At 69.7% G+C, this 57,671-nt stretch carries 40 protein-coding genes (1 of these 40 running past the window's edge); 17 read left to right on the top strand and 23 right to left on the bottom strand.

The genetic code is table 11. The features are described from left to right. Window positions 1-1,396: the 3' portion of a hypothetical protein gene (locus IFT89_RS07245; protein WP_202938605.1), read on the top strand. It extends 23 nt beyond the left edge of the window; 1,396 of the gene's 1,419 nt are visible here — the last part of the coding sequence; its start codon lies off the left edge, out of view; it ends in the stop codon at window positions 1,394-1,396. Between the two features lie 519 nt (window positions 1,397-1,915). Here IFT89_RS07245 and IFT89_RS07240 read toward each other — a convergent pair. Next, window positions 1,916-4,816 (bottom strand): VTT domain-containing protein, encoded by a 2,901-nt coding sequence (locus IFT89_RS07240; protein ID WP_202938604.1) that lies wholly within the window; start codon window positions 4,814-4,816, stop codon window positions 1,916-1,918. A 150-nt stretch (window positions 4,817-4,966) separates the two neighbouring features. Between IFT89_RS07240 and IFT89_RS07235 the strand changes: the two genes are divergently transcribed. Next, a complete protein-coding gene (locus tag IFT89_RS07235; RefSeq protein WP_202938603.1) occupies window positions 4,967-6,946 on the top strand; it encodes a M13 family metallopeptidase in 1,980 nt (659 codons plus the stop codon). A gap of 425 nt (window positions 6,947-7,371) precedes the next feature. Further along, window positions 7,372-8,811, top strand: coding sequence for an argininosuccinate synthase (gene argG / locus IFT89_RS07230; protein ID WP_202938602.1), 1,440 nt, complete (start codon window positions 7,372-7,374; stop codon window positions 8,809-8,811). Window positions 8,812-9,306: 495 nt separating this feature from the next. Here argG and IFT89_RS07225 read toward each other — a convergent pair whose 3' ends face one another. Then, the gene (locus IFT89_RS07225) at window positions 9,307-9,951 is read right to left on the bottom strand and encodes an SAM-dependent methyltransferase (protein ID WP_202938601.1); all 645 of its coding nucleotides are present in this window, start codon (window positions 9,949-9,951) and stop codon (window positions 9,307-9,309) included. A gap of 280 nt (window positions 9,952-10,231) precedes the next feature. Continuing rightward, window positions 10,232-11,776 carry a leucyl aminopeptidase gene (locus tag IFT89_RS07220; protein ID WP_202938600.1) on the bottom strand — a complete coding sequence of 515 codons (1,545 nt, stop codon included), beginning with the start codon at window positions 11,774-11,776 and terminating at the stop codon, window positions 10,232-10,234. Between the two features lie 87 nt (window positions 11,777-11,863). Between IFT89_RS07220 and IFT89_RS07215 the strand changes: the two genes are divergently transcribed. The 3 genes from IFT89_RS07215 to IFT89_RS07205 are packed head-to-tail and all read left to right on the top strand — an operon-like array spanning window position 11,864 to window position 14,180. Further along, complete coding sequence (locus tag IFT89_RS07215; protein ID WP_202938599.1) at window positions 11,864-12,640, top strand: hypothetical protein; 777 nt, start codon at window positions 11,864-11,866, stop codon at window positions 12,638-12,640. A gap of 15 nt (window positions 12,641-12,655) precedes the next feature. After that, window positions 12,656-13,417, top strand: coding sequence for a type IV toxin-antitoxin system AbiEi family antitoxin domain-containing protein (locus IFT89_RS07210; RefSeq protein ID WP_202938598.1), 762 nt, complete (start codon window positions 12,656-12,658; stop codon window positions 13,415-13,417). After that, complete coding sequence (locus tag IFT89_RS07205; RefSeq protein ID WP_137242797.1) at window positions 13,407-14,180, top strand: nucleotidyl transferase AbiEii/AbiGii toxin family protein; 774 nt, start codon at window positions 13,407-13,409, stop codon at window positions 14,178-14,180. The genes IFT89_RS07210 and IFT89_RS07205 overlap by 11 nt, the downstream gene beginning before the upstream one ends. 79 nt (window positions 14,181-14,259) lie before the next feature. Here the strand turns inward: IFT89_RS07205 and IFT89_RS07200 are convergent, their stop codons facing one another. The 6 genes from IFT89_RS07200 to IFT89_RS07175 all read right to left on the bottom strand — a co-directional run bounded on the left by IFT89_RS07200 (window position 14,260) and on the right by IFT89_RS07175 (window position 20,694). Beyond that, entirely contained in the window at window positions 14,260-15,399 is a 1,140-nt protein-coding gene (locus tag IFT89_RS07200) for a Gfo/Idh/MocA family protein (RefSeq protein WP_202938597.1), read from the bottom strand. Then, the gene (locus IFT89_RS07195; protein ID WP_202938596.1) at window positions 15,396-16,175 is read right to left on the bottom strand and encodes a ThuA domain-containing protein; all 780 of its coding nucleotides are present in this window, start codon (window positions 16,173-16,175) and stop codon (window positions 15,396-15,398) included. The genes IFT89_RS07200 and IFT89_RS07195 overlap by 4 nt, the downstream gene beginning before the upstream one ends. A 59-nt stretch (window positions 16,176-16,234) precedes the next feature. After that, window positions 16,235-17,116 (bottom strand): carbohydrate ABC transporter permease, encoded by an 882-nt coding sequence (locus tag IFT89_RS07190; RefSeq protein WP_137242794.1) that lies wholly within the window; start codon window positions 17,114-17,116, stop codon window positions 16,235-16,237. A 14-nt stretch (window positions 17,117-17,130) separates the two neighbouring features. Next, window positions 17,131-18,129: a carbohydrate ABC transporter permease gene (locus tag IFT89_RS07185; protein ID WP_191940042.1), complete on the bottom strand. Its 999-nt coding sequence runs from the start codon at window positions 18,127-18,129 to the stop codon at window positions 17,131-17,133. A 5-nt stretch (window positions 18,130-18,134) separates the two neighbouring features. Further along, window positions 18,135-19,394, bottom strand: a complete 1,260-nt coding sequence (locus IFT89_RS07180) for a sugar ABC transporter substrate-binding protein (protein WP_082916064.1) — start codon at window positions 19,392-19,394, stop codon at window positions 18,135-18,137. A 70-nt stretch (window positions 19,395-19,464) separates the two neighbouring features. Beyond that, complete coding sequence (locus IFT89_RS07175; RefSeq protein ID WP_194643071.1) at window positions 19,465-20,694, bottom strand: Gfo/Idh/MocA family protein; 1,230 nt, start codon at window positions 20,692-20,694, stop codon at window positions 19,465-19,467. A gap of 183 nt (window positions 20,695-20,877) precedes the next feature. Here IFT89_RS07175 and IFT89_RS07170 point away from each other — a divergent pair, with 183 nt between their 5' ends. Beyond that, a complete protein-coding gene (locus IFT89_RS07170; protein WP_244650644.1) occupies window positions 20,878-21,891 on the top strand; it encodes a LacI family DNA-binding transcriptional regulator in 1,014 nt (337 codons plus the stop codon). A gap of 36 nt (window positions 21,892-21,927) precedes the next feature. Here the strand turns inward: IFT89_RS07170 and IFT89_RS07165 are convergent, their stop codons facing one another. Further along, window positions 21,928-22,362 carry a hypothetical protein gene (locus IFT89_RS07165; protein ID WP_202938595.1) on the bottom strand — a complete coding sequence of 145 codons (435 nt, stop codon included), beginning with the start codon at window positions 22,360-22,362 and terminating at the stop codon, window positions 21,928-21,930. A gap of 88 nt (window positions 22,363-22,450) precedes the next feature. Beyond that, window positions 22,451-23,755: an alpha/beta hydrolase gene (locus IFT89_RS07160; RefSeq protein WP_137242791.1), complete on the bottom strand. Its 1,305-nt coding sequence runs from the start codon at window positions 23,753-23,755 to the stop codon at window positions 22,451-22,453. A 184-nt stretch (window positions 23,756-23,939) separates the two neighbouring features. Between IFT89_RS07160 and IFT89_RS07155 the strand changes: the two genes are divergently transcribed. After that, window positions 23,940-25,331 (top strand): glycine--tRNA ligase, encoded by a 1,392-nt coding sequence (locus IFT89_RS07155; RefSeq protein WP_137242790.1) that lies wholly within the window; start codon window positions 23,940-23,942, stop codon window positions 25,329-25,331. Between the two features lie 96 nt (window positions 25,332-25,427). Here the strand turns inward: IFT89_RS07155 and IFT89_RS07150 are convergent, their stop codons facing one another. Then, window positions 25,428-26,171, bottom strand: coding sequence for a dienelactone hydrolase family protein (locus IFT89_RS07150; RefSeq protein ID WP_085511333.1), 744 nt, complete (start codon window positions 26,169-26,171; stop codon window positions 25,428-25,430). 251 nt (window positions 26,172-26,422) lie between these two features. Here IFT89_RS07150 and IFT89_RS07145 point away from each other — a divergent pair, with 251 nt between their 5' ends. The 5 genes from IFT89_RS07145 to IFT89_RS07125 all read left to right on the top strand — a co-directional run bounded on the left by IFT89_RS07145 (window position 26,423) and on the right by IFT89_RS07125 (window position 35,549). Beyond that, window positions 26,423-31,126, top strand: coding sequence for a type I polyketide synthase (locus IFT89_RS07145; RefSeq protein WP_202938594.1), 4,704 nt, complete (start codon window positions 26,423-26,425; stop codon window positions 31,124-31,126). Between the two features lie 35 nt (window positions 31,127-31,161). Then, window positions 31,162-33,279 carry an MMPL family transporter gene (locus IFT89_RS07140; RefSeq protein ID WP_202938593.1) on the top strand — a complete coding sequence of 706 codons (2,118 nt, stop codon included), beginning with the start codon at window positions 31,162-31,164 and terminating at the stop codon, window positions 33,277-33,279. Further along, a complete protein-coding gene (locus tag IFT89_RS07135) occupies window positions 33,280-34,305 on the top strand; it encodes a hypothetical protein (protein ID WP_191940048.1) in 1,026 nt (341 codons plus the stop codon). It begins immediately after the preceding gene. Between the two features lie 31 nt (window positions 34,306-34,336). Then, window positions 34,337-34,984 carry a 4'-phosphopantetheinyl transferase family protein gene (locus IFT89_RS07130; protein ID WP_202938592.1) on the top strand — a complete coding sequence of 216 codons (648 nt, stop codon included), beginning with the start codon at window positions 34,337-34,339 and terminating at the stop codon, window positions 34,982-34,984. Between the two features lie 64 nt (window positions 34,985-35,048). Beyond that, on the top strand, window positions 35,049-35,549 hold the full coding sequence (locus IFT89_RS07125) for a DUF2087 domain-containing protein (RefSeq protein WP_202938591.1): 501 nt from the start codon (window positions 35,049-35,051) through the stop codon (window positions 35,547-35,549). 402 nt (window positions 35,550-35,951) lie between these two features. On the opposite strand, the gene IFT89_RS07120 is transcribed toward IFT89_RS07125, so the two are convergent. From IFT89_RS07120 to IFT89_RS07080, 9 genes are all read right to left on the bottom strand, one after another. Further along, window positions 35,952-37,583: a beta-N-acetylhexosaminidase gene (locus tag IFT89_RS07120; protein ID WP_202938590.1), complete on the bottom strand. Its 1,632-nt coding sequence runs from the start codon at window positions 37,581-37,583 to the stop codon at window positions 35,952-35,954. Window positions 37,584-37,698: 115 nt separating this feature from the next. Then, the gene (locus IFT89_RS07115) at window positions 37,699-38,049 is read right to left on the bottom strand and encodes a hypothetical protein (protein ID WP_137242783.1); all 351 of its coding nucleotides are present in this window, start codon (window positions 38,047-38,049) and stop codon (window positions 37,699-37,701) included. 412 nt (window positions 38,050-38,461) lie between these two features. Next, entirely contained in the window at window positions 38,462-40,204 is a 1,743-nt protein-coding gene (locus tag IFT89_RS07110; RefSeq protein ID WP_202938589.1) for a DUF5605 domain-containing protein, read from the bottom strand. 89 nt (window positions 40,205-40,293) lie between these two features. Next, on the bottom strand, window positions 40,294-43,122 hold the full coding sequence (locus tag IFT89_RS07105; protein WP_202938588.1) for a family 78 glycoside hydrolase catalytic domain: 2,829 nt from the start codon (window positions 43,120-43,122) through the stop codon (window positions 40,294-40,296). Continuing rightward, the gene (locus IFT89_RS07100; RefSeq protein WP_202938587.1) at window positions 43,119-45,596 is read right to left on the bottom strand and encodes a beta-glucosidase family protein; all 2,478 of its coding nucleotides are present in this window, start codon (window positions 45,594-45,596) and stop codon (window positions 43,119-43,121) included. The genes IFT89_RS07105 and IFT89_RS07100 overlap by 4 nt, the downstream gene beginning before the upstream one ends. Window positions 45,597-45,824: 228 nt before the next feature. Next, window positions 45,825-46,676 (bottom strand): ATP-binding cassette domain-containing protein, encoded by an 852-nt coding sequence (locus IFT89_RS07095; protein ID WP_064295413.1) that lies wholly within the window; start codon window positions 46,674-46,676, stop codon window positions 45,825-45,827. Continuing rightward, on the bottom strand, window positions 46,673-48,532 hold the full coding sequence (locus tag IFT89_RS07090; RefSeq protein ID WP_137242779.1) for a dipeptide/oligopeptide/nickel ABC transporter permease/ATP-binding protein: 1,860 nt from the start codon (window positions 48,530-48,532) through the stop codon (window positions 46,673-46,675). The genes IFT89_RS07095 and IFT89_RS07090 overlap by 4 nt, the downstream gene beginning before the upstream one ends. Then, window positions 48,529-49,470, bottom strand: a complete 942-nt coding sequence (locus tag IFT89_RS07085) for an ABC transporter permease (protein ID WP_085511322.1) — start codon at window positions 49,468-49,470, stop codon at window positions 48,529-48,531. Before IFT89_RS07085 ends, IFT89_RS07090 begins: the two co-directional genes overlap by 4 nt. A 159-nt stretch (window positions 49,471-49,629) precedes the next feature. Continuing rightward, window positions 49,630-51,150 carry an ABC transporter substrate-binding protein gene (locus IFT89_RS07080; RefSeq protein WP_085511321.1) on the bottom strand — a complete coding sequence of 507 codons (1,521 nt, stop codon included), beginning with the start codon at window positions 51,148-51,150 and terminating at the stop codon, window positions 49,630-49,632. A 247-nt stretch (window positions 51,151-51,397) separates the two neighbouring features. Here IFT89_RS07080 and IFT89_RS07075 point away from each other — a divergent pair, with 247 nt between their 5' ends. Beyond that, window positions 51,398-51,958 carry a TetR/AcrR family transcriptional regulator gene (locus tag IFT89_RS07075; protein ID WP_228501437.1) on the top strand — a complete coding sequence of 187 codons (561 nt, stop codon included), beginning with the start codon at window positions 51,398-51,400 and terminating at the stop codon, window positions 51,956-51,958. 96 nt (window positions 51,959-52,054) lie between these two features. On the opposite strand, the gene IFT89_RS07070 is transcribed toward IFT89_RS07075, so the two are convergent. Then, window positions 52,055-53,185, bottom strand: a complete 1,131-nt coding sequence (locus IFT89_RS07070) for a VanZ family protein (RefSeq protein WP_202938586.1) — start codon at window positions 53,183-53,185, stop codon at window positions 52,055-52,057. A gap of 117 nt (window positions 53,186-53,302) precedes the next feature. Here IFT89_RS07070 and IFT89_RS07065 point away from each other — a divergent pair, with 117 nt between their 5' ends. After that, the gene (locus IFT89_RS07065; protein WP_202938585.1) at window positions 53,303-53,902 is read left to right on the top strand and encodes an NAD(P)H-dependent oxidoreductase; all 600 of its coding nucleotides are present in this window, start codon (window positions 53,303-53,305) and stop codon (window positions 53,900-53,902) included. Between the two features lie 172 nt (window positions 53,903-54,074). Here IFT89_RS07065 and IFT89_RS07060 read toward each other — a convergent pair whose 3' ends face one another. After that, a complete protein-coding gene (locus tag IFT89_RS07060) occupies window positions 54,075-54,812 on the bottom strand; it encodes a FadR/GntR family transcriptional regulator (RefSeq protein ID WP_064295407.1) in 738 nt (245 codons plus the stop codon). 164 nt (window positions 54,813-54,976) lie between these two features. Between IFT89_RS07060 and IFT89_RS07055 the strand changes: the two genes are divergently transcribed. Together IFT89_RS07055 and IFT89_RS07050 are read left to right on the top strand one after the other, a co-directional pair. Then, complete coding sequence (locus IFT89_RS07055) at window positions 54,977-56,356, top strand: MFS transporter (RefSeq protein WP_240043985.1); 1,380 nt, start codon at window positions 54,977-54,979, stop codon at window positions 56,354-56,356. After that, on the top strand, window positions 56,353-57,671 hold a 1,319-nt coding region (locus IFT89_RS07050; RefSeq protein WP_202938584.1), incomplete at its 3' end, for a dihydroxyacetone kinase family protein. The genes IFT89_RS07055 and IFT89_RS07050, both read left to right, overlap by 4 nt.

The raw sequence follows: 57,671 nt of genomic DNA, 5'->3' as shown, positions 1-57,671 counted from the left end.
GTTTCTAGGTCGACTCTCCCCCAACGCTCGCGGCTGGATCATCGTCGTCGGTGTGATCGTGTATGTAGTAATCGGAGGGCTGCTCCTCCTGTTCATGCCAGATCAGCTTCTCAGCCACTGGTTCCCAGATCTCGAGGACCGAGAACGTGCGGCGTTCCTTGGCTCAGCCGCGCAGGTGGTGCTTTTCGGCCTAGGTGGGGTGATCGCTGTTGTGGGTGTTGGCCTCAGCCTCGCGCGACACGCAGAAGAACTACTCGCAGCCGAGGTTGATCGCAAACGAGCGGCACTGCAATCGCAAGTACACGGATTCGAGCGCGAAAAAGAGGACCGTCGACGGGCCGAGATTCGAGAGCAGCGGGACATCGAGATCGAGCGCGAGTTGCGCGGTCGCTTTGTGTCGGCGGTCGAACTGATGGCCTCGTCAGACACGATGAAGCGAACTGCCGGCCTATATTCATCTGCCGCGCTAGCTGACGACTGGCAGGCGTTTCGTCGAAACGAAGACGCACAGGCCTGCATCGATGTGATTTGTTACTATTTGAGATCGCCACTGCCGCGCAACGAAGGAATCCCGGATGCGCCTGAGGTTGCTGTGAGGCGGAGTGGTTATGCGATACTTCGATCTCGGCTGAACGTCCCCGTGTCAAGCGGGTCGTGTCGATGGTCAGGATTCTTGATTAATCTGCGAGATGCGCCGTTAGTCTTTAACGTCGACCTCTCGGACGTACTTCTGGACGCCAACACCGTCGTCGATTTGAGTGGCGCGATACTCGAGGGACAAGCGACGTTGAACATGGATCGGGCTTCAGTGAGGGACGGGGGATCCCTGCGTCTGGACGGCGCAACAATCCTGGGGGCGTCGTCGATATCTCTGATTGACTCTGAACTGCGAGATGAGGGATCCCTGACTGCGTCAGATCTGACGATCAGCGAGTCGGCAGGAATTACTGCGTCTGGCTTGAAGATTAGCAACGCCGCGCGAGCCATTCTGGGCGGGAGCATGTCGGACGACAGCAAGCTGGTGCTGTACGGCGCAAGGCTCAGCGATTCAGCCGTGCTCAAAGTCGCAAGTGCGATGTCGAATCGATCTTCTCTCATGGCCAACCGCATCGTGGCTTCGGATAGCGGCATCGTGGATTTATCCGGTACAACAGCGAATGGCGAGGCGCATTTGCGGCTATCCGACTCGGGTGTTGAAGGCGATGGCGCTATATGGACCGAACACGTAACGCTGTCGCATGGTGACTTAGAGTACGTAGAAGGAATGCAAGAGAACGACCTCGGGAAGAATGTTCGAACGCGCCTCGTGCGGAGCGAGAATCGCGTCGTCTTTGGTCCAGGAACTATCGTGGGTGCTGCCGGGCTCGCGGATGAGGAAGATCCCCTCCTCGATTAAATGAGACATCCATGCACTCCAAGTTGCTGTTGCCATGACATCGAAGACCCTGGCGACAGGCCCTGTGCGGGAGGAAGTGCCCTAGAGTGTCCGCATGCACCCCGTATCTCCATCGAGTTGTTGCTTCGAGATCGCATCTTCCGCTGAGGGTGAAGCAGTCGAGCCATGCGCGGCCTGTCAGGAAGAGCTGTCAGGTGTGACGCGATTGACCTTCAAAGAACTGGATGCGCCAGATAGCCTGCTCATTATCAATATAAAGGCATCGAAGCTGGATCGGGGCTGGGGAGGCGCTATGGTTCAGTTTCTTCAAAATGCCCGACCGACACGCAGGAAGTGGTATGCCAATTCCGTCAATGTTGAATCGGAGTGGTTTTGGGAGAAGCTGAAGCTAAGAGGCACCGTGACTCTGCTCCAGAGGGACGATACTCCGTTCGTCCCGAGCGGGCCGCCGCCTTCGTACCCGCCCGGTGGGCCGGCGCAATAGATAGGCGGGCCACCGGGTCAACCTGAGGGGTGTCGTTACCGCGCGAGCAGCGACCCGCTCAGGCCAGGGAGATCGCGCAGGCGGATGCCCGTGAGGAAGCCGGCCGCGGCGGCGTAGGCGACCCGTGGTTGGTCGGCGTCCTCGCGGCAGGCGAGGAACAGCGGCACGGCGGTGGCGCCCAGGCGCTCGGCGACGTCGGCGATCTCCGCGAAGCCGATGAGCGGGTCGACCCGGTGGGCGATGCCGGCCATCGTGCGCACGGCGACGCCGTCGGGCTCGGTGCCGTCCTGTGCCAGCCCGGAAGCAGCGAACGAGACCAAGGACGCACCTTCGGACGAGAATCGTCGGCAGGCGTCGGTCAGGGCCCGCTCGACGGCTCGGCTGGTCTGTTCCCCCGACGCTGGACCCGCACCCGCCGTCCTTCCGGCGTCGTCCTTCGGCAGTGCGCGCCGGACCGCATCGAGCGCCCACCCGTGCACGGTGCCGCCGGCCCCGGGGATCGGCAACCAGGACACCGCCGCGAGCACGGCACCTGCGGCGTCCGTCACGACGGAGACCCGGACCGCGGCGGTCGGCTCCTGGTCGTCGCCGTCGGGGGCGTCGATGCTCGAACCCACCGTGAGACCGAGCTCGGGCACGTGCCGGTCGGACACCCACACCGAGGACAGCGCGCGGATCTGGCTGCGGAGCTCCCAGGGCAGTTCACGAGCGGGCAGCAGGATCGAGGTCGTCGAATCCGCGCCGGCGGCTCCCGTCGCATCGTCCGGACCAGCGGGTTCTGATGCATCCGCCCCGCTGAGGTCCAGCACGAGGTCCTGGCCGAGCGGCGACACCCGCCACCCCTCGGGCACGATGCGCGCGTCGCGAGTGGCGAACACCGCCGGTGTGAGCCCCTCCTGCTCGGCCGCCGTCGCGAACGCCGACACCGCGGCGACTGCACCGCCGGGGTCGCCGATCGGCTCGCCGAGGGCCAGCGCGACGCCGGCATGCTGCTGGTAGGCGACCGCGTGTCCACCGTCGGCCGTGACGAACACCCGGTTCTCGGGCCGGAGTGCCGAGGCCGCCAGCGGTCCGCCGCCGTGTTCGCGCAGCAGCTGCGCCGCCCTGGCGCGTGCTCGCCGCGCACCGGGTCCGATCGCCCCGGGCAGGCGTCGCCTGGTCTGGTTCGCCGCGACCCGGAACGCGTGGCGCGACAGCACGAGGACCACCGCCTGTCCCACCCACAGGACGCTCGCGGAGATCCAGATGGTCGACGCCACGAGCGGCACCTGGGCCAGCCAGGCGAGGGCGATGAGGGCGAGCGTGACCAGTAGGTTGCCGACGGTGAGCACCATCGCCGCCCACCAGGCCCAGCGGTGTCCACGGCGGAGCCAGTTCGCGATCACCAGGATCGCGACGGTGTCGACCCCGACGTCGAGGATTGAGCCCTGCGTCAGGGTGGTCGAACCGAGCGGCCCGTCGAGCGGCACGAGGGCGACGAGCAGCTGCACCGCACCGATCACGAGCAGTCCGGAGACGGCGAACAGCCGCCAGTCGCGCATGGTCGGTCGCGGGGTCGACCGGTGCTCGCCGAGGAGCAGCCGGGCGACGACGACGAAGACGACGGTCGTGATGAAGTGCTCGAGGTCGTCGATCTTCCCGATGTAGAGGACCGCGATCGACACCCACGACAGGAGCAGCAGCCGCCAGCGCAGCCGGTAGGGGGAACGCATGAACGCGGTCGCGGTCGCGACGCAGGCGAGGATGCCGCAGCTCGGACCGACGTCGAGCGTCGTCACGAGGGACTGCGCCCACGGCCAGTCGAGCCGGGCCAGCGCCAGAGCCGCGCCGAGGGCCCCGAGGACACCGACGAGATGGCCGGCCACGAAGATCGCCGACGCCCGCAGCGTGCCGAATCGGACCTCGACCCACCCGCCGAACACGGCCGCGCCGACGATCGCGATGAGGTAGGCGAGCGGGTCGGCGGTGATGAACATGCCCGTCAGGACCGTCCACCAGCGCCCGGCTTCAAGGCTCGGCACCCCGTAGGCGAATGCCGGATACCAGGCGGCCTGGTCGATCGGGCGCCACAGGCCGCCGGTCACGACGCCGAGGGCGACGAAGACGGTGACGAAGGCGGTGGTCGCGGGGGTCGTCCGCAGGGCCCAGCGCAGCGGCGTCAGGACGACGGAGATCGCGGCGCGCAGATCGGTGCGGACGGGGGCCGAGCTGGCGGCCCGGGTGGTCGGCGTGTCCATTCGGGCGTCGGCGTCGGTCGTGGCCGGGACCGACCCGGATGGCGACAGCAGTTCGTCGAGCTCAGCCTCGGTCATCGACACGGGCGCGCGATCGGCGGCCGGCTGGGCAGCCCGACGACGGATCCGGAACACGACGACCACCGCGATCACGACGGCCGCGGCACCGGCCAACGCGAGCGCCGCCCAGGAGAAGCGGTGCAGGAACTCGGTCGCGGCACTCCCCAGGACGGTGACGACCGTCACCACGAGCGAGGCCCAGGCGATGCCGCCCGCCGCGTTGGCGACGAGGAAGTGCGGGTACGTCATGCGGAACATGCCCGCGAGCGGTCCGGAGAAGATGCGGAGGACGGCGATGAACCGTCCGACGAACACCGCCCACGGCCCCCACCGCCGCATGAGGTGCACCGCGGCGCCCAGTCGCTTCGGCCCCACGTGCTTCGGGAATCTGCGGTTCAGCACCGACAGGAGTCGCCGGCCGTACCGCTTGCCGATCCAGTAGCCGATCGAGTCGCCGAGGATCGCACCACCGGCGGCCGCAGCGGCGACGAACACCGGGTTCAGGCCGCTCGACGCGGCGAGGAGGGTCGCCCCGATGAGCACGGTCTCTCCCGGCAACGGCACGCCGAGGCTTTCGACGGCGACGACCAGGAAGACGACGAGGAGCAGGACGCCGGGCGGGAAGTCGGCCAACCAGTCCACGCGGGCTCCTTCCGGCCGGGTGGGTCAACGGTAGTCCCTCGTTCCCCGAAGCGCTCGCGACGCTCCTCCACAGGACTCGGTCCAGAGCGGCACGCCCGCTCTGAGAGAACACCCGAGCCGTGGTCAGGTGCCGTCGCTAGGCTGATCCGCATGACTGACGCGCAGCTCGCCTCCGGCATCGACCGCTCCGAACTCGACTTGGCCGTGCGGCCGCAGGACGACCTCTTCCGCCACGTGAACGGCAAGTGGATGGACCGTACCGAGATCCCCGACGACAAGGCCCGCTGGGGTTCCTTCCACCAGCTGGCGGAAGACGCCGAGAACGCCGTCCGCGACATCATCGAGGAGTCGCAGACGAACCCCGACGGCGAGGAGGGCGTGAAGATCGGCGCCCTGTACGCCAGCTTCATGGACGTCGACCGGGCCAACGCCCTCGGAGCGACCCCGCTCGCCGACCAGCTCGCCCGCGTCGCAGCGGTCGACTCCATCGAGTCCTTCCTCCGCCTGTCCGGCGAGTTCGAGGCGGAAGGCGTCGGCGGCTTCCTGCAGCTCTTCGTCGACAACGACCCGGGCAACCCCGAGCGCTACCTCGTCTTCGCCGAACAGGGCGGTATCACGCTGCCCGACGAGTCCTACTTCCGTGAAGACACCTTCGCCGAGATCCGCGACGCCTACCGCGCACACCTCCAGACGATGTTCGAGCTCGCCGGCATCGACGACGCTGCCGCACGCGCCGACCGCGTATTCGCCCTCGAGACGGCGATCGCGTCCAAGCACTGGGACAACGTCGCCACCCGCGACAGCGAGAAGACGTACAACCTGTACTCGTGGGACGAAGCGGCGGCGCTCGCCGCAGGCGCCGACCTCGACGGCCCGAACCTCGCCGTCTGGCGCGACGCGATCGGCGCCGCCGACGACGTGTTCGCCGAGATCGTCGTCCGCGAGCCGAGCTTCCTCGAGGGCCTCGGTGAGCTCCTCGTCGCCGAGCAGCTCGAGTCCTGGAAGGACTGGCTGGCCTGGAAAGTCGTCCACGGTGCCGCTCCGTACCTCTCCGAGGAGTTCGGTCGCGCCAACTTCGACTTCTACGGCAAGACCCTCACCGGCACGCCGCAGCAGCGCGAGCGCTGGAAGCGCGGCGTCTCGCTCGTCGAGGGCATGCTCGGCGAGGCCGTCGGCCGCATCTACGTCGACCGGCACTTCGGCGCCACGTCGAAGGACGAGATGGACGTCCTCGTCGGCTTCCTCGTCGAGGCGTACCGCGACAGCATCGAGAACCTCGAGTGGATGAGCCCCGAGACCCGCACGCGCGCGCTGGAGAAGCTCGACAAGTTCACGCCGAAGATCGGTTTCCCCGTGAAGTGGCGCGACTACTCGGCGCTGGAGCTCGAGGCCGACGACCTGCTCGGCAACGTCCGTCGTGCCAGCCGGTTCGAGATGGACCGAGAACTGGGCAAGATCGGCAAGCCGCTCGACCGCGACGAGTGGTTCATGACGCCGCAGACGATCAACGCCTACTACAACCCCGGCTTCAACGAGATCGTGTTCCCCGCCGCCATCCTCCAGTACCCGTTCTTCGACGCCGGTCGCGACGCCGCCGCGAACTACGGGGCGATCGGCGCGGTCATCGGTCACGAGATCGGGCACGGCTTCGACGACCAGGGGTCGAAGTTCGACGGCGACGGCCGACTCACCGACTGGTGGACCGAGGCCGACCGCGCGGCGTTCGAGGAGCGCACCGCGTCGCTCATCGAGCAGTACAACGCGCTGGCTCCCGCCCAGGTGCCCGACCACCACGTGAACGGCGCCCTGACGATCGGCGAGAACATCGGCGACCTCGGCGGGCTCGGCATCGCCTGGAAGGCGTACCTGCTGTCGCTCGAGGGCGCTGAGCCGCCGGTCATCGACGGCCTCACCGGCGCGGAGCGGTTCTTCCTCTCCTGGGCGCAGGCCTGGCAGCAGAAGGGACGCGACGCGGAGGTCATCCGTCTGCTGTCGATCGACCCGCACTCGCCGAACGAGTTCCGATGCAACCAGATCGTCCGGAACATCGACGCCTTCTACGAGGCGTTCGGCGTCACCGAGTCCGACGCAGCATGGCTCGCCCCCGAGGAGCGCGTCACCATCTGGTAGCCGACCTGCCGGTCCCTGTCCCCTCACCACCCGGTCCCTGAGCTTGTCGAAGGGCAGGGCTTGTCGAAGGGTCGGCTCCGCCTGTCGCCCCCTGCCGATGACCCCAGTAGTGGGACATGCGGAAGGCCGGTGGACGCTGCGAGAATCACTCTGGAGTCGACGAATCGTCATCCCGATGCACTCGAGAAGCTCATGGCGCGAGACCCGAACAGCGCCTGAGTGGACCTGGTCCGATCCGTCCGGTTCACAGCAGCGTCGCCGTCGATATCGCCACAGCCCCCGCCGTCCCCCGGCCCGGGCGAGGCGGTACCGGCGGCGACGTGCTCCGCTCCGGTTCATTCGCCCATTCTTGGGCGAATGGGCCTTCCGTCGCCCAAGAATGGGCGAATGAACACCGTGGCGCGCGAACCCGTAGAATCGCAGGCGTGTCTAAAGTCTTGAGCAGCCTCCCCGTCGGCGAGCGCGTCGGCATCGCCTTCTCCGGAGGTCTCGACACCTCCGTCGCCGTCGCCTGGATGCGCGAGAAGGGTGCCATCCCGTGCACCTACACCGCCGACATCGGCCAGGCAGACGAACCGAACATCGGCGCCGTCCCCGACCGCGCCAAGGAGTACGGCGCCGAGATCGCGCGCCTCGTCGACGCGAAGTCGGCGCTCGTCGAGGAGGGCCTCGTCGCCCTCCAGTGCGGTGCGTTCCACATCCGCAACGCCGGCAAGACGTACTTCAACACGACGCCGCTCGGCCGCGCCGTGACGGGCACGATGCTCGTCCGCGCGATGAAGGAGGACGGCGTCGACATCTGGGGCGACGGTTCCACCTACAAGGGCAACGACATCGAGCGGTTCTACCGCTACGGTCTGCTCGCCAACCCGCGCCTGCGCATCTACAAGCCGTGGCTCGACGTCGACTTCGTCAACGAGCTCGGTGGCCGTAAGGAGATGAGCGAGTGGCTCGTCGCCCGCGACTTCCCGTACCGCGACTCCACCGAGAAGGCGTACAGCACCGACGCCAACATCTGGGGCGCCACCCACGAGGCCAAGCGCCTCGAGGAGCTCAGCTCCGGCATGGAACTCGTCGCGCCGATCATGGGCGTGCCGTTCTGGCGTGAAGACGTCGCGATCGCCTCCGAGGTCGTCACCGTCACCTTCGAGGCCGGTCGCCCGGTCGCGCTCAACGGCGTCGAGTACGCTGACGCGGTCGCGCTGGTCCTCGAGGCCAACGCCATCGGTGGTCGGCACGGCCTCGGCATGAGCGACCAGATCGAGAACCGCATCATCGAGGCGAAGAGCCGCGGCATCTACGAGGCCCCCGGTATGGCGCTCCTCCACATCGCGTACGAGCGTCTGCTCAACGCGATCCACAACGAGGACACGGTCGCCAACTACCACAACGAGGGTCGCCGACTCGGCCGCCTCATGTACGAGGGCCGCTGGCTCGACCCGCAGTCGCTCATGCTGCGCGAGTCCATCCAGCGCTGGGTCGGCTCCGCCGTCTCCGGCGAGGTCTCGATCCGTCTGCGCCGCGGCGACGACTACACGATCCTCGACACCTCGGGCCCGGGCCTCAGCTACCACCCCGACAAGCTCTCGATGGAGCGCGTCGGTGACGCAGCGTTCGGTCCCGACGACCGCATCGGTCAGCTCACCATGCGCAACCTCGACATCGCGGACTCGCGCTCGCGGCTCGAGCAGTACGCAGCGGCCGGCATCGTCGGCGGCGCGACCGCCGACCTCGTCGGCAAGCTCGAGCAGGGTGAGGCGCAGGAGATCCTCGGTGGCGAACTCCTCGACCCGACCGCCGACGCCCTCGAGCGCGCGACCGACCTCGCTTCCGAGGGCGCCGCATTCGACTCCGGCACCGACTAGTCGCACCACGTAACGCCGAACGCCCGCCGCACTCCAGGAGTGCGGCGGGCGTTCTGTCGTGGTCCCTCCCGTTCCGTTCTCAGGAGTCCTGCGGTGCGTCGGGCTGGAGTGCTTGCGACACACCGGACGACTCCTGAGTTGGGGCAGGAAGGCGGTGCGGTGTCCACAGCGCAGGACAACCGCGGTGTGTCCTGACCGTTCTCAGGAGTCCTGCGGTGCGTCGGGCTGGAGTGCTTGCGACACACCGGACGACTCCTGAGTTGGGGACGGCGCGGGTTCACAACTCAGGACCGGTGCGGCGTGTCCCGCCGGACACGCCGGGTGGCCGATGTGACCCGCCGGGGCCGTCCTGAGTTGTGAACCGGCCAGGGCTACGCGGGGACGGGTGACTCCGCGTGTCGACCAGGTGTTGTTGTGTCCCTCACTCAGGACTGCTGCGGCGTGTCGGGTGCGACACGCCGGCCGGGCGGCGCGACACGCTGAGACGCTCCTGAGTTAGGGACGGCGACGGAGGACGAGGACGCTGTCGTCGAGCTCGGCTGGCTCGCCGTCGGGCCCGATCGCGGCGCGCGCGACGAGTCCTGCGGTGACGACCTCCCACTCGGTCGCCTCCAGCTCCAGCGAGGCGTGGACCTCGTCGGGCGTCGGGAAGTGCGCGTGCGCGATGTGCTCGGTCGCCCAGGGCGGCGGACCGGCGTGGCCGACGACGAGGAGCGTGCCGCCGGGAGCGACCGCGGACGCTGCACGGCGCAGCACGGCCTCCCGGGGGAACTCGACGGGGGAGTGCAGGAAGGTCGCGGTGACGAGATCGAACGATGCCGACGGTTCCCACTCGACGAGGTCGGCCTGCACCCAGGTGATGCGATCGGCGACCCCCGCCTCTGCCGCGGTCGATGCTCCGAGGGCGAGCGCGCTCGGGGAGATGTCGACCGCGGTCACGGACCAGCCCTGCCGGGCGAGCCACACGGCGTCGGCGCCCTCACCGCTGCCGAGTTCGAGCGCGGTGCCGGGCGCCAGCCCGCCCACCTCGCGCTCGAGTACGGCGTTCGGCTTGCCGCTCCACACCTGGCCGCGGCTGCTGTAGCGGTGCTCCCAGAAGGCGGCGGGATCGGTGATGGCGGGCTCGTGCTCGGAGGTCATGGCATCAGCCTGCCGTGACACCGGCTGCAAACGACCGTTTCTTGCCGGAACGGCAACGGAGGTTGTCACTGGGCGGCCTTCGACACTTCGACAGGCTCAGTGACCGGGTTGCGGCTCAGTGGCCGGGTTGCGGCTCAGTGGCCGGGTTGCGGATGGGCTGATCCGGTCACTGAGCCTGTCGAAGTGCTCGCGGGGACAGACGGTCCGGTCGCCGCCCTTCGACAAGCTCAGGTGATCGGGTTGCGGCTCAGGGGACCGGGCATGGACGCCGCGTCCTGCGTCAGGCGCGGAAGTTGAGCGCCAGGTCGATCAGGAGGCGCGTGCCGTACCCGGTCGCACCCTTCGACCGCCAGGACTCGTCCGACTCCACGAGCATGGTGCCGGCGATGTCGAGGTGCGCCCACGGGATGTCGCCGACGAACTCCGCGAGGAACAGCGCGGCGAGCGTCGAACCGGCGAACCGGCCGCCGATGTTGGCGAGGTCCGCGACGTCCGAGTCGAGCTGCTTGCGGTAGCTGCGTTCGAGCGGCAGCTGCCACAGCTGCTCGTCGGTGGCCTTCGACGACGCGAGCGTCTGGTCGACGATGCCCTGGTCGGTGCCGTGCACCGCAGCCGTCTTCGTGCCGAGCGCCATGATCGCGGCACCGGTCAGCGTCGCGATGTCGACGATCGCGTCGGGCTCCTCCTCGACGGCGAGGCTCAGGCCGTCGGCGAGGACGAGGCGACCCTCGGCGTCGGTGTTCTTGATCTCCACGGTGGTGCCGTTGCGGAACGTCAGCACGTCGCCGAGCATCGTGGCCGAGCCCGAGGGCATGTTGTCCGTGCACATGAGGAACGCCGTGACGCTGCTCGTGCAGCGCAACTCCTCCAGCGCCGTCATGGCGGACAGGATCGCTCCGGCGCCCGCCATGTCCATCTTCATCGCCGCGTGGGACGGGTCGGACGGCTTGAGCGAGATGCCGCCCGAGTCGTACATGATGCCCTTGCCGACGAGCGCGAGGTGTCCTGCGGCTTCGATCGGCGAGCCGTCGTCGTCCTTCGGGGTGTACCGGAGCTTGATCATGCGCGGTTCCTCGACGCTGCCGGCGTTGACGCCGAGCAGGCCGCCGAGACCGAGCTCGATGAGCGCGTCCTTGTCGAAGACCTCGACGTCGAGCCCGTTGGCGGCGCCCAACGTCTCGGCCACCTCGGCGAGGTCGGTCGCCGTGAGGTGTCCGGGAGGCGTGTTCGCGAGGTCGCGCGCGAGGTTCGCCGAACGGGCGAGGACCTCGCCACGGTGTGCGCCGGTCGCGGTCTCGGGCAGGTCTTCAGCGCCGGCGACGAGGTGGAGCGCGACGAGCGGGGTGCGCTTCGTCTCGCGCTTCAGCTCGGTGTAGCGGTACCGGGCGAGGAGCGCGCCCTCGACGACGAGCTGGCCGGCGGAGGCCGGGTCGAGGTCGAACGATCGCGCCACGTCGAGGCCGATGCTCGCGAAGGAGGATGCCGCCCGGGCGAAGGCCGCAGCGATGTCGCGGAGGGCTGCCGGGGTGCGCTTCTCAGGCGCACCGACGCCGACCGCGATGTACGTCGGGGCGTCCTGGCTGGGGATGATGAGCGTCTGGCCGATCTCGCCGGTGAAGCCGGCGCGGGTCAGTGCCGCGCGGTCGAGTCCGAGCGCGGCGGGGATGTCGTCGGCGGCGCCGTCGGCTGCGGGGGCGACGGCCAGGCCGATCGCTTCGACGCCCTCGGGGAGTTCGATCGCGATGCTCAGCTCGACCGCCTCGGCGTCGAGTGAGGGGGTGCGGGAGAAGGTCGGCGGGATCAGCTTGGTGGGGCGGGATGGCATGCAGCGTCCTTCGTCTCGGAGTCGGGCTGGATCCATCGTATGGGCCTCACCTGGCCGCTGACGCGAGGGGTCTGGCAGGATGCCGGGATGGGTGCATGGGGAACGGCGATCTTCTCGAACGACACGGCGTCGGACATCCGCACCGAGTACCGCGAGTACGTGCAGGACCGGGTGCCGGACGACGAGGCGACGCGACGGATCATCGCGTCCTTCGCCCACCTGGTGGAGCGCGAGGACGGCGAGCTGTGGATCCCGCTCGCGGCCGCGCAGAGCGAGGTCGGCCGACTCGATCCCGACGTGCGGACGCGGGCGCTCGCGGCGATCGATCGCGGTGCCGACCTCGAGCTGTGGGCCGAAGCAGGCCCGGGGGAGGTCGCCAGGCGGGCCGCGGCCCTCGACCGCCTCCGCGAGAAGCTCCTCGGCCCGCAGCCCGCAGCGAAGCGCCTCCGCCGATCGTGGCGCCACGTGGAGGACGACCTGACGCCGGGCGATGTCCTCGCGTTCACGGCGCCGAACGGACGGACGGCCCTGTTCCGGGTCGCCGGCATCCATCGGTCCCGATACGGCGACTCACCCGAGCTCGACGTGCTCGACTGGGTGGGCGAGCAGATCCCCGGGCCGGAGACCCTGGCGACGCTGCGAGCGAAGCGCGAGCCGGCCTCGGGCAATCTGCCGGAGCGCCCGGTGGTCTGGCAGCCGCACCGCTTCCGCAAGACGGATCCGCAGTGGCACGAGGTCGGCTTCGTCCGTGTCGCACGCCTCGAGGGGTGGCCGAACCGGCCGGGCCAGACCCCGGGCCACTCCGGCCTCTGGCGGGTGCTCAACCTGGTCGTGACCCGCGACCTCCTCGACGGCACCTGGTGAGGTGAGGCGGATCGCGTGCACCTCGCCACCGCGTGCGTCGGAAGCACACCGTTTGTGCCATGCGCGACTATTCCTTTCAGTGCGCCATTTATACCCATTTTGGGTATACTCAGTGCAGTGAAGACGCATCGAGATGAAGTGGCCGGCGCAGCAGCTCTCGCGCGACGTCCTTTGAGGGTGGCGCGTCCGGCGGATCTCGCTGACGTCTATCGCAATCCCTCGAAGGAGCTGTCGCGGCTCGAGCAGTCCGGCAAGGTGGTTCGGCTTGCGTATGGGTTCTACATCGCGGTGCCCGATGACCGCATCGGCACGGACTGGAGGCCCACGCTCGAGAGTGCCGGTCTGGCGATCGCCACGGCCATGCAGGGCGATCGGGTGCCGGTCCTCATGGGCCTCGGCGCTGCTCGCTTTCATCGAGCCATCCCTCGTGCGGTCGCGGTGACCACGATCGCGGTGCCGTCGAAGCGGAATTCCATCCGGTTGTCCGCTGGTGGCGAGGTCGTGTTCGTCGCGCGTGACGTGGACCGATTGGAGGCCCGCCTCGAACGGTTGGATCTCGGGAGCGGGCTCGTCACGACGGTGGAGCAGACCGCGTTCGACCTCCTCATGCGGCCTGGGCTTGGAGGCATGTCCGCAGGAGCTGCAGAGGCGGTGACCAACCTCGCCCCTCGAGTCGATGCGGGTGAACTCCAACGGATCGCCTCACGCCACGGGCGGATGAACGATGCCGTGCGAGCGCTCATCTCGAGGCGGGAGGAGGCCGAGGATGGCAGCTGAACGGACTCCGACCCCCGGCGTCCTCAGTGCAGCCGAGCGCAGGCGAATCGAGGACCAGTTCGGCGTCGAGACCGCGCAGGTGGTCCGAGACCATCTGATCTCCCATGTGCTGGCAGCGCTTTCGGAGACCGTCGCCGACGAAGTGATCTTCTTCGGGGGCACGGCTCTCGCGCGGACCCATCTCCCGTTCCTCCGGCTGAGTGAAGACATCGACCTCATCGCCGTCGGGTCGCGGGCGCAGGTCGGCCGCCGAATCGAACAAGCGGTCCGAGGCTCACTGCAGCGGACCTTCGGTGAGGTGCAGTTCCTTCCAGGATTCGACGCGACTCGCGGTTCCGAACCGGTCGTCCTCAGCGTCGATGCCAGCAGCATCCAGGTGCAGCTCCTCGACCAGGTCGGCTACCCGAAGTGGCCGACGGAACGCCTCGAACTGGTGCAGCGGTACAGTGACGCGCCGCCCGCGTGGCTCACGGTGCCGACCCGTTCGGCGTTCGTGGCGGCGAAGGTCTCCGCCTGGGCCGATCGCAGGGCGCCGCGTGATCTGTACGACCTGTGGGCGCTCCAAGCGCACGGCGCGTTCGACGTCGAGGCGGCACGCCTGTTCGCAACCATCGGGCCGGGTGGGCGACCCAACGCACGGACCTTTGACACGGCACCGGACGGCGTCGAGTGGCAGCGCGCGCTGGCTCACCAGGGCCGTATCGACGTGGACCCGGAAACTGCGCTCACGACCGTCCGAGACGCTTGGTCGCGTCTGAGCTGACCGTACGCCAGTCTCGACCGGCATGTGGGGTGAGGCGGATCGTCGCTCGCGGGGTGCGCGGGCGACGATCCGGCGCACCTCAGCGAGAGGCGACGAGCGTGGCCCGGACGTCGTCGCGAGGCTCGGCCTCGATCGCCCGCGTGTGCGCCTGGGCGAGCACGTCGGCGATGACCACGCGCTCGCCGGACTCGGCGGACCGCACGGCGGCCTCCACCATCGCGAGGCTCAGCACGTTGGCGTGCACCTCACCCGACGGGACACGCCCCGTGCGCAGGGCATCCACGAACTCGACGAGCGAGCCAGCGATCTCCTCCGGCACGTCCGGCTCGAGCTCAGCGGTCTCGACCGCCGACGGAGATCCGCCCTGCGGCGCGAGCTGCCGCTGCGGAGCGGAGTCGCCGTCCCAGACGGCCGTACCGTGCTCGCCGTTCACCCGCCAGCTGCCGTTCCACGAGGTCTCCACGCCGTCCGCACACCAGCTGCCGCTGTAGGTGTAGCGGACTCCTCCGGCGAACTCGAAGATCGCGGTCGCGGCGGCGTCGGCGGAGAACCAGCTCCACCCCGGGTTGTACTCCTCGCAGTACACGGCGATCGGGTCGCTGCCGAGGACGTAGCGGGCGGCGTCGAAGGCATGGATCGCCATGTCGACGAGCAGCACGTGCGGCATCTCCTCGCGGAAGCCACCGAAGTGCGGTGCCTTGAAGAACTCGGTCGTCGCGGACCCGAGCCGACCGAGCGTCGCGACCTGCTCCCGGAAGGCGGCGATCGACGCGTAGTAGCGACGCGACTGGCTCGTCATGAGCAGCTGCCCGCTGGCCTCCGCCGTCGCCGCCAACGAGAGGGCCTGCGCCACCGTCGGCGCGATCGGCTTCTCGCAGAGCACCGGCAACCCGGCGAAGAGCGCCTCGGTGTTCACCGGGTGGTGCGCGGCGGGCACGGTGACGTTGACGACCGCATCCGCCCCCGTCGCCTCGGCGACGACCGACACGCTGGTGCCGACGACGACACCCTCGGGGCCCACCCGGAGCCCGGCGTCGGTCACCGCCGACTCGGCGAGGGCCGTGTCGAGGTCGACGACGCCGACGAGTTCCGTGTCCGGGTTCGCGAGGATCGTCCGCAACCACGCCCGTCCCATCCCACCCGCACCGACGAGCACGAGCCGGACCGGCCTGGTGGTGTCCGCGACCGTCGCGAAGCCACCGTCGACAGGAGCACTCATCGCGCGAGCGCCCCTTCGTACCCGCGGCCGTTGTAGAAGTCCTCGGTCTCGTACCGCAGCAGGACCGGCACCGCGCGTTCCGGACGCAGCGTCCGCGCCCACCGGACGCCGTTCGCGAGGACGCGACGGACGTGCTCGTGGTGGTAGACCGGGTAATCCTGGTCGCCGGGGGAGAAGAAGAAGATCTTGCCGAAGCCGCGCTTGTAGGTCATGCCGGAACGGAAGACCTCGCCACCGGTGAAGGTCGACAGGAAGACGAGCTCGTCGGGCGCGGGGACGTCGAAGAACTCGCCGTACATCTCCTGCGCCGGGATGATGAACGGGTGCGGGATCCCCTGGGCGATCGGGTGGGTGGGGTCGACGGTCCAGACGATCTCGCGGTCCTCCTCCGACCGCCACCGGAGCGTGCACGAGGTGCCCATGAGCTTGCCGAAGATCTTCGACCAGTGGCCGGAGTGCAGCACGAGCAGGCCCATACCGGCGAGCACGTGCTGGTGCACGCGCTCGACGACCTCGTCGGCGACCTCGCCGTGAGCCGCGTGGCCCCACCAGACGAGCACGTCGGTCGCGGCGAGCACCTCCTCGGTGAGCCCGTGCTCCGGTTCGTCGAGCGTGGTCGTGGTGACCACGGCGTCGGCGCCGAGGTGCTCCTCGATGCCCTCCTTGATGGTCGTGTGCATGCCATCCGGGTAGATGGCGCGGACCTTCTCCTCGATCTGCTCGTGGCGGTTCTCGCCCCAGACGAGGACGCGGATGGGGGTGCTGCTGTCGGACATGGTGGTGCTCCTTCGAGGATGCGTTGCGTGGTCGGAGAGGGTGTCGGAGAGGTCGTCGGTCACTTCACGGCGCCGCCTGTCGCGCCCGCGGCGATGAACCGCTGGGCGATGACGAGCAGCAGGATCGCGGGCAGGGACGAGAGGACGGCGGTCGCCATCACCGCGCTCCAGTTCGAGACCTGCGAGCCGAGGTACTGGTAGATGCCGAGCGTCACTGGCCGGACGTCCTCCGTCGTCGTCAGCGTCAGGGCGAACAGGAAGTCGCTCCAGGAGAAGAGGAAGGCGAACAGGCCGGCGGTGATGAGCACGTTGCGGCTCACCGGGAGGACGATCGAGACGAAGGCCCGCACGTGCCCCGCGCCGTCGACCCGTGCCGCCTCCACGATCGACGGCGGGATGGTCTGCATCGACGCCCGCAGGATGAGGATCGCGAACGGGATGGCGTGCGAGGCGTCGGCGAGGATCAGCCCGGGGATCGAGTTGAGCAGGCCGAGGTCGTTGTACGCCGAATAGAGGGCGTTCGCGATCACGATGCCCGGGATCATCTGGGCGATCAGGATCACGAGGAGGGCGATGCTGATCCACCGGAACCTGAACTGCGCGAGGGCGTAGGCCGCTGGGGCCGCGATCGCGAGGGTCAGGACGACGGTGCCGAGCGAGATGACGAGGCTCGTGACGAGGTGCCCGCCCTGGTCGGCGATCGCCTTCTCGTACCCGGCGAAGCTCGGGTTCACCGGGAAGAAGTCCCCCGTGAGCGTGTTTCCGGAGGGTTGCAGGGACGCGTTCACCATCCAGTAGACGGGGAAGAGCATGATCGCGAGGATGAGGATGCCGAGGACGGTGGAGCCGAGGTGGCGTCGGTCGCCGCGGTGTCGACGCGGGCCGACCGGTGCGAAGCGGCGCGTCTGCCGGCCGCCGGTCACGATGCTGGTCGTGGTCATGAGGGTCCGTGTCCTTACTCGTCGACCGCGCGTCGGTTCACGCGCAGGTAGACGATGGCGAAGAGGAGCGAGATGACGATGAGGATGTTGCTGAAGGCCGCACCGACACCGAACTCGAAGTTGACGAACGACTCCTGATACGACCGCACCGCGAGGGTCTGGGTGGCGTTCGCCGGCCCGCCGTTCGTGAGGCCGAGGATGATGTCGAGCACCTTGATCGTGTAGACGACGCCGAGCACGAGCACGACGCTGACCACGGGCCTGAGGTTCGGCCAGGTGATGTGGCGGAACGCCTTCCAGCCGGTCGCGCCGTCGAGCGCTCCCGCCTCGTAGAGCTCGTCGGGGATGTCCTGGAGGCCGCCATAGAGGATCGTGACGTTGAACGGGATGCCGATCCAGATGTTGACGAGGACGACCGCGAACAGGGCCACCGACGGGCTCGTCAGCCACGGGACGCCCGACAGGCCGATGGATCCGAGGGCGGCGTTCAGGACGCCGCTGTCCTGGTCGAGGATCGACCGCCAGGTGGCACTCGACACGATCAGGGGGAGCAGCCAGGGGAGCAGCAGCATCGCGCGGAGGAACGAGCTCAGGGGGAAGCGTCGCTTGAAGAAGACGGCGAGCGCGAGCCCGATCACGAACTGCCCGGCGATCGACCCCACCGTGAACAATGCCGTGTTGAGCAGTGCCGGCGTGAACAGCTGGGAACTGAACACGGTCACGTAGTTCGCGAACCCGACCCACGGAGCCTCGCCCGTGAAGAACGTCTTCGTCGTGTACTCCTGGAAGCTCATCGTGACGTTCTTGACGACCGGGTAGCCGAAGAAGAGGACGATGTAGAGCGCTGCGGGGAGGACGAAGCCGAGCTTGATCAGGTCTTCCCGGCGGAAGCGTCGGGACCGGCGGCCGGCCCCGGCGGGGGTGCGCTTGGTCGGCGCGCCCCCGCCGGTGCCGCTGGACCGCTGGTCGGTCTTCCGGTCCTGGAGCGATGCTCCGGCGATGCCGCTGCTCATCGGGATCAGCCCGCGGCCGCCTGCTTGAACGCCTCTTCAGGCGTCGCCTGCCCGGTCAGGGCGAGCTGGATGGCGGTGTAGATCTCGGTCGCGGCCTCGGGCCACTCCTCGCCGAGCTCGCCGGTGCGCGAGCGGGCGTTGGCGACCTGCTCCGTGAACGCGGCCATCTCGGGGACCTTCGCGACGTACTGCTCGGCCAGGGCCGTCTTCGTCGGGACGGTGAAGCGGGCCTCGGCGAGGGCGAGCTGGTTCTCGTCGCTCGAGATGCACTCGACGAACTTCGCCGCCTTCGCCTGCTTGTCCTTGTCGCCGGTCACGGGGACGGTCCAGACCTCGCCGCCGAGCGGGGCGACGGGCGTCTGGCCGGCCTTGTTGACCGGAACCTGGACGCTGCCGTACTTGAGGTTCGTGTCGGCGCTGAGGGCCGGGATCTGCCACGGGCCGTTGATCATCATCGCGGCCTTGCCGGCCATGAACTGGTCGTTCACGTCGGCCTGCGACCAATTGATGACGCTCTTCGACGCCGACCCCGAGTTCACGAGGTCGACCTGCAGCTGGAGCGCCTCGGCGACGGCGGGCGTCGTGAGGTCGGCCTCGTCGCCGCCGTTGGTCCACATGAACGGCAGGAACTGCCAGCTGCCCTCGTAGGTGGCGATGGAGCTGAAGGCCAGCCCGTAGGTGTCGCCCTCGGTCAGTGCAGCGGCGGCCGTCTTGAGTTCGTCCCACGTGGTCGGCGGGGTGATGCCCTTCGCGGCGAGGAGATCCTCGTTGTAGAAGAGGCCGAGGGTGTTGACCGTCGGCGCCAGGCCGTAGACCTCGCCCTCGTAGCTCGCCGCGTCGAGGATGCCCTTCGCGAAGCCCGAGGTGTCGACGCCGTAGTCGCTGAGTGGCGAGAGTCCGCCGGTCGCGGCGATCTCCTGGACGTCCGGGTTGTCGAGCATGAGGACGTCGGGCAGCGTCTTGGACGACGACTGCTGGAGCACCTTCTGGATGAGGTCCTTGCCGGGGACGGTCTCGCGCTTGATCTTCACGCCGACGTCGTCCGCGCACCGGTCGAGGGCGTCGCCCACGAGGGTCTTGTCGGGTTCGTTGTTGTAGTAGTCGAGGATCGTGAGGGTGCCGGCGTCGCCTCCGGCCGCCGCGCCACCGCCACCGCTGCACGCGGTGAGGGCGAACGGGGTGATCGCGAGGATCGCGAGCGATCCGAGCACGTGCGGCCGACGGATGATGCGAGGCCGGGTGTCGCGGGTGGTCGTGGATCTCATGTCATGGCTCCTTTGCCTGGTGAGTGGTGTTCGTGATGCGGTGGTGATCGTGGTGCGGTGGGTGGTTCGGTCAGTGGTCGAGTGGGATCCAAGCGGCGCCTGCGTCGGCGCTCGCCGAGACCGCGGTGAGCACGCGCTGCACCATCAGGCCGTCGGCGAAGCCCGGTTCGGGCGCCCGGCCGGCGGCGAGGTCACGGGCGAGGTCGGCGACCTCGTGGACGAAGGTGTGCTCGTAGCCGAGGCCGTGCCCGGCCGGCCACCAGGCGTCCGCGTACGGGTGACCGGGTTCGGTGACGAGGATGCGCCGGAAGCCCGCTTCCTCGGCCGGGAGCGTGTGGTCGTGGAACTGCAGCTCGTTCATGCGCTCGAAGTCGAAGACCAGCGATCCGTCGGATCCGTCGACCTCGAGCCGCATCGCGTTCTTGCGGCCGGTGGCGAAGCGGGTGGCCTCGAAGGTCGCCAGGGCGCCGCCGTCGGTGCGGGCGATGAACACGACCGCGTCGTCGACGGTCACCCGGCCGGTGAGGGATTCCGCCGCGTCGCCATCCTCAGGATCGTCGCCCGCGGTGGCGCTGAGGCCGCTCGACGAGGTGGGGAGCGGCCGCTCGGTGACGAAGGTCGAGGTCAGGGCACTCACGCCGGTCAGCTCCTGCCCGGTGACGAACCGTGCGAGATCGATGATGTGGGCGCCGAGGTCGCCGAGCGCACCGGAGCCGGCCTGGTCGGCGTCGAGTCGCCAGACGAGCGGGAAGGTGGGATCCGCGATCCAGTCCTGCAGGTACTGGGCCCGGATGTGTCGGATCGTCCCGAGGCGGCCGTCGGTGACGAGCCGTCGTGCATAGGCGAGCGCGGGGGTGCGTCGGTAGCTGAAGCCGACCATCGCGTGCACGCCGCGCGCCGCCGCCCGCTCGGCCGCGGCGTTCATCCGCTCGGCCTCCTCGAGCGTGTTCGCGAGCGGCTTCTCGCACAGGACGTGGATACCGGCGTCGAGCGCGGCGATCGCGATCTCGGCGTGGAGGTGGCCCGGGGTGCAGATGTCGATCACGTCGATGTCGCCACGGGTGAGGAGCGCTCGCCAGTCGGTCTCGACGTCGGCGATCCCGAACCGGTCGGCGAACGCGCGGGCGGCGTCGGCATCGCGACCGCTGACTGCGACGAGGTCGACCCGGCGGCCGAGGTCGAAGAAGCGGGGAGCGGTGGTCCAGGCCTGCGCGTGGATGGTGCCCATGAAGCTGTACCCGACGATCGCGACGCGCAGTGGCTGCTCGGACCGGTTGTCGTCCGTGGTCGGTACAGGCATCAGCACGGCTCCTTCGCCGGTCGAGGTCGGATCGCGCAGGCCGAAAAGTTAACCGGTTTACTGCGCGCTTCGGGAACCAGCATGCACCGCGTCGCCGGAGTCGTCAAGAAGCAATTTAACCGGTTTACCGAATCGTGATCCGTGAGAGACTGACCGGACAGCACCGCACCTGAACGGGGATCCATGGCAACGATGCGTGACGTCGCGCGACTCGCAGGGGTCTCGGTCGCCACGGTGTCGTTCGTCGTCAACGATTCGAAGCCGGTGTCCCCGGCCACCCGACTGCGGGTGGAGTCGGCGATGGTCGAACTGGACTTCCGCCGGAACGCGGTCGCCCGCGCGCTCGCGAGCCGTCGGACCCGGATCATCGCACTGCTGTTCCCGGTGCTCCAGCATCGACTGTCCGACAACGCGGCCCGCTTCTTCACCGGTGCTGCGGAGGCTGCGGCCGAGCTCGGGTACACCGTCGTCCTCTGGCCGGAGCCGAGCGACCCCGAGGCGCTTCGCGAGTTCACCTCCGATGGCCTCATCGACGGCGTCATCCTCATGGAGGTGCGGCTCGACGACCATCGGGTCGACCGTCTGCTCGCGGCCGGGACGCCACTGACGCTCATCGGTCGGACGCGCGACCCCTCCGGTCTCGACTACGTCGACGTCGACTTCGAGGGGATGGTCGAGTTGTCCATCGACCGCCTGCAGGCCCTCGGTCATCGGGAGTTCGCCCTGCTCGAGGAGGTCGAACGGGCCGATCTCGACGGTTACGGCCCGGTGGTCCGCGTGCAGGAGACCTTCCACGCCGTGTGCGCGGCCCGTGGGCTCCGCGCTCGGACGCTCCAGTGCACTCCCGATCCGGCCGGTGGTCGCGCGATCGCGGCGACCCTCCAGCAAGAGGCGCCCGAGGTCACCGCCGTCCTCGTGCTCAACGATCGGGCGGCCCTCGGTTTCGTGAGCGAGCTCGGCAGGCGCGGCGTCTCGGTCCCCGACGACCTGTCCGTCGTCCTCGTCGCCTCCACACGAGAGGTGTCGGAAGCGGCCGACCCGGCACTCGCCGTCACGTTGCTGCCCGCCGCCCAACTCGGCCGGATGGGCGTCGAGACCCTCATCGGCCGTCTCGACGGCACCCTCGGCGAGCTGCGTCACGAACTCGTCATGGGCGCCTTCCTCGAGGGTGCGTCCCTCGCGCCGCCACCCGAATGAGTCATCTCGTCGCGTGAGCGGCCCTCGACCGACTGGTCACCGCACCTCAGGGCGCCGGGAGGACTCCGCCGCTCGGTTCGCGATCGCCCGGTGCCTTGCCTGTCCGATCAGTGATTGGGTGTAGCCGACGCGGTTCATGGTGTCGTGTCGGGCGAAGTCGGTCGAGATCGGGACCTGCTCGGTGTAGGTGTACGGGCCGGCCTGGACGTTCACGGAGACGAACCCCGAGACGCGCCTCTCCTTCGCGAACAGGAACAGCAGGCTGAGGAAGAAGAACCAGATCAACACGATGACCAGCACGATGGCCCACGCCGGGGTGTGGGTGGTCGTCGAGGTCTGATCGCTCGACGTCACGTTGACGTCCGCGAGTGGCCACGTGCCGGCGGGGGTCATGATCACGTCCTCAGTGACCCTGATGTTGCCGATCTGGACGAGGAGGGGCTGTGGCATCGGCGGGAGCTGGGTGGTCATGGGCATCGACCATAACCAATCGGTTCAGATCGCCGCCGAAGTTCTCCACAGCCCACGATGGAGTGGAAGCCGGGGTGGCAGAGCCCCGTCACGGTCGTTGGAGACCGATCCGCGGGTAGAGCGCACGGAGCGTCTGGTCCAGCCCGCCCGTGAGCGAGCTGGCGCCGTGGTCGCCACCCGGTATCGCGAAGGTCTGGACCTTCCAGCCGGCCGCCGTCGCGGTGGCTGCGGCGCGCCGCATCATGTCGGTGTAGGCCGCGTCCGCCGTCCCGGCGGAGAAGAACGCCTCCGTGTCGGCGTACGTCGTCTTCGCCATGATGGTCGCCGGTTTGATCGCGTCGTACGCGTTCTGGTCGCCGTTGAACATCACGCGCAGGTTGTCCGCAGGGAGGCCGGCTCCGGGATACTCCTCACCCGAGACGCTGACGACGTTGCCGAAGGTCTGCGGGTACTTGGCTCCGTAGTAGATCGCACAGCTGCCGCCGGCCGAGTATCCGGCGACCGTCCAATCCTTCGGCGACTGGAGGATGTGCAGGTTCGCCTTCGCCCAGGGGAGGACGTCCTGCGTGACGTAGGTCTCCACCTTCCCGTACCGCCCGTCGATGCACAGCGGATCCACGGAGGGGTCGCCGAGCTGGTCCACGACGAGCGCGATGGGGGCGAGCCCCTGGTTGTCGGCGGCGATCGCGTCGAGCGCCTCGCCGATCCACTTCGCGTCGGGGTCACCCGGTTGTCCCATCATCATGAGGACGAACGGGAGCGCCGGGGGATCCTTCACGAGTGCAGCGGGTGGGTAGTAGACCTGCGCCGGGCGGGCGTTGAACCCGGAGTTCGTGTTCGGGATCCGGTCGCCGGTGGGAAGCGGGCCGAACCTGCCTGTCTTCGGCAGATCGGCCGGCGGCTTCCACGTCTCGTACAGCGGACGGGCCGGATCGCCGGTGGGCGTGCTCGTCGGCGTCACGAGGGTGATCGGCTTGCGGTTCTGGACGTGGAACATCGACCCGAGGGTGGTCTGGACACCGTACGCGCCGTTGACGCCCAGCGCCGCGGTCGCGCCGAAGACGAGGATGCACGCGACGGCGATGACGCGCCGCTGCCATGAGACGCGCCAGCAGATCGTCAGGACGGCGAGCGCGATGCCGGCGAAGACGCCGATCAACCAGGGCTCCGCGGAGCGGATCAACGGCCCGCCGAAGAGGTTGAGCACGTCGAAGACCAGCCACACCGTCCCCAGGGCGAGGAGCGCGCCGGCCAGGAGGGCGATGGCGGCGCTCAGGTACCACAGCAACCCGGACCGACGGATGACGAGGTACAGCAGGCCGGCGATGCTGAGCCCGTCGAGCACCCAGACGAGTGGACCGTCGATGACGTCGAGGTTCCACAGCCAGTCCATCGATGCTCCATCCTGCGTACCGCGATGGTTGTCAGGCTAAGCGGCCGCCCCGAGCGGGACAAGGGCCGTTGGGCGTCCTCACGGGCTCGCCCATAGGATTGAGGGGTTCCGGGAGCGGGCGCCAGCCAGGCGTCAGCACCGGAAGGTACCGCCGCGTGGCAAGCGGCACGGAGGATCCACACCCATGGCAGAGCAGTCCCATCTCGAGTCCGTCATCACCCTGGCCCAGCACCGCGGCTTCGTCTTCCCGTCGGGAGACATCTACGGCGGTACGCGGTCTGCGTGGGATTACGGGCCCCTGGGTGTCGAGCTCAAGGAGAACATCAAGCGCCAGTGGTGGAACGCGTTCGTCCGTGGCCGCGGCGACATGGTCGGTCTCGACTCCGCCGTCATCCTGCCCACCCCGGTCTGGGAGGCGTCCGGTCACGTCAAGGTCTTCAGCGACCCGCTCACCGAATCGCTCATCACCCACAAGCGGTACCGTGCCGACCACCTGTTCGAGGCGTACGAGGCCGAGCACGGCCACCCGCCGGAGAACGGCCTCGCCGACATCCCCGACCCCGAGCACCCCTCGAAGATCGGCCAGTGGACCGAGATCCGCCAGATGTCCGGCCTCCTGAAGACCTTCCTCGGCGTCGTCGACGACGAGTCTGGTCTCCACTACCTGCGTCCCGAGACCGCGCAGGGCATCTTCACGAACTTCGCGAACGTGCTGCAGACGGCCCGCAAGAAGCCGCCGTTCGGCATCGGCCAGATCGGCAAGGCGTTCCGCAACGAGATCACGCCCGGTAACTTCATCTTCCGCACCCGCGAGTTCGAGCAGATGGAGATCGAGTTCTTCGTCGAGCCCGGCACGGACGACGAGTGGCAGCAGACCTGGATGGACCTCTGCTGGGCCTGGTTCATCGACCTCGGCATGACGCCCGACAACATCCGTTGGTTCGAGCACCCGCAGGAGAAGCTGGCGCACTACTCGAAGCGCACCGTCGACATCGAGTACAAGTTCGGCTTCGCCGGCAGCGAGTGGGGCGAGCTCATGGGCGTCGCGAACCGCACCGACTACGACCTCAAGGTGCACGCCGAGCAGTCCGGCAAGGACCTCAGCTACTTCGATCAGGCCAAGAACGAGCGGTACATGCCGTACGTCATCGAGCCGTCGTTCGGTCTGACCCGTGCGCTCATGGCCTTCCTCGTCGACGCGTACGAGGAGCAGGAGCTGCCGCCGAACGCCAAGGGCAAGATCGAGAAGCGCACCGTGCTGCACCTCGACCCGCGTCTCGCGCCCGTCAAGGTCGCCGTGCTGCCGCTGTCCCGCAACGAGGCGCTGTCGCCGCTCGCCCGCCAGATCGGCGACGAGCTGCGCGGCTCGTGGAACATCGACTTCGACGACTCGGGTGCGATCGGCCGCCGCTACCGTCGTCAGGACGAGATCGGCACCCCGTACTGCGTGACCGTCGACTTCGACTCGCTCGAGGACAACGCCGTGACGGTCCGCGACCGCGACAGCATGCAGCAGGAGCGTGTCGCCATCGACGAGCTGTACGCCTACCTCGCCACCCGCCTCAAGGGCGCGTAGGCCTCCGCCGCTTCACACAAACGCCCGCTCGCCCGTTCTTGGGCGAGCGGGCGTTTCTTCGCCCAAGAATGGGCGAACGGATGCGGATCGCTCGGGCTAGGCGTTGCCGAGTGAGGTGTCGAGGAACGCGAGCGTCTTCACCCAGGCGTCGGCGGCAGCGTCCTCACGGTAGGTGATCGTGTTGGTGTCGTTGAAGAAGGCGTGACCGGCGTCGGGGTAGACGGTCGCGGTAAACTCGACACGCGCGTCCTCCATCGTCGTGGTCAGCTCGGGCAGGCTCTGCATGAGGCCCTCGTCCTGGTCGCCGTAGAACGCGAGGACGGGGCAGGCGATGCTCGTCACGGCCTCGGGCTCCGGCGGGTAGCCGTAGAACGGGACAGCGGCACGGATGCGGCGGTCGGCCGCGGCGAGCGCGAAGCTGTAGCCACCACCGAAGCAGAAGCCGACGACGGCGACGCGGCCGTCGATCCCCTCCTCGTCGAACAGGGCGTCGACGGCCTTCCCCAGGTACCCGAGCGCCTCCTCGGCGTACTCGGGCGACTTCGAGGCCGAGAGCTTCTCGCGCAGCTTCGGCTGTGCCGCGGTCCTCGTCGCCTCGTCGCTGTTGAAGACGAGGCTCTCCAGCTCCGCACCGATCTCGGGCGTGACGCCGGCGCCACTCAGGATGTCGGGTGCGATGACGAGGTACCCCTCCGCGGCGAACCGGTCGGCGACGTCGGTGATGTGTGGGACGAGGCCCCAGATCTCGTGGATGAGCACGAGCCCGCCGCGGAGCTCGACGCCCTTCGGCGGGTCGGCGCGGTAGGCGGTGAGGCCCTTGGTCAGCGTGATGGTCGTCATATCGCCAGTGTTCCAGCCGACCCTCCGCACCGGCTGGGGGTTGCGCTGTCTCGCGAGTTATCCACAGATTCTGAACGAGCATCCAAACTGATGTTTCAGATGACTACAGTCGAGCTGTGGCGTGCCCACGGGCCGGCTCTCCTCACCGCGAGGCGGCCCCTGGACCTCGACCCACTCCGCTCGGAGTCGTCGACATGCCGACCTGCCCCCTCGTTCCATCCGCGATCAACACCCTCGGAGGTTCTCTCGTCGTGCCCGTTCGACCACTCGCCATCGTCGGCCTGTCCGCCCGCTTCGGTGGCGCGGCAGACGCCCACCAGTACTGGCGCAACATCCTGGCGGCCCGACGCACCGGCTCCGCCGTCCCCCGCTCGAGATGGGATCACGCCACCTTCTTCGCGCCCCACGACCCACGAGCGGTGCATCACGCCTACTCCGACCAGGGGTCCTTCATCGACGGCGTCGAGCAGTTCGCCGCGCGGCACTTCCGCATCCCACCCAGTCGCGCGCACGCGATGGACCCGCAACATCGCCTGCTCCTCGAGGCAGCGCGAGCCGCCTGGATCGACGCCGGGTTCGAACGTCGTCGCATCGACCGGTCGTCCATCGGCGTCTTCGTCGGGATGGCGGCGAACGACTACCGCGAACTCTCCTCGCTCCGCATCCGGGCGCAGCTCCTCGGCGACGACTCGGTCCACGCGGAACACGCCGGCCCCGACCTCACGGCGGCGATGGGCGCGCGCGTCGCCGGTGTGCGCCCGTTCCACGCGTTCTCGATGCCGGGATGCCTGCCGAACATGGGGCCGGCGCTGGTGAGCAGCACGCTCGACCTCGGCGGCCCGAGCTTCGCGGTCGACGCCGCGTGCTCCAGCAGCCTCGTCGCGCTCCACCAGGCGATCGCCGCCATCCGGTCCGGGCAGTGCTCGGCGGCGCTCGTCGGCGGTGTCAACCTGAGTCTCGTCCCGGATGCGATGGTCGCCTTCTCCCGGATCGGTGCGCTGTCACGGAGCGGGGTGTGCCGACCGTTCGACGGCGATGCCGACGGATTCCTCCTCGGCGAGGGCGTCGGCATGATCGTCGTCAAACCGCTCGAGGCCGCCATCGACGACCACGACGACGTCTACGCGGTCATCCGCGGCTCCGGGGTGTCCAACGACGGCCGGGCCGAAGGGCCGATGACGCCGACGACGGATGGACAGCTGGCAGCACTCCGCCGGGCCTACGAGGACGCCGCTGCCGACCCCGCCGACCTGGGCGTCGTCGAGGCGCACGGCACGGCCACCCCGGTGGGTGACCGCACCGAGCTGGAATCGCTGGCGGCGCTGCGTCGTCTCGGGGCATCGCCGCGCCGGACCGCCACGGTCACGGCGGTGAAGGCGCTCGTGGGGCACACGATGGCGGCGGCCGGGATCGCCAGCATCGTCAAAGCGGCACTCATGGCGAGGCATCGGGTCGTCCCCGGGCAGCCCCGCCTGCGTTCGGAGGCGCACACCGAGGCCCTCCGAGACGGCCGCCTGGCGCTCGCCTCCCGCACCATCGATCCGGGCGACGACGCTCTGGGCCTGATCGGCGTCAGCTCGTTCGGGTTCGGCGGCACCAACGCTCACGTCGTGCTCGAATCACCGCCGGCGCGAGCAGGTCGAGTCCGTCGGCGTGCCGCCGAGGGACCGGCCGACGAAACGCTCCCGCACCTGCTCGTGTTCTCGGCCGCCGACCCCACGCTGCTCGGCGAGCACCTCCGTGCGGTCCTCGCCGTCCTCGAGGCCGCCGACGCGCCGTCCATCGCCGGCCTCGCACGGACCCTGAGCTCCCGGTCGCTCGCGAGCACCCGTCTGGCGGTGGTGTGCCGCACCGCCGCCGAGCTGATCTCCGGGCTGTCGGCCGCCGTGGAGCAGCTCGCTAGCGGAGCCACCGGGGCGATCTCCGCGGACGTCTGCACCGGGGTCCGTGTCGACGAGGCCGCCCGGCGGATCGCCTTCGTCTTCCCCGGGCAGGGCAGCCAGACACCGCGGATGCAGTCGGACCTCCTCGATCGATTCCCCGCCTTCCGAGCAGTGGCCGAGACCTTGAACGAGCAGGTGCTCGACGAGACCGGGGTCGATGTGCTCGCGGCGCTCTCCGCGGCCGACGCCGACACCCCCTCCGGAATCGACCGTCTGACGTCCACCGAGGTCTGCCAACCCGCGCTCGCGGTGACGGCGCTCGCCGCCGTGGCGCTGTTGCGCGAGATCGGCGTGGAGCCCGACCTCGTCATCGGGCACAGCGTCGGCGAGCTTCCCGCCCTGGCGACAGCCGGCGTGCTCGATGCGCCCGACGCCGTGCGGCTCGCCGCGGTCCGCGGACACCACATGCGATCGGCTGCGACGCGACACGGCGACGGCATGACGGCCCTCGGCTGCGACGCCGAGCGGGCCGCAGCGCTCCTCAGCGGCATCGACGACGCGTGGATCGCGGCCGCCAACGATCCCCGGCAGACGGTGGTGAGTGGAACCGGCGAGGCCCTGCGCACCGTTGCGGAACGGTGCGTCGAGCACGGGGTGTCGACACAACCACTGCGCGTCGCCACCGGGTTCCACTCGCCCCTGCTCGAGCCGATCCGGCCGGCCCTCGTCGCGGACCTCTCGCGGTTCCGACCTCGTGCGCCGCAGCTGCAGCTCGTCTCCACCGTGACGGGCCGCACGGTGGAGACGAGCGAGGAGCTGGGCCGTCAGCTCGAGGAGAACGTCTTCTCCACGGTGCGGTTCCGCGAGGCGATCGAGTCGGCGTCCGCATCCGGCGTCGGCGTCTACGTCCAGATCGGTGGGGGTTCGGCACTGCTCGGGTCCATCCGACGTTCCCTGGGCGATGCGCCCGACGTGCACGTCATCCCGAGCAGCGCGTCGGCGCCGGACGACGCGTCGACCTTCCTCCGACTGCTCGGTCGGCTGACGGTGCTGGGCGCCGACCTCGACCTGGCATCGCTCGTCCCACCAGACACCGCGGGTGTGGCGCTGCCGATCGCGCCGCTCCCGACCGAGCCGTACTGGGTCGTCCGACCGGACGCCACCGACCCGACGACCACACCCCGAGAACCCACATCCGAGCCGCACCGACCACCCTCCCCCGTCGAACAGGATCCCCACTCCATGCACCACAACCCCCGCGATCTGCCGTCCTCCCCCCTCGCCGGACGACCGTCGGCAGGACCGTCGATCCAGCCGCGAGCCGCCGACGCCCAGGCCGACCACCTGCCCGGACTGCTCGCCCTCATGCACCGCCAGCTGAGCCTCATCGAGGGTTCCGGGCAGGCCGGATGTGCGCCCGCGTCGACGGATCCGTTCCGTTGGTCAACGGAACCCGGCTCGCCGCAGGCGGAGGTGGTCGCACGGATGGGCCTCGCAGCCTCCCGGTCGCATCGTGCCGAATCCGACGCGGTCATCCTCGGCATGGTGTCGCGCATCAGCGGGTTCCCGCTGGACCTGATCCGGCCCGACATGCACCTCGTCGAGCAGCTGGGATTCGATTCGCTGATGATGCGTGAGCTGATCACCCAGCTGCACACGGAGTGGCCTTCGTTGCCGACCCCGGCGCAGCTCGGCGAGCGCTTCGCCGGACGGCCCACCGTGGAGCAGCTGCTGGACGGCGTCGGCTCCCTGCTGCACCCGTTCGCCGAGGAGCCGCAGCACGGGCTCCCGCGGGTCGAGACGAAACCGGTGGCAGCCGCTTCCCCGGCGCCGGTCGACCGCCCGACCCGATGGACCGAGGCCGACGCCCGCATCGAGTGCTTCCCGGAGGCGGTCGCCATGCGGGAACGCCGGCAGCAGACGGACCGCAACCCCTACTTCCTGCTCCATGAGGGGATCATCGACGCGACGACGACGATCGGCGACGCCCAGCTGGTGAGCTTCTCGAGTTACAACTACCTCGGTGTCACCGGCCACCCCGTGGTCGCCGAGACGATCGCCGACGCCGTGGCCCGATACGGCAGCTCGGTGTCCGCCAGCCGGTTCCTGTCCGGTGAGCGCCCGATCCATGCCGAGCTCGAGCAGGAGCTCGCCGACCTCCTCCAGGTGGAGTCCGCGCTCACCCTGGTGAGCGGCCACGCGACGAACGTGAGCGTCATCGGCCACCTGGTGGAACCGGGCGACCTCATCGTCCACGACAGCCTCGCGCACGACAGCATCATCCAGGGGGCGAAGCTCTCCGGAGCCACCCGGCGGTCCTTCCCGCACAACGACCTGAACGCGCTCGACGAGCTCCTCAGCGCGATCCGCGGCGGGTTCCGCCGAGTCCTCATCGTCGTGGAGGGCGTCTACAGCATGGACGGCGACCTCGTACCGCTCCCGCAGCTCATCGAGCTGAAGCGGCGGCACGGCGCACTGGTGCTCGTCGACGAAGCGCACAGTATCGGAACGGTCGGCGCCAACGGCGGCGGGGTCGGCGAGCACTTCGGTGTCGACCGCTCGGACATCGACCTCTGGTGCGGCACGATGTCGAAGTCCCTCGCCGGATGCGGCGGCTACGTCGGTGGCACCGCCGCCGCGATCGACTACCTCAAGTACTCCGTGCCCGGGTTCGTCTACAGCGTCGGCATCACCCCGGCGAACGCGGCCGCGTCGCTCGCCGCCCTCCGGCTCATGCGCGACGAGCCCGAGCGCCTCAGCCGCCTGCGGCAGAACGCCGACCGCTTCCGCGAGACGGCCCGGGCCGCCGGCATCGACATCGGCGACAGTGCCGACTCGCCCGTCGTGCCGTGCATCGTCGGCAGCTCGGAACGGGCACTCGCCCTGGCGACGGCGCTCTTCGACCACGGCTTCAGCGTCAACCCGATCCTGTACCCGGCCGTGCCGGACGACCAGGCACGCCTCCGCTTCTTCATCACCGCGGAGCACACCGCCGAGCAGATCCAGCGGGTCGTGGACATCACGGCATCCGAACTCAACCGCATCACCCACGACATCGAGGTATCCGCATGACGAACCACTCCAGAACGACACCCAGACGGCGGGCGGTGATCACGCTCCTGATCGGCCTGGTGTTCGCGATCGTGGCGGGCATCGCGGGGGCCGACGTCCTCGACAACCTCAAGACGGGCGGGTTCGACGACCCGCAGTCCGACTCCGTGGCTGCAGCGGACGTGCTCGCCGACCGGTTCCCCGGCAGCGACCCGAAACTCGTCCTCGTCGTGGACGTCTCCGACGGACTCGACAGCGCCGCCGGCAGGGAGGCGCTCGACGACATCGTCGGCGCTGTGGACGAGGTGGACGGTGCCAGCGTCACCGGCTCCTACGCCGACTCGGAGCAGCTGCGGAGCGACACCGACCGCGGCGTCGTGCTCGTGGCGCTCGCCGGAGACGAGGACACCGTGCAGCGCGCGACCACCGCGCTCCGCGGGACGATCACCGAGGAGGTGACGTCGGCCACGGTCCGGTTCGGCGGCATCGCGGGGATCAACGACGACCTGAACGCGCAGGTCAAGACGGACATCATCGTCGCGGAGACGATCGCCATCCCGATCACCCTCGTGCTGCTGTTCTTCGCATTCCGCGGAGTGGTGGCCGCGCTGCTGCCCGTCGGCGTCGCGGGCGTCACGATCCTCGGTTCCCTCGGCCTGCTGAACGTGGTCGCGCAGCTCACCTCGGTCTCCCTGTTCGCGGTCAACCTCGTCACCGCATTGGGCCTCGGGCTCGCCATCGACTACTGCCTGCTGTTCCTCACCCGCTATCGGGACGAACGCTCGGGTGGAGCCACCGACGAGGAGGCGTTGCGGATCGCTCGGCGGACGACCGGCCGGACCATCGTGTTCAGCGGCGTCGTCGTCGCCGCGGCGCTCGCCACGCTGATGCTGTTCGACCAGTACTTCCTGCGCTCGTTCGCCATCGCGGGACTCGTCATCGTGGCCTGCTCCGTGGTGGGCGCGGTCGTCCTGCTGCCCGCCGCCCTCACCCTCCTGGGTCGCCGGATCGACTGGGGCCGTCTGCGCTCCCGCCGCCCGGCCGGGGCCGAGGGCCGGTTCTGGTACCGGGTGGGCGACCACGCGTATCGCCGTCCGTGGTTGGCGGTGCCCGTGATCGCGCTGCTTATCGCCATGGCCGCGCCGTTCACGCACGCGGAGTTCGGGGTACCCGACGAACGGGTGCTCCCCGCCGACGCCGAGAGTCGTGTCGTGGCGGACATCATGCGGTCCGACTTCGACGTCGCCGAGGCGGACGCCGTCTCCGTCGTCACCGAGGACTGGGCGGGGACGGACCGAGAGCTCGACGAGTACGCCACCGAACTCTCCTCGATCACGGGCGTCGAGGCCGTCACGACGTCCCTCGGCAGCTTCGTCGACGGACGCCTCGTCGTCCCGGCCGACGCGCGGACTGAGCAGCACTTCCGCGACGGTTCGGCGCTCTGGCTGCAGGTCGCGACCGACGTCGTCCCGTACTCGCCCGAGGGCTCGGAGCTCGTCCGCGACGTCCGCGCGGTGGACCCGGGAGCCGGCTCGATCGTCCTGGTCGGTGGCCTCGCGGCGCAGATGATCGACATCGGTGACTCCATCTCGGCGCGTCTGCCGTTCGCCGCCGCTGCCATCGCGCTCATGACGCTGATCATCCTCTTCCTGTTCACGGGGAGCGTGCTGCTCCCGATCAAGGCGCTGGTGCTGAACGTGGTCGGGCTGGTCGGCATCCTGGGCGTCATCGTGTTCCTCTTCCAGGACGGCAACCTGTCGGACGTGCTCGGCTTCACCCCGTCGCCCATCGCCATCTCGATCCCGATCCTGCTGTTCTGCATCGCCTTCGGGCTCTCGATGGACTACGAGGTGTTCCTCCTCGCGCGGATCCAGGAACGGTTCCGTGCCACGGGCGATCTCGCGGAGGCGGTGCGGAGCGGTCTCGGCGCGAGCGGCCCGATCATCACGGCCGCTGCGGCGATCCTCGCGGTGTCGTTCTTCGCCATGGCGACCTCCGGGGTGTCGATCATCAAGATGCTCGGCATCGGAACCGGCATCGCGATCCTCATCGACGCCATCCTGATCCGCGGCGTGCTCGTCCCGGTCTTCATGCGCGCCGCCGGACGATACAACTGGTGGGCGCCGCGGTGGCTCGCGGCGATCCACCGCCGCATCGGGATCACGGAGGGCTGAATGGACGCGCGGTTCAGCGGCCTGTCGGCCGATCACGACCTCTCGGCCGATCACGACCTCTCGGCGCTCGTGTCCGAGGCGGCTCGCGCGGCGAACGCCCACAACACGCAGCCGTGGGGCGTGGACCGTCAGGGCGACGAACTCGTCCTCCGCCGGGATCGCACTCGCACCCTCGGCGCGAGCGATCCGCGAGGACGCGACACGATGCTGTCGTTCGGGGCGTTCGTCGAGTCGCTCCTCATCTGCGCGGCGTCGGCCGGTGTCGGACTGGGCTTCGAGGCCTCGACCGGCGCTGACGCGGAGACCGAGGAGGTCGGCCGGTTCTCGCGCCACCCGGAGGGCTACCAGACGCGGTTCTCCTCGGCGGACGTCCGTGGGCGACGTGTCTGGCGAGGGCGATGGCGGGACGGCGCTCCCGGACCCGACCTCCTCCAGGAAGCCGCGGTGGAGACGGAGCGCATGGGCTTCCGGCTCGTCTCCATGCCGACACGGGCCGCGCGCCCGATCCTCGTGCGAGCCAACCGGTGGTTCTTCGGCGAGCAGGCGATCGTCGCCGAGCTCGATCAGTGGACCAGGCTTTCACCAAGACATCCGCGGTACGACGAGGACGGCCTCAACGACGCGATGCTCGTGCTGTCGAAGGTCGAACGAGCCGGCCTGCGGACGCTGATCAGCCCGCGGGTGTTCCGCGCGCTTCGCGGCGTCGGGCTGCCCGGGTTGTTGGCGAGGATGTCGGCCTCCGCGACCCAGGGCTCCGGCACTGTCCTCGGTGTCGTCGGACCCACCGGGGCCCGGCAGGAACTCGCCGCTGGGCGACTGCTCACCCGGCTCTGGCTCGGCTTTCAACGTCACGGCCTGTACGTGCATCCCCAGAGCGCGCCGCTCGACTGTCCGGAGACCCGGGCCATGCTCGACGAACGCTGGCAGGTCGCTCCGGACGAGCAGCTCGTCGCCTGGTTCCGGGTCGGCATCCCCGCCTCCGACCCCGCGGCGCGCGTGGCGTCCCCGCGTCGGTCGGGTGGCTGAATCCGCAGCCGCTGTGGTCGATGCGCTCCGGATGCAGGTTCCGCCGGGGGTCGTCGTCTCGGCGTCCGTCGGCACCACACCCGGGCCGTTCCGGGCCCGTCCGACCTCGGCTGGTCGCAGCGCCGAATCCCGCTCGGCGCGCGACTGCGCCGGGGCGGCACTCGCAATGCTCGGCCAGCGCTCCACGGACATCCCCACGGGGGAGGGCGGGCAACCGGTCTGGCCGACCGGCTTCGTCGGGAGTCTCTCGCACTGCCCGGGTTTCACGGTCGCAGCCGTCGGTCACGTCGGTGTCGTGAGCGCCATCGGGATCGACGTCGAGGTGCACCGGCCCATCCGTCCAGCCGTCGCGGCGACGATCGTCTGCGGGGATGAGGCGTCCATGCTCACACGGCTCGCCTCGAGCCATCCGACCGTCGCGTGGAGCGCAGTGTTGTGGAGCGTCAAGGAGAGCGTCTTCAAGGCGTGGTACCCGCTCACCGGCCGATGGGTCGACTACACGGCGTGTGAGGTGGTGATCCACCCGGATCGGGGCTCGTTCGATGCGCGGGTCGTCCCGCCGGCCGGCCCGACCGCACGTTCGACCGCGCCGCGCACCTTCGCCGGCCGATGGTCGGTGGTGGGCACCCACCTCTGCAGCGTCGTCATCGTCCCGGCCTCGCGGCGACAGGACGGGTGATCGGCTGATCCGGTCGACGCGGGTACCGTTGAGGACGATGTCGTAGACCGCAGGAGGAGGGGCCATGTCGGACAAGGAACGGACGACGACGGACTGGCGTGCACTGGCCGCCGCCCTCGCGAACGACGACGCCCGGACGGTGTACGCGCAACTCGTCCTCGGGCAGGAGCCCGACCTCGGCGCCACCCAGCGTGCTGTGCGACGGGCCGAGCAGAGCGTCCAGACGTTGTCCCGGGTGGGCCTGCTGGACGACGGCGGGCGCGTCTCGGGCGGGGTGTTCCGGGACCTCCTCGCGGCAGCCGCACCGCCGAAGCGCGAAGGGGTCGACCGCTTCCTGGTCGACGGTCGGATCGTGCAGTACCCGTCGAATCCCGACGAACGGCAGGCGCTGTTACAGCGCGTCGCGGTATCAGCGCTCCAGCCGGGCGAGGTGGTCGACGAAGCCGAGATCAACGAGCGGTTGTCCGCGTTCCACGACGACGTCGCGGTGCTCCGGCGGTACCTCGTCGACGCGCAGCTCGTCGAACGCACGCGCTCGGGGACCGAGTACGCGCTCGTCACCTGAGGCGGACGCCCTTTGACAGGCTCAGGGGTCGAAGCGCGCGACGGTGGACCTCCTCCGGTCACTGAGCTTGTCGAAGTGGACACGGGGCTCGTGCGGGGCTTCCCTTCGACAGGCTCAGGGACCGGTGCGCGCGACGGTGGACCTCTTCCGGTCACTGAGCTTGTCGAAGTGCGTGCGGGGGCTTGCGGGGCTGCCCTTCGACAGGCTCAGGGGCCGAAGCGCGCGACGGTGGACCTCCTCCGGTCACTGAGCTTGTCGAAGTGCCCACGAGGATCTTGCGGGGCTGCCCTTCGACAGGCTCAGGGTCAGGTACCGGGTGGGAGGCTCAGGGGCCGGGTGGGTGGCTCAGCGCCGGGGTGGGGCTCAGCGACCGGGCGGCCAGCCCACGCCCCGCCGCCGGCGTCAGGCGCGGATGTCCTTCGTGAGTTCGGCGACGAGGGCGGCCCGCTGCTCGCGGGTGGACGGCCGACCTTCGGCGTCGGGACGCTCCTGCCACGGGAACGGACCCGTGGCGCGGCGGTACTCGACCCCGAGGGCGTCGAGGCGGGCGAGGTGCTGCTGCAGCCGCGCCTCGAAGCCCGCGAGGTCGCGCTCGCGGCCGACCCAGGCGACCTCGGCGAGGGCGCACAGCCGCGGATACCCCTGGTAGTCGATGACGCGGGCGGTGTCCATGTGCTCGGTCCAGATGTTCGCCTGCACCCCGATGATGTGCTCGGCCTGAGCCTCCGTCAGCTCAGCCGGCACCGGCTCGAAGGTGTACACCTCCGCGACCGTCAGCGGCGGGCCGACCGGAATCGGCTCACCCGGCAGCTCCGACTCGCGGTAGTCGAGGTAGACGCGGTCGTCCGGGCAGGCGATGACGTCGTAGCCCTGGCGTGCGGCGGCGACCGCACCGAACTCGCCGCGCCATGAGGCGACGGTCGCGTCTTTCGGCAATCCGCCGCCCTCGAGGATCTCGTCCCAGCCGTACAGGCGTCGGCCAGCGGCGGACAGGTGCGCCTCGAGCTGGCGGATGAACCACGCCTGCAGCGCTTCGACGGAGTCGAGCCCACGCTCGGCCATGAGGGCTTGCGTTCGAGCGCTCGCCGCCCAGCGGGTCTTCTTCGCCTCGTCGCCACCGACGCCGATGAAGGTCGACGGGAACAGCTCCATGACCTCGTCGAACACGGTGCGGAAGAACGCGACCGTCTCCTCACCCATGTCGAGGATCGCCTCGTTGATCCCCCACCGCGTCCACACCGACGGCTCGTCCGCGTCCTGCGCCACATCCGGCACGCCCAGCTCCGGGTATGCGGCGATGATCGCTCGCGCATGGCCGGGCAGGTCGATCTCGGGGACGACCGTGATGGACCGCTCAGCGGCGTAGGCGACGATCTCGCGCAGGTCGTCCTTCGTGTAGAAGCCGCCGTGCGGGCGGCCGTCGCCGGGAGCGTGCCGCGCCGCGCCGCGCTGGCTCTCGGTCCGCCACCCGCCGACCTCGGTCAGCTTCGGGAAGGCGTCGATCTGGATGCGCCAGCCCTGGTCGTCGGTGAGGTGGAAGTGGAGGACGCTGAGCTTGTGGCGCGCGGCGAGGTCGATGAACCGCAGCACGTCGGACGTGGGGAGGAAGTGGCGTGCCACGTCGAGCATGACGCCGCGCCACCCGAAGCGCGGGGCGTCGTCGATGGTCGTCGCCGGGACGGTCCAGTCGACGCCGGGGACGAGCGCACGGCGGTTGACCGCCGGGGGGAGGAGCTGGGTCAGGGTCACCGCACCGGAGAACGCGCCGGAGGCGTCGGCGGCGACGATGCGCACACCGTCCGCGTCCACCACGAGCCGGTAGCCGCCGGCCGCGACGGTGTCGTCGTGGATGAACGCGATGCTGTCGGTCCGCAGGTCGATCCGTGCGTCGAGGTCGAACCCGGTCGACGTCTGCAGCACCCCGCGCAACCAGCGGGTCGCGGCCGTGAAGCGGCGGTCACCGCCGAGCCCGGTCGTCTCGCTCAGCGTGAAGGCGCCGTCGTGCTGCTGGATGGACACGGGCAGTGGAAGCATCGGTGGTTCTCTCCTCGAGTGCGGATGGGCCGTTCTCAGGACATCTGCGGCGCGGCTGGCCGGGAACCCGGTGACACGCCGGAGGACTCCTGAGAACGGTCCCGGATGGTGGAGGTCAGGACGGGCGGTCGACGAGGGTGGTGAGGCGGTCGGCGATCAGCGTATCCGAGACGACGGTGAGCGGCGACTGGCCGGCCTCGGCGGCGAGCTCGGCGATGCTGCGGCCGACGAGCTCGCGGAGGTCGGGGTGCGACACCTGCGCGATGCGCACGGCGGACCAGTCGACGCGCTCGTCGACCGGCGGCTCGGCGAAGGCCCGTTCGAGTTCGTCGACGACGGCGTCGTCACGGAGGCGGTCGATGACGGCGTCGCCACCGCCGCCCGTCACCCAGGTGGGCAGCAGGGCGGTGAGGGCGGTTCCGCGGAGGACGCCGTCCGGGAGGATGGTGCCGGTGCCGTGATCCATGGGCCGCTCTCCAGTCGTCGGGCGATTGCGCATGTTGCAACGGGGGTTGCGTCAATGCCCGACAACTGTAAAGGGTCCGAACAAACGTGTCAACGGTGTGGAGGCGGGGTCGCGGAGAGGGTTGCTCGGCACTTCGACAGGCTCAGTGACCGGGGAGGGTGGCCCAGTGACCGGTGGCGGTGGGCCCAGTGACCGGTGGCGGTGGGCCCAGTGACCGGTGGCGGATGGGCCCAGTCAGCGGGGAGGGTTGCTCGGCACTTCGACAGGCTCAGTGACCGGGGGAGGGTGGGCCCAGTGACCGGTGGCCGGTGGGCCAGCGAGCGGGGAAGGTTGCTCGGCGCTTCGACAGGCTCAGTGCCCGGGAAGGGTGGGCCCGGTGACCGGACAAGCCGGGCCCGGCGGCCGGGGGCGGCTACTCCACGAGGCGGAGGCGGACCGCCATGAACTGGCGACCGGGCAGGTCGACCCGGACCGTACCGGTGTACGTGCCGGGGAGGGTCTCGACCGTCATGTTCCAGGTGTCGAGCACGTCGACGTGGAACTCGCCCTCGGGGAGGAAGACGTTGCGGAACCGCGGCCGGTTGAAGCCGAAGTAGCCGATGACGTAGCGGCCGGAGACTCCGCCCCACGGCACGTCCCAGTCGCCGGGCAGCGGGTCGAGGACACCCGTCGGGGACTCCGCCGAGATGCGCTCCAGGAACGCGATGCGGTCGGGACTCGAACCGATGAGCGGCCCGCCCTTCGACCAGAACAGCTCCTCCCGGTCGTTGAGGTAGGTCTCGCCGTGGCCGACGTAGCCGCCGCGGATCGCACCCTCCCAGAACCGTCGCACCATCTCCTCGCCGGTGATGTTGCCCCAGCCCTGGTCGATGTCGCCCTCGTAGGCGCACTCGTCGATGACGATCGGCTTGCCCCACTGCTCGCGCCAGGCGTCGGTGTTCTCCGCGGTCCGGTAGACGTCGACGCGCTGCACGCTGCAGTGCGTGATCCAGGGCTTCGTGTAGTCGTAGAACCCCTGGCAGTTGTGGATGGAGTTGAGGTGGCCGTGCGGGTCCTCCGCGCCGACGACCGCCGCGAGACGCTCCCAGTCGTCGTTCGTCTTCGCCCAGAGCAGGTCGTACTCGTTCGCCATCGACCACCACACGTTCGCGAACGCGGCGAGCCGGCGGACGGCGTAGCGGAGGTACCGTTCGTCGACGGCCGGACCGAGGTCCGCGAAGCCCCAGCGGTCGTAGGCGTGGAAGAGGATGAGGTCCGCTTCGATGCCGAGCGCGCCGAGCTGGGTGATGCGCCGCTCGAGGTTCGCCCAGTAGGCCGGGTCGAAGCGCTCGTGGTCGAACCCGTCGGCGAGCGAGCCGACGAAGGGGAACGTCTCCGGCTCGTTCGCGTTGTAGAGGTACGACTTCGGGAACACGCACATGCGGATCTTCGTGAACGGCGAGGCTTCGAGGGCGCGGAGGGTCTCTTCTTGCAGCTCCTCGGGCTGGTGCGTCCAGGCGTAGGCGGTCGTGCCGAGCGGGCGATGGCGGGTGCCGTCGGCGTGGGCGAAGTGGAAGCCGTCGACGCGCACCGGGCCGTGGCTGCCCGTCGCCGCGGACGACACGGTGAACGTACCCGAGACGCCGTCGAGCGATCGTGCGGTCGAGGTCGTGGTGAACGACCACTCGCCCTGCTCCTCGGCGAGCAGCCGCACCAGGTACCGGCCGTCGCCGTCGTAGAACCCGCCGACGGTGAGCTCGCGTGCACCGTTCGTGAAGGTCGCGCTCAGCTCGACGTCGACGAAGGGGTTGCCGTGCGACGGCCCGTCCATCCGGATCTCCACGACGCCGTACTGCGGGACGTCGCCGGGAACCGTCAGGGTCGCCGAGCCGCGCGGGACGTCCTCTCCCTCGTAGTCGGGAACGGGCTCGATCGCGGCGCCGTAGGGTGCGCGGGCGTCGGGACCGTCGTCGACCTGTGCGAGCGCCGCCCAGAGACGATCCTTCGCCGCGTCGTCTTGCAGTTCCGGCACGATCGCCGACAGCTGCCCGAGACGGATGCTGCGGAACTGCTTGGCCATCGGCGACGCGGCGATGCCGGGCAGGAACTGCTCGAGGACGGTGCGACCCGCGGGGCTCTCGATGACGTCTCCGAAGGCGGAACTGCGGTCGAACATGGATCTCCTGTGATCAGCCGAGCGGGTCGGCGGCGGGTGCTAGTGGTGCAGGCGGTGCGAGTGTTGCACGTGGAACAGTCGAGCGGGGGTTATCGCGCAACTCCTGGTGCCGGAGTGGCTGCGGCCAGCGCCGCGTCCACCTCGTCGAGCATCGACGGCGGCGTGAACATGAGGAGCTGACGGACGGTCCGACCCCGACTCCACTGGGTGCCGCGGCGGATGTCGTCGGCTTTGGCCTGATCGTGGGCACCCACCGAGCTGAGGAGGGCGTCGTACGCGGCAGGTCGGTCGATGATCTCGGAGAGCGGCGAGTCGAGGCCGAGCGTGATGTCGTCATCGGCACTCGAGCCGGCGTCCGTGACCTCGATCGTCCAGTCGTGGCGACCGGACCCGACGGTCTCCTCGGGGGCACCCGGCAACGCGACCGTCGCCGTCGTGTTCGGCGGCACGACCGCCGACACCCGGAGGGACGACCCTTCGCGTCGCCACGCCACCGATGCCTCGCCGTAGGGGGTGAGGTGTCGGGCCTCGGCGTGGTCGAGTCCGTCGATCGGCCGCGGTGCGATCCGGAGTTCGCGGTAGCCGGGAGCCGCGGGAGCGAGGCCGGCCACGGTGCGGTGCAGCCAGTCGGCGACGGCGCCGAGCGCGTAGTGGTTGAACGAGGTCATCTCACCCGGGTTGACCGAGCCGTCCTCGAGCAGGCTGTCCCAGCGCTCCCAGATCGTGGTCGCGCCCTTGGTGACGGGCGAGAGCCAGGACGGGTTCTCGGTCTGGAGCATGAGGCGGCCGGCCGCGCGGAGGTGTCCGCCGTCGGCGAGCGCGTCGGTGATGAGCGGCGTCCCCACGAAACCGGTACCGATGCGGTAGCCGTCGGCGCGGACGAGGTCGGCGAGGCGGTCCGCGAGGCGCTGCCGCACGGCGGGATCGTCGACGAGGTCGAACCGCAGGGCGAGGGCGTACGCGGTCGGCGCGTCGGACATCATCCGGCCGGCGGGCGTCACGTACTCGGCACTGAAGGCCGCCCGACTCCGCTCGGCCAGGTCGCCGTACCGCTCGGCGTCCGCCGTCTCCCCGAGGAGCCCGGCGGTGTCGGCGAGGATCCGGAGGGATCGCGCGTGATAGGCGCTCGCGACGATGTCCGAGTCCACCCTGGCCTTGGCCGGCTGGTCCGGCGGCGCGCTCGGGTCGAGCCAGTCGCCGAGCTGGAAGGTGTTCGACCAGAGACCGTCGGTGCTCACCCGGAGGACGGCCTCCACCCAGGAACGCATCGACGGGTACTGCTCGCGCAGGATCCCGAGGTCGCCGTAGCGCTCGTGGAGCACCCACGGCACGACGGTCGCGGCATCGCCCCAGGCCGCGGTCGGACCGCCGCCGGCGAAGCCGGACAGTGCGGCCGGGACCACCATGGGGACGACACCGTCCTGGTGTCCCTGCTCGAGCGCGAGGTCGCGCAGCCAGGAGTCGAGGAAGGCGGAGCTGTCGTAGAGGAAGCTCGCGGTCGGAGCGAAGACCTGCAGGTCACCCGTCCAGCCGAGCCGTTCGTCGCGCTGCGGGCAGTCGGTCGGGATGCTCAGGAAGTTGCCGCGCATGCCCCAGACGACGTTCTCGTGAAGGCGGTCGAGCAGCTCGTGCGAGGAGGAGAACCAACCCGTGCGCGTGAGGTCGCTGTGGAGGACGACGGCGGTGACCGACGCCGGGTCGAACGCGCCCGGCCAGCCGTCGATCTGCGCGTAGCGGAAGCCGTGGAAGGTGAAGCGGGGCTCGATCGTCTGCTCGCCGTCTCCCGAGAGCGTGACGTGGTCGGTGGCCGCGGCGTTGCGGAGGGGACGCAGGGCGAGTTCGCCCTCGTCGAGGACCTCGGCGTGCCGGAGCGTGAGCGTCGTGCCCCGCGGGCCGGCGACGGTGAGCCGGAGGCGGCCGACGAGGTTCTGGCCGAAGTCGAGGATGGTCGCGCCGGACGGCGAGGTGAGCACCTCCGCCACCGCGCGCTCCTCGATGCGACGGACAGGCGCGGCGATGCGGGCCTCCGGCACCGGGTGCGCAGCGTCGTCGACGAGGGCAGGGGCCCAGGTGGACGCGTCGAACGCCGTCGTCGACCAGCCGGGTTCGGCCAGGGTGGTGTCGATCGCCTCGCCGGCGTAGATGCCGCTGTCGACGAGCTCGGCACCGTCGGCCGCCGACCAGCTCGCATCGGTGACGAGCGTCTCCGTCGTCCCGTCGAGGTAGTCGAGCTGCAGCTGGGCGGCGAAGCGTGGCTGGTCGCCGTAGATCCGCTCGGCGAACTGGAAGAACCCGTAGCGCTCGGTGTACCAGGCGCCGGCGACGGTCGCGGCGAGGACGTTCTCGCCCGGCTCGACGAGCGCGGTGACGTCGACGGTCTCGTGCACGAGGCGGTCGCCGTAGGCGGTCCAACCGGGGGAGAGGACGTCCTCCGAGGCGGGCAGCCCGTTCAGCTGCGGTTCGGCGGCACCGAGCGCGGTCCAGAACAGCCGGGCGCGACGGACGGGCCCGCCGACCGTGAAGGTGCGGCGCACCCGGATCGGCTGCGCCGGACGTTCGGGCGCCGCGAGACCGATGAAGCGGGCGGTCCAGGCTCCGTCGGCGAGGAACGCGGCCTCGACGACGGTCGGCTCGCTCCAGGGTGTCTCCTCACCCGCGGTCGACGCGGCACGGACCTCGACGGTGCGCACCTCGTCCGGCGCGAGCGGGGTGAACGGCCAGGAGACGAGGACGGAGTCGCGGCCCTCGACACGCGCCGTGACACCACTGCCGTCCCGGAGCTCGGCCCAGGCCTGCACCCAGTCGGAGCCACCGGTCTCGACGGTCCAGCTCAGCCGAGGCGTCGGCGTCGCGACCGCGGGGCTGTCGTCACGGGTCTCCGCCCGCAGCCGACCGATCCGCGCCACGTGCGCGGTCATCGGGAAGTCCCTGCCGCGATGGTGACGACGTGTTCGTGAACCAGGTCGACGACGGACGATCCGATCCGGAGGGTGACGTCGCCTGGCTCGACCTGCCAGCCGTCCACCCAGTGGGCGAAGACCCGGGCCGGCAGCGCGACCTCCCAGGCGACCGATTCGCCGGCGCCCGCGCGGACGACGGCCGATCCGACGAGCCAGCGCACGGGGCGGTCGACCGAGGAGTCCGGTCGCTCCGCGTACACCTGCACGACGTGCTTGCCGGCGCGGTCGCCGGTGTTCGTCGCGGTCCCGGCGACGCGGGCATCACCGGAAGCGACGTCGCCCGAGACCTCGCCACCGTCGATGGACCAGCTCGTGTACCCGAGCCCGTGGCCGAACCAGTAGGCGGGCGTGGCACCTGAGCGGAGCCACGCGCGGTAGCCGATGTGGATGCCCTCTTCGTAGCGGAGCACGCCGTCCACCGGGGTGACGTCGAGCACCGGGACGTCGTCGAGCGCCGCAGCCCAGGTGGTGCTCAGACGACCACCGGGTTCGGCGACACCGAGGAGCACGTCGGCCAGGGCGTTGCCCATCTCCTGTCCGCCGAACCAGCCGAGGAGCACGGCGGCGACCTCGTCGCTCCAGGGGAGCAGGACCGGGGCGCCGGAGTTGACGATCACGACGGTGCGCGGGTTCACGGCGGCGACGGCGCGGACGAGCTCGTCCTGACGGCCAGGGAGGGTGAGGTCGCTGCGGTCCCAGCCCTCCGATTCGACCTTCGAGTTCGTGCCGACGACCACGACGGCGACATCGGCCGCGCGGGCCGCCTCGACCGCCTGGGCGATGAGGGCGTCGGGGTCGGAGTCGTCGGGAGCGCGACCGACGGTGACGCTGATCGCGCCGAGACCGTTCTCGCTCGGGGAGAGGTCGAACTCCGCGCGGAGTTCGACGGCGACGTCGGCCTGGGCGGCGAACGCCCCGGTCGCCGACGGCGGGGCGAGCAGTGCCGCGCCGAGGTCGTTCCCGACGACCACGGGTTGCTCGTCGACGAGGAGGATGCCGTCGACGAAGAGCCGGCCGTGGAGCCCCGTGGCGAAGCCGAGCCGCAGCTGCTCGGTGGCCTCCGGCGTGTACGTGGTGGTGAGGACGAGCTGCGACGCCGTGGTGACCGGAGCGTCGCCGCCGAACCAGACGAGCGCGGTGGATCGGCGGTCCTCGGTGAAGAGTTCCACACCGTCGGCGTCGAGGAACGTGGCGACGAGACCGGGGTCACCCGTGCGCGGATTGGTGAGGCGCTCAAGCGGGAGTTCGGCGACGCCCTCCTGCACGATCGCGCCGACGGCGTAGTCGATCGTCGCCTCGGGGAGCGCGAGTCGGAGTCCCTCCAGCGGGCTGACGGTGTGCTCGGGGAGGACCGTCGCGCTGCCACCGCCCTGGGTGCGCGAGTCGCGGGCGTTGTGCCCGATGACGGCGACGCGGGTGAGCGCGGCGGCGTCGAGGGGGAGCGTGCCGTCGTTGTCGAGCAGCACGACGCCCTCGGTCTCGGCCTCGCGGGAGAAGGCGACCCCGTCGACCGGGGCCGGCGCCAGCGCTTCCTCGCCGAGGGCACCGACACGGACCGCGAGGGCGAGGAGTCGGGCGACCTTGCGGTCGACGTCGGCTTCGGCGACGCGGCCGTCGCGGACGGCCTCGACGAGGGCCGCGCTCCATGCGGGAGCGGGGCCGGGCATGGCGAGGTCCTGCGACGCCGGTGCCGAGCCGAGGCTGCGGACGCCGGTCCAGTCGCTGACGACGACGCCGTCGAAGCCCCACTCCGAGTTGAGCGGCGTCTCCAGGAGGTCGTTCTCGCTCATCGTGACGCCGTCGACGGAGTTGTAGGCGCTCATGATCGCCCAGGTGCCGGCCTCGGTCACCGTGCGCTCGAACGGCGCGAGGTAGAGCTCGCGGAGGGCGCGCTCGCTCGCGTGCACGTCGACCGTGAAGCGGTCGGTCTCGGAGTCGTTGGCGACGTAGTGCTTGGGGGTCGCGGCGACGCCGTTGTCCTGCAGGCCGCTGACGTAGGCGGCCGCGAGCGATCCGGTCAGCTCCGGGTCCTCACTGAACGCCTCGAAGTGCCGCCCGCCGAGCGGGGAACGGTGGAGGTTGATGGTCGGGCCGAGGACGACGTCGACGCCCTTGCGGCGGGCCTCGGCCGCGGCGACGGCGCCGTATCGGTAGGCGAGCGACGGATCCCACGATGACGCCAGCGCGGTCGCTGACGGGAGGTTGATCGACGGCGAGCGCTCGTCCCACAGCGGACCGCGGACGCCGGCCGGGCCGTCGGACAGGACCATGGCGCGGAGGCCGATCTTCTCGAGCGGGACCGTGGTCCAGAAGTCGGCACCGGAGACGAGCGCGACCTTCTCCTCGAGGTCGAGCCGGGCGACGAGGGCGTCGATCGCCGCGGTGTCGACGGGCTTCGTGACGGCGGCGTGCCGGGGAGTGGTGATGGTCATGCGATGTGGGTCCGTTCTGGGGTGGCCCTTCGACAAGCTCAGGGACCGGATGGTGGGTCTCAGGGACCGGATGTGGGTCTCAGGGACCGGTTGTGGGTCTCAGGGACCGATGTGGGTCTCGGGGACCGGATGTGGGCCCTTCGACAAGCTCAGGGACCGGATGGTGTGGGTGGTGCGCCCGGCCGGCCAGGTTCCTGGCCCCGGCCGACCGGGCGGTCGAAGCGACGGTCAGGCGGCGGACTCCGCCGCACGCTGCTCGTCGATGAGGCGGCGTCGCTCCACCCGGCGGTCCTCCTGGCGGTCCGGGTCGGGGATCGGTGCCGCCATGAACAGGCGCTGCGTGTAGGGATGCGCCGGGTGCGCCGTCACCTGGTCGCCGTCACCGGACTCGACGATCTCGCCGTGGTACATGACCGCCACGCGGTGGCTGATGTGCCGGACGACCGCGAGGTCGTGCGAGATGAACAGGTAGGCGACGCCCGTCTGTTCCTGGATGTCGATGAAGAGGTCGAGGACCCGCGCCTGCGTCGACAGGTCGAGGGCCGACACGGGCTCGTCGCACACGATGAGCTTCGGATCGAGGGCGAGCGCCCGGGCGATCGCGATGCGCTGCCGCTGGCCGCCCGAGAACTCCCGGGGGAGCCGTGAGGCCGCGCCGGTCGGCAGCTGCACCTGGTCGAGCAGGGATCCGACGCGCTTGCGGGCGTCGGCGCCGGAAACGCCGCGGACGGTGAGCGGCTCGGTGAGGATCTGCTCGATCGTGAGCGAGGGGTTGAGCGAGGAGTACGGGTCCTGGAACACGACCTGGATCTCCGAGCTCAGTGCCCGGCGCTCCTTGCGCTTCAGGTGCCCGATCTCCTGGTCGCGGTAGCGGATGCTGCCGCCGGTGACCGGGGCGAGGCCCAGCACGGCGCGACCGAGTGTGGTCTTGCCGGAGCCGGACTCGCCGACGAGGCCGACGGTCTCACCGGGCTTGATGTCGATCGACACCCCCTTGAGCGCCTTGAACGACTGGGCACGGAACCCCTTGCCCGGGTACTCGACTTCGAGGTCCTTCACCTCGAGCAGTGACGACGTCATCGGGTCTCTCCTGTCAGGTTCGTCGCGAGTGCCGGTCGGGCGGGACCCTCGTCGAGGATCGCGCCGAGCAGCGACTGCGTGTACGGGTGCTGTGCGTGGTTGAAGATCGAGCGCACCGGCCCGGTCTCCACGATGAGGCCGTTCTGCATGACCGAGACCCGGTCGCAGAGGTCGGCGACCACACCGAAGTTGTGCGTCACGAGGAGCATCGCCATGTGGCGCTCCGCTTGGAGGTCGCGCAGCAGGTCGAGGACCTCCGCCTGCACGGTCACGTCGAGGGCGGTGGTGGGCTCGTCGGCGATGATGATGTCCGGGTCCGTGGAGACGGCGCCGGCGATGAGCACGCGCTGCGCCATACCGCCCGAGACCTCGTGCGGGAACGCGGCGAAGGTGCGCTTGGGGTTCGGGATGCCGACCCGCTCGAGCAGGGCGAGCGCCTTGTCCGTCGCCTCCTTCTTGCTGAGGCCGAGGGTGACGCGCAGGGGTTCGACGAGCTGGCTGCCGATCGTGAACGCCGGGTCGAGGTTCGACATCGGCTCCTGCGGGATGTAGCCGATGCGCTTGCCGCGGATGGCCGTGTACTCGCGCTCCCCGAGGGTGTCGAGCCGGGTGCCCTCGTAGCGGATCGTGCCGTCCGTGACCCGCCCGCCGCGCGGCAGGAGCCCGAGGACACCCCACGCGGTCTGGGTCTTGCCCGAACCGGACTCGCCGATGAGGCCGTGGACCTCGCCCTTGCGGATGTCGAGGTCGACGCCGTGGACGACCTCGGTGACCCGGCCGCCCTCCTGGTCGTAGCCGACGCGGAGGTCGCGCACGCTGAGGACGAGCTCCTCGGCGCGAGCGGAGGCGCGGGCGTCGTCGTCGTGGCGGATGGGCGGGACGCCGACGATCTCGTCCTCGCTGATCCCGGAGGTGCTGATCGACTGGGTGACGATCGTGTTCGAGCCCGTCTTCGAGGTCGTGACGATCTTGCGACGGCGCCGACGGACGGACACGGTGCGCTCGAGCTCGTCGCGCATCGCGTTGGCGAGCAGGGTGAGCGCGATGCAGGTGAGCGCGATCGCGAGCGACGGCCACACCATGAGGATCGGTGCCTTGTAGATGTTCGTGAAGCCGTCGTTGAGCATCGACCCCCAGGTCGGCACCGACAGGTCGCCGAGACCGAGGAACTCGAGGCCGGACTGGATCGCGATGGCGATGCCCGCGATGATCGCCGACTGGATGATGATCGGTGCGCGGACGACGGAGAGGATGTGCTTGCCGATGATGCGCGGGTCGCTGAGGCCCGAGACCCGGGCGGCGTCGACGTAGAGTTCCGAGCGCACGGCCGTGACCGCCGCGTAGACGAGGCGGAAGTAGGAGGGCGAGAGCAGGATGCCGAAGATCGCCATCGAGATCCAGACCGACGGGCCGAGGACGGCGCGGGCGGCGAGGAGGACGACGATGCCGGGCAGCGCCATGATGAGGCCCGTGAACCAGGACGACACGGAGTCGAACCAGCCCTGGTAGTACCCGGCGATCAGTCCGGCGACGACCCCGATGACGATCGCGACGACGAGGGCGAGCAGCGCTGCGGCGACGCTGATCTGGGTGGCGGCGAGCAGCCGGGAGAACACGTCGCGCCCGGCGCTGTCCGCGCCGAGGAGGTGGTCGGCGCTCGGAGGCGCCAAGACCTGCTGCAGGGACGCGAGGTTCGGGTCCTGCGGGGCGATGAGCGGTCCGAGGATCGCGACGACCCCGATGAGCACGAGGAACACGAGGGACGCGGCGCCGATCGGGCGTTTGAGGAGCCGACGCAGGAGGTTGACGCGGACCTGCGGGGTCGGGACGGTGAGCGGGGTTTCGATGGCGGTCATGACAGTCGCACCTTCGGGTTGAGCGCAGCCTGCGCGAGGTCGATGAGCAGGTTGACGACGACGACGATGATGGCCGTCGCGATGACGACCCCCATGACGATGGGGATGTCGCCCTGGGTCGTGGCCTGCACGGCGAGCTGACCGATGCCCGGGAGGGCGAAGATCTGCTCGATGATGACGGCGCCGCCGAGGAGGCCGATGAACTGCACGGCGAGGACGGCGAGAGCCGGGCCGCCGGCGTTCCGCAGCACGTGCTTGTAGATGACGCGGCCCGTGCCGAGCCCGCGACTGCGGAGCGTCCGGACGTAGTCCTTCGACATCGCGTCGACGACGGAACCGCGCACCTGCTGCGAGACCGTCGCGATGGCGCCGATCGCGAGGGCGATGATCGGCAGCGTCACCGAGGCGACCCAGCCGGAGAAGGACGTGGTGATCGGGATGTATCCAGTTGCTTTGAACAAGCGCAGGTTGATCGCGAAGGTGATGACGAGCACGAGAGCGATGAGGAAGCTGGGGATCGCGAAGCCGATGACGGAGATGAACTGGACGACATTGTCGATCCATCCACCGCGACGGGCGGCGAGGACACCGAGGATGACGGACACGATCGCGGCGATGATGGTCGCGCCGAGCACGATCGAGAGGGTGACGGCGAGGCGGCCGGTGACGCCGGAGGAGACGAGCTGGCCGGTGAACCACGAGCGGCCGAGGTCGCCCTGGAAGGCGGAGGTGATCCAATCGAGGTACTGCACCGGAAGCGGGCGGTCGAGGCCGAGTTCGGCGGCCTTCTTCGCGACGGTCTCGGTGGTGGCGCTCTGGCCGAGGATCCGGCGGGCGATGTCGCCGCCGCCGAGGTAGAGGAGGGAGTACGCGATCACGGAGATCACGAAGATGAGGACGACGCCGGACACCAGGCGTCTGAGGATGAATCCGAGCATGGGTCACTCCAGGAAGTGGGTGAGTGAGGGGTGTTGGGGCCGGCCCGCCCGAGCGCTGGGCACTCGGGCGGGCCGGGGTCGAACCGACGTGCGGCCGGCCGGTCCCGGTCCCTGAGCCGGTCGACGGGCGAACCCCTCGACCGGCTCAGGATCAGCGGACTACTTCGGCTGGATGTCGTAGATGGACGGGTACGCGTTCGTCGGGATCATCTTGACGGTCGTGTTGGCGTCCGTTGCGAAGCTGCCCTGCACCCGGTAGAAGGGGGCGAACCAGGCCTGCTCGACGATGTAGGCGTTGAGTTCCTTGGCGACCTTGCCCTGCGTCGCCTCATCGCCGTACTGGATCTGCTTGATGTACTCGTCGACCTTCGGGTCGTCGTACTTGAAGGGGTTGAAGACGGCGTTCGGGGCGATCATGAACTGGATGAGCTGCCAGTCCGGGTTCTGCTCCAGCGCCATGAAGGAGACGGGGAACTTCGGGGCCAGGAGGTCGGCGATGAAGTTGTTGCCCGGGTCCGTGTACTCGGCGGTGATCCCGACGTCGGCCAGCTGCTGCGAGATCAGCGTGTAGGTAGTGGCGCCGAGCACCGTGGAGGACGGCATCGAGAGCGTCAGACCGTCGGCGTAGCCCGCCTCGGCGAGCAGCTCCTTGGCCTTCTCGGGGTCGTAGCCGTAACGGTCGTCGAGCGACTTGTCGTAGGCGGGGGAGTTCTCCGGGAAGACCTGACCCGTGACCGTGCCGTTGTCGTTCTGCAGTGCCTTGAGCAGGGCCGGGCGGTCGAACGCGTAGTTGATGGCCTGGCGGACGCGGACGTCGGCGATCGCCGGGTTCATCGTGCCGGCGCGGTCGAGGAGCAGCATGCCCTGGAAGTCGAGCTCGTTGGCGTTGACGGTCCAGCCGGCGCCCTCGACCTCAGCGAGGTTGTCGTTGTTGGCGAGCTTGATGCCGTTGACCTCGCCCGACTTGACGGCGTTGAGGCCGGCGGTCGCGTCCTGCAGGACGTTGATGGTCAGCTTGTCGTAGTGCTGCCAGTCCTTGTTCCAGTAGTCGGGGTTCGCGGTGTAGCTGTAGCTCGTGCCGGTGACGGTCGCGGCCGTGTCGAGCACGTACGGCCCGGAGCCGACCGGGTTGGTGGCGAGGTCGGGGCTGTCGAACGACTCGGCACTGGCGATCAGGCCGGGGTCGCGGGTGAGGTAGTTGAGCATGGCCGGGTCGGGTGCGCTCAGGGTGATGACGACGGTGGTGTCGTCGGGTGCCTCGACGGAGGCGACGCCCGCGAAGTAGCCGGCGTCGGGGGAGGTGCCGGTCTTGAAGCGCTCGAGGTTCTGCTTGACGACGTCGGCGGTGAGCTTCGACTTGTCGGTGAAGGTGACGTCGTCGCGGATCTTGAGCGTCAGGACGGTGTTGTCGTCGTTGTACTCGTAGGAGGTCGCGAGCGACGGGACGATCTCGCCGTCGGCGGTGGCGACGAGCAGGGTGTCGAAGACGGCCTGGTAGAAGGGCGAGCGGTTGCCCCACTCGGAGCCGGCCGGGTCGAACGTGGTGGGGGGAGTGATCGCACCCAGGATCAGGGTGCCACCGGAGCCGCTGTCAGAGCCGGAGGTGCTACCGGAGCATCCGGTGAGCACGAGTGCAGCAGCGGTGACCGCGACGGCTGCGGTCGTCTTCCATCGGAACATCTTTGTCCATTCGCTGTGAGCAATCCCTCATCGGATCGCTGGTGATTGAGGACGCTAGCATGAAACCCGAGTGGTCACTAGCTTTTTGTTTTCGGCCATGTCACAGTTGGATCACGACCAGGCCGCGGCGTTCGACGGGGAACGCGCTATCGTGAAGCCGTCCGAAGGGGGAGGTCGTCCGATGACATCGGTCAAGACCGGGAACAAGCCGCAGGGGAAGCCCCGCGGTGCATATGCGAAAACCGGCATGAAGCGCGTCGCGATCCTCGACGCCGCGCTCGCCGTCTTCGCCAACGGGGGATACCGCGCGGGTTCGCTTCGGGAGGTGGCCGCGCAGGTGGGGATGAGCGAGGCCGGACTCCTGCACCACTTCCCGAACAAGAGCGCGCTGCTCGCCGCCGTGCTCTCCCACCGCGACGACCTCTCGGCGACGCTCGTGCCGATGGACGGCGATGACCCGATCGAAACGCTCCGGGGGTTGGTCGCACTCGCCCGCTACAACGCTTCCGTGCCCGGCGTGGTCGCGCTCTACTGCACGCTCTCGGCGGAGGCGACGTCGCCCGACCACCCGGCGCACGACTACTTCGTCGAGCGCTACGAGGGCACGCGCGGGCGGCTCGAGCGCACCTTCGGGCTGCTCGTCTCCGCAGGACGGGTGCGGGCCGACTTCCCCACCACCAGCGCGGCCTTCATGACCCTCGCGCTCATGGACGGCCTGCAGGTGCAGTGGCTGCTCGCACCGGAGTCGGTCGACATGGCGGACGAGCTCCACGCCTTCCTGTCGGGGCTCCTCGGCTCCGAGCTCTAGGCGCGGAGCGGCCGGCGCGGCAGCAGGAGATCCGCCCGGTGGCAGGAGCCTCTGGGCGAGTGCGTCCTGCTCCGGCGCTGATCTCCTGCTGTCGCGCTACGGCGTGGTCGTGCGGGCGTCGCGCAGGTCCGCGCCGACGGAGGCGTACGAGACGCCGCGGCGGTGCCGGGTGAACGGTACGGAGACGACGGCCGTGGTGACGATGACGAAGCTGAGGATCCCGATGATCCCGACGATCGTCTGGGCGAGGCCGCTCGTGGCGTCGGGTATCTGCGCGGCGGTCGTCGTGGCGATGTACGGCAGGGCCACCACGGACCCGCGGTAGAGGCGGCGTGCCACCGAGCCGCGTCCGTCCGGCCACTGCGGAGCGAGCCAGACGAGACGTTGCCCGAGCGACGCACCGCTCCCGATGAACGCCGGCAGCACGATCACGAGGACGGCCGTGCCCGCACCGATGCTGAGCACCTCGGGCAGCGTCGGGTCGTTGGCGGTCCCGGTCGCACCCGTGAGCAGGACGCGTGGGACGACGAACACGAGCGACAGCACCGTGATCGAGAGGTTCACGGCGAACGCGTCGAGCACCATGCCGAACCAGCGTCGCCAGACGGTGATGGGTCGCGCCCGGTCGCGAGTGGCACGAAGGGCTCGCGCGCTCGGCATCCACCCGAGGACGATCGGAGCGATGAGTGCTCCGATCGCGGCACCGGCCGTGTTCGTGATCACGTCGTCGACGTCGGCCACCCGGTAGGCGCATTCGTACAAGCCCCAGATGCCCGTGTACTGCGTCGACTCGATCAGGAGGGAGACGAGCGCCCCGAGCAGAATGGAGACACCGAGCCCGCGGTTCCAGTACCGCCGCGCGATGGCGCCGAACGGGATGAACAGGATCACGTTCAGGACGACCTGGAGGAACGCGTGGCTCGTCAGGGTGCTCAGGACGGAGAGCCCGGCGGTCTCTCGTGCGATGTCCCCGATCGAGTGCCCGGGGATCAGCTCGAGCGCGCCGTGGGCCGTGCTGCAGTTCGCGCGCTCGTCCGGCAGCGGCAGCAGCGTGTACGCCACGAGGGCCACCGCGTAGACACTGACCGCCGCAGCACCGATCACCCGGGGGAGCGACATCTGGCCGTAGCGACGGAGCTGCACGAGCAGGATCGGACCGAGGACGGCGAAGAAGATCACCGTGCCGCCGACGAGTCCGACCCATGCCTGCCATGTCCATCCGCTCATTCCGACAACTGTAGGGCGCTCGCCCCGCCGTCGGCATCAGTCGGCGGACGGACCCAGGTCATCCTGCGGAGGGTGCCGAACGGCTGATCCCGCGTCCGATGCAGGCGATGATGGAGTGTGCCGACGCTCATCGTGACCACCCATCCCGACCCCGACTCCCTCACCCATCACCTCGCCCAGCGGCTCGCGCAGGAGCTGCGATCGACCGCCGGCTCGACCAGCGTCGAGGTCGCGGACCTGGCTGCGGAGGGCTTCGACCCGCGGTACACGCTCGCCGACCGTCACACCTACCGCGTCGGCGGTGACTTCACCCCGGACGTGGCCGCCGAGCAGGAGCGGCTCGACCGGGCCACCGACCTCGTGCTCGTCTTCCCGGTGTACTGGTGGTCGGCGCCCGCACTCCTCAAGGGTTGGTTCGACCGCGTGTTCGTCAACGGCTGGGCGTTCGGCCTCGACGCGGACGGCGGGATCGTCCGGAAGCTCGACCGCCTGCGCGTGCACCTCGTGCCGATCGCTGGTGACGACGCCGGGGTGTACGACCGCCACGGCTACGAGCAGGCGATGCGGACGCAGCTCGAACACGGCATCGTCGACTTCTGCGGCGCTCGCCGCGGCGTGACGACCTTCGTCCACGACTCGGAGGGCGAGGACGCCGATGCGCGGACGCGGGCGGTGGAGGCCGCGGTGGACGCGGTCGTCGAGGCGATCCGCGCCTGAGCGCCCTTCGACAAGCTCAGGGACCGGGACTCGGTCACTGACCCGAACCCCGGTCACTGAGTAGCCCCCTCCGGTCACTGAGCTTGTCGAAGTGCGGCCCCGGACGGGATCCAGTCTCTGACCCGAACCCCGGTCACTGAGCCGAACCCCGGTCACTGAGCCTGTCGAAGTGCTACGCCGTGAGGGTGCGGTTGAGGCGCTCGGTCGCGGTGTCCATGTGGTGCTGCATCGCTGCCGTGGCCGCGGCGGGGTCGCCCGACATGATCGCCTCGTAAACGGCCTCGTGCTCCTCGAAGGCGCGCTGTGCGTCGACGTCCTCGTGGATGCCGCGCTCCACCCAGATGCGGAGGAGCGAGCGGATGCTCTGCAGGAGGTCGGACAGCACGCGGTTCCCGGTGGCCGAGGCGAGCTCCAAGTGGAACTTGAGGTCGGCTTCGATGAACTTGGTGCGGTTGGCACCCGCCTCGCTCATCGCGGTGAGGTGGTTGCGCAGCCGGTTGCGTGCCATGTCGTCCATGCGCGTCGCGGCGAGGCCGGCGGCGAAGACCTCGAGCTGGCCGCGCACCTCGATGAGTTCGCGGGTCCGTGGTTCGCCGAGCATGAGGCCCCAGCTGAGCGTCTCGGGGAGGAGCTCGGAGACGCTGCCGCGGAGGTAGGTGCCGCTGCCCGGGCGGACGTCGACGACGCCGAGGATCTCGAGCGCCGCGAGTGCCTCGCGGACGGCTGAGCGCCCGATGCCGAGAGACGCGGCGAGCTGACGTTCCGGTGGGAGGCGGGTCCCCGGGGCGATCTCACCGCTCGTGAAATGGTCGAGCAGGCGCTTCGCGACGGCGGAGACGGCGGATCCCACGGCGACCGGTCCGAGGCTGGACGAGATGTCGTCGGTCGGCCGATCCGGGAACGCAGGCATGGGTTCACTGTATCGCGGCCCTTCGACAAGCTCAGGGAACGGGAGGGGTGCACGGGGGACCAGCGATGCTTGAATTGGTCAACCGGTTGATGTATCGTTCATTCCGGTCCGGCCCGGACCACGCCCTGCCCGCGGCATCGATGCCGCCCACCCGAGGAGTCATAGTGGACACCACCGCCCCCGCGGCCAATCCGGCTGTCGAGCGATCAGCCATCCGGAAGGTCTCGATCCGTCTCGTGCCGTTCGTGGCGCTGATGTTCTTCATCAACTACCTGGACCGTACCGCGATCGGCTTCGCCGCCCCCAACGGCATGAACGAGGACCTCGCGCTCTCCGCCGCCCAGTTCGGCTTCGCGTCCGGCGTGTTCTTCATCGGCTACATCCTGCTCGAGGTGCCCAGCAACCTCGCGCTCAACAAGTTCGGCGCCCGCCGCTGGCTCGCCCGCATCATGGTCACCTGGGGCATCGTCGCGGTCCTGTTCACCTGGGTCGCCAACTTCGAGCAGCTCGCGATCCTCCGCTTCGTGCTCGGTGTCGCCGAAGCCGGCTTCTTCCCGGGAGCGATCCTCTTCCTGAGCCTCTGGGTCCCGGCCAAGCACCGCAGCAAGATCCTCGCCCTCTTCTACCTGGCGCAGCCGCTCACCACCGTCATCGGCGCACCCCTCGCCGGGTGGCTCATCGGCCAGCACGGCGTGTTCTTCGGTCTCGAGGGCTGGCGCTTCATGTTCCTCGGCGTCGGGCTCCCGGCCATCCTCATCGGCGTCATCGCCTGGTTCTACCTGAAGGACCGCCCCGCGGACGCCAAGTGGCTCACCACCGAGGAGCAGGTCTGGCTCACGGCGGCGCTCGCGCACGAGAAGGCCACCACCGAGCAGAAGCAGGGCCACGTCAGCCTCAAGCACGCGTTCACGAGCGGTCGCGTCTGGATGCTCGCCTTCATCTACTTCGGCTTCATCTACGGCCTCTACGCACTCGGCTTCTTCCTCCCCACGATCATCGAGGGCTTCCAGGCCAGCTTCGGCGTCGAGTTCAACGTCATGCAGAAGGGCCTCATCACGGCGATCCCGTACGTGCCGGCCGCCATCGCCCTGTACTTCTGGTCTCGTGACGCGACGCGTCGTGGTCTCAAGACCTGGCACATCGTGATCCCCGCGATCGTCGGCGCCGTGAGCATCCCGCTCGCGCTCTTCGCCAACTCGCCCGCCCTCACCATCGCGATCATCGCGGTCACCGCCATGGCGATCTTCGCCGCGCTGCCGAACTTCTGGACGCTGCCCACGCAGTTCCTCACCGGTGCGGCAGCGGCTGCCGGCATCGCGCTCATCAACACGGTCGGCAACCTCGCCGGGTTCTCGGCGCCGTACATCACCGGTGCCGTCGCGGACCTCACCAAGGTCGGCGACACCCCGCAGTACGTCGTCCCGATGTTCATCGTCGGTGGCTTCATGATGATCTCCGCGACGCTCATGGTGATCCTCTCGAAGCAGCGGAGCTCTCGCGAGCTGCGCGTCTCGCACGACGACCTCACGGGTAAGACCCGATGACACGCCTCTTCAACGATCCGGCGGACTTCGCCGACGAGATGATCGACGGCTTCGTCGCCGCGAACCGCAACCAGGTCCGGCGCGTGACCGGTGGCGTCGTCCGGAGCACCCGGACGCCCGAGGGCACGGTCGCGCTCGTCATCGGCGGAGGCTCCGGCCACTACCCGGCGTTCGGCGGCATCGTCGGCCAGGGCCTCGCTCATGGCGCGGCGATGGGCAACCTGTTCGCGTCGCCGTCCGCCCACCAGGTCGAGTCGGTCGCGAAGGCGGCGCAGCGTGGCGGCGGCGTCCTCCTGAGCTACGGCAACTACGCGGGCGACGTGCTCCACTTCACCCAGGCGCAGGACGCGCTGAACGCGGCGGGCATCCCCACCCGCAGCGTCGCCGTCACCGACGACATCTCGAGCGCGCCCCTCGCCGAGAAGCACAAGCGTCGCGGTATCGCGGGCGACCTCACCGTCTTCAAGTCCGCTGCCGCCGCGGCCGAGGCGGGCTACGACCTCGACGAGGTCGTCCGCGTCGCCACCCACGCGAACGAGCGCACCCGATCCTTCGGCGTCGCGTTCAGTGGCTGCACCCTGCCGGGCGCGACCGAGCCGCTGTTCACCGTGCCCGAGGGTCGCATGGCGGTCGGCATGGGCATCCACGGCGAGCCCGGCATCGACGAGACCGACGTGCCGACGGCCGATGAACTCGCCACCCTGCTCGTCTCCTCGCTGCTCGCGGAACTGCCCGAGGGTGTCTCCGAAGCCACGGGCGCTCGCGTCGGCGTCATCCTCAACGGGCTCGGCTCCGTGAAGTACGAGGAACTGTTCGTCGTCTACCGTGCGGTCGCGGCGCAGCTCGAGGCCGCAGGGGTGGAGATCGTCGATCCCGAGGTCGGCGAGCTCGTCACGAGCTTCGACATGGCCGGCGTCTCGCTCACGCTCTTCTGGTTGGACGAGGAGCTCGAGGGCTTCTGGGCTGCCGGTGCCGACACCTCCGCCTACCGCAAGGGCGTCGTCGCAGCGGCCGAGCAGCTCGACCCCTCGGAGCTCGTCGCCGAGACGGCTGCCGAGATCCCCGAGTCCACCGACGCGTCCCGGGCCGCCGCCGCGGTCGTGGTCGAGGCCCTCGACGCGCTCGTCCAGGTCATCGACACGAACGTCGAGGAGCTCGGACGGATCGACGCCGTCGCGGGTGACGGCGACCACGGCATCGGCATGCAGCGCGGTGCTCGTGCCGCCGTCACCGCCGCGCACGCCGCCGCCGATGCCGGGGCCGGTGCCCACACCGTCCTGCACCTGGCCGGCGACGCCTGGGCGGACCGCGCTGG

Origin of the sequence: Plantibacter sp. CFBP 13570 (genome assembly GCF_014841395.1) — a bacterium.
In the GTDB taxonomy this organism is placed as follows: Bacteria; Actinomycetota; Actinomycetes; order Actinomycetales; family Microbacteriaceae; genus Plantibacter; species Plantibacter auratus.
This window is presented reverse-complemented; position numbering and strand designations above follow the sequence as displayed.

What these genes read in the sequence shown, in the direction of transcription:
- IFT89_RS07235 (WP_202938603.1), top strand. Translation starts at nt 4,967, where the DNA reads ATGACTGACGCGCAGCTCGCCTCCGGCATCGACCGCTCCGAACTCGAC.
- IFT89_RS07225 (WP_202938601.1), bottom strand. Translation starts at nt 9,951, where the DNA reads ATGACCTCCGAGCACGAGCCCGCCATCACCGATCCCGCCGCCTTCTGG.
- IFT89_RS07220 (WP_202938600.1), bottom strand. Translation starts at nt 11,776, where the DNA reads ATGCCATCCCGCCCCACCAAGCTGATCCCGCCGACCTTCTCCCGCACC.
- IFT89_RS07215 (WP_202938599.1), top strand. Translation starts at nt 11,864, where the DNA reads ATGGGTGCATGGGGAACGGCGATCTTCTCGAACGACACGGCGTCGGAC.
- IFT89_RS07205 (WP_137242797.1), top strand. Translation starts at nt 13,407, where the DNA reads ATGGCAGCTGAACGGACTCCGACCCCCGGCGTCCTCAGTGCAGCCGAG.
- IFT89_RS07200 (WP_202938597.1), bottom strand. Translation starts at nt 15,399, where the DNA reads ATGAGTGCTCCTGTCGACGGTGGCTTCGCGACGGTCGCGGACACCACC.
- IFT89_RS07195 (WP_202938596.1), bottom strand. Translation starts at nt 16,175, where the DNA reads ATGTCCGACAGCAGCACCCCCATCCGCGTCCTCGTCTGGGGCGAGAAC.
- IFT89_RS07190 (WP_137242794.1), bottom strand. Translation starts at nt 17,116, where the DNA reads ATGACCACGACCAGCATCGTGACCGGCGGCCGGCAGACGCGCCGCTTC.
- IFT89_RS07185 (WP_191940042.1), bottom strand. Translation starts at nt 18,129, where the DNA reads ATGAGCAGCGGCATCGCCGGAGCATCGCTCCAGGACCGGAAGACCGAC.
- IFT89_RS07180 (WP_082916064.1), bottom strand. Translation starts at nt 19,394, where the DNA reads ATGAGATCCACGACCACCCGCGACACCCGGCCTCGCATCATCCGTCGG.
- IFT89_RS07175 (WP_194643071.1), bottom strand. Translation starts at nt 20,694, where the DNA reads ATGCCTGTACCGACCACGGACGACAACCGGTCCGAGCAGCCACTGCGC.
- IFT89_RS07170 (WP_244650644.1), top strand. Translation starts at nt 20,878, where the DNA reads ATGGCAACGATGCGTGACGTCGCGCGACTCGCAGGGGTCTCGGTCGCC.
- IFT89_RS07165 (WP_202938595.1), bottom strand. Translation starts at nt 22,362, where the DNA reads ATGACCACCCAGCTCCCGCCGATGCCACAGCCCCTCCTCGTCCAGATC.
- IFT89_RS07160 (WP_137242791.1), bottom strand. Translation starts at nt 23,755, where the DNA reads ATGGACTGGCTGTGGAACCTCGACGTCATCGACGGTCCACTCGTCTGG.
- IFT89_RS07155 (WP_137242790.1), top strand. Translation starts at nt 23,940, where the DNA reads ATGGCAGAGCAGTCCCATCTCGAGTCCGTCATCACCCTGGCCCAGCAC.
- IFT89_RS07150 (WP_085511333.1), bottom strand. Translation starts at nt 26,171, where the DNA reads ATGACGACCATCACGCTGACCAAGGGCCTCACCGCCTACCGCGCCGAC.
- IFT89_RS07135 (WP_191940048.1), top strand. Translation starts at nt 33,280, where the DNA reads ATGGACGCGCGGTTCAGCGGCCTGTCGGCCGATCACGACCTCTCGGCC.
- IFT89_RS07130 (WP_202938592.1), top strand. Translation starts at nt 34,337, where the DNA reads ATGCAGGTTCCGCCGGGGGTCGTCGTCTCGGCGTCCGTCGGCACCACA.
- IFT89_RS07125 (WP_202938591.1), top strand. Translation starts at nt 35,049, where the DNA reads ATGTCGGACAAGGAACGGACGACGACGGACTGGCGTGCACTGGCCGCC.
- IFT89_RS07120 (WP_202938590.1), bottom strand. Translation starts at nt 37,583, where the DNA reads ATGCTTCCACTGCCCGTGTCCATCCAGCAGCACGACGGCGCCTTCACG.
- IFT89_RS07115 (WP_137242783.1), bottom strand. Translation starts at nt 38,049, where the DNA reads ATGGATCACGGCACCGGCACCATCCTCCCGGACGGCGTCCTCCGCGGA.
- IFT89_RS07110 (WP_202938589.1), bottom strand. Translation starts at nt 40,204, where the DNA reads ATGTTCGACCGCAGTTCCGCCTTCGGAGACGTCATCGAGAGCCCCGCG.
- IFT89_RS07105 (WP_202938588.1), bottom strand. Translation starts at nt 43,122, where the DNA reads ATGACCGCGCACGTGGCGCGGATCGGTCGGCTGCGGGCGGAGACCCGT.
- IFT89_RS07100 (WP_202938587.1), bottom strand. Translation starts at nt 45,596, where the DNA reads ATGACCATCACCACTCCCCGGCACGCCGCCGTCACGAAGCCCGTCGAC.
- IFT89_RS07095 (WP_064295413.1), bottom strand. Translation starts at nt 46,676, where the DNA reads ATGACGTCGTCACTGCTCGAGGTGAAGGACCTCGAAGTCGAGTACCCG.
- IFT89_RS07090 (WP_137242779.1), bottom strand. Translation starts at nt 48,532, where the DNA reads ATGACCGCCATCGAAACCCCGCTCACCGTCCCGACCCCGCAGGTCCGC.
- IFT89_RS07085 (WP_085511322.1), bottom strand. Translation starts at nt 49,470, where the DNA reads ATGCTCGGATTCATCCTCAGACGCCTGGTGTCCGGCGTCGTCCTCATC.
- IFT89_RS07080 (WP_085511321.1), bottom strand. Translation starts at nt 51,150, where the DNA reads ATGTTCCGATGGAAGACGACCGCAGCCGTCGCGGTCACCGCTGCTGCA.
- IFT89_RS07075 (WP_228501437.1), top strand. Translation starts at nt 51,398, where the DNA reads ATGAAGCGCGTCGCGATCCTCGACGCCGCGCTCGCCGTCTTCGCCAAC.
- IFT89_RS07070 (WP_202938586.1), bottom strand. Translation starts at nt 53,185, where the DNA reads ATGAGCGGATGGACATGGCAGGCATGGGTCGGACTCGTCGGCGGCACG.
- IFT89_RS07060 (WP_064295407.1), bottom strand. Translation starts at nt 54,812, where the DNA reads ATGCCTGCGTTCCCGGATCGGCCGACCGACGACATCTCGTCCAGCCTC.